General features: G+C 71.0%; 43 protein-coding genes, 1 tRNA gene and 1 pseudogene (1 of these 45 only partly in view). 33 read left to right on the top strand and 12 right to left on the bottom strand.

The window, feature by feature from the left end; genetic code table 11:
* Positions 1-330 precede the first annotated feature (330 nt).
* The gene (locus V2J85_RS23805) at positions 331-1,617 is read left to right on the top strand and encodes a cytochrome P450 (RefSeq protein WP_330822661.1); all 1,287 of its coding nucleotides are present in this window, start codon (positions 331-333) and stop codon (positions 1,615-1,617) included.
* A 477-nt stretch (positions 1,618-2,094) separates the two neighbouring features.
* On the opposite strand, the gene V2J85_RS23800 is transcribed toward V2J85_RS23805, so the two are convergent.
* Positions 2,095-2,166 (bottom strand) — tRNA-Arg (locus tag V2J85_RS23800).
* 235 nt (positions 2,167-2,401) lie between these two features.
* Between V2J85_RS23800 and V2J85_RS23795 the strand changes: the two are divergent.
* The 25 genes and pseudogenes from V2J85_RS23795 (at position 2,402) to V2J85_RS23675 (ending at position 28,977) form a co-directional block, all read left to right on the top strand.
* A pseudogene (locus V2J85_RS23795) lies at positions 2,402-2,984 on the top strand (response regulator).
* Positions 2,985-3,109: 125 nt separating this feature from the next.
* Positions 3,110-4,150, top strand: coding sequence for an ArgS-related anticodon-binding protein NrtL (gene nrtL, locus V2J85_RS23790; RefSeq protein ID WP_330822660.1), 1,041 nt, complete (start codon positions 3,110-3,112; stop codon positions 4,148-4,150).
* 31 nt (positions 4,151-4,181) lie between these two features.
* Positions 4,182-5,573, top strand: coding sequence for a diaminopimelate decarboxylase (gene lysA, locus V2J85_RS23785; RefSeq protein WP_261955700.1), 1,392 nt, complete (start codon positions 4,182-4,184; stop codon positions 5,571-5,573).
* A gap of 159 nt (positions 5,574-5,732) precedes the next feature.
* Positions 5,733-7,025, top strand: coding sequence for a homoserine dehydrogenase (locus tag V2J85_RS23780; protein WP_261955699.1), 1,293 nt, complete (start codon positions 5,733-5,735; stop codon positions 7,023-7,025).
* Between the two features lie 8 nt (positions 7,026-7,033).
* On the top strand, positions 7,034-8,119 hold the full coding sequence (thrC, locus tag V2J85_RS23775) for a threonine synthase (protein ID WP_261955698.1): 1,086 nt from the start codon (positions 7,034-7,036) through the stop codon (positions 8,117-8,119).
* A gap of 339 nt (positions 8,120-8,458) precedes the next feature.
* Positions 8,459-9,376 carry a homoserine kinase gene (gene thrB / locus V2J85_RS23770; protein WP_261955697.1) on the top strand — a complete coding sequence of 306 codons (918 nt, stop codon included), beginning with the start codon at positions 8,459-8,461 and terminating at the stop codon, positions 9,374-9,376.
* Positions 9,377-9,751: 375 nt separating this feature from the next.
* The gene (rho, locus tag V2J85_RS23765; protein WP_330822659.1) at positions 9,752-11,785 is read left to right on the top strand and encodes a transcription termination factor Rho; all 2,034 of its coding nucleotides are present in this window, start codon (positions 9,752-9,754) and stop codon (positions 11,783-11,785) included.
* A gap of 423 nt (positions 11,786-12,208) precedes the next feature.
* Positions 12,209-13,336, top strand: a complete 1,128-nt coding sequence (locus tag V2J85_RS23760) for an LCP family protein (RefSeq protein WP_330822658.1) — start codon at positions 12,209-12,211, stop codon at positions 13,334-13,336.
* Positions 13,337-13,510: 174 nt separating this feature from the next.
* Complete coding sequence (gene rpmE, locus V2J85_RS23755; protein ID WP_030414149.1) at positions 13,511-13,735, top strand: 50S ribosomal protein L31; 225 nt, start codon at positions 13,511-13,513, stop codon at positions 13,733-13,735.
* A gap of 120 nt (positions 13,736-13,855) precedes the next feature.
* The gene (gene prfA / locus V2J85_RS23750) at positions 13,856-14,935 is read left to right on the top strand and encodes a peptide chain release factor 1 (protein ID WP_261955694.1); all 1,080 of its coding nucleotides are present in this window, start codon (positions 13,856-13,858) and stop codon (positions 14,933-14,935) included.
* 36 nt (positions 14,936-14,971) lie between these two features.
* A complete protein-coding gene (gene prmC / locus V2J85_RS23745; RefSeq protein WP_261955693.1) occupies positions 14,972-15,817 on the top strand; it encodes a peptide chain release factor N(5)-glutamine methyltransferase in 846 nt (281 codons plus the stop codon).
* 52 nt (positions 15,818-15,869) lie between these two features.
* A complete protein-coding gene (locus tag V2J85_RS23740; protein WP_261955692.1) occupies positions 15,870-16,517 on the top strand; it encodes an L-threonylcarbamoyladenylate synthase in 648 nt (215 codons plus the stop codon).
* Entirely contained in the window at positions 16,514-17,197 is a 684-nt protein-coding gene (locus V2J85_RS23735; RefSeq protein ID WP_410011268.1) for an arsenate reductase/protein-tyrosine-phosphatase family protein, read from the top strand. Before V2J85_RS23740 ends, V2J85_RS23735 begins: the two co-directional genes overlap by 4 nt.
* A gap of 129 nt (positions 17,198-17,326) precedes the next feature.
* Positions 17,327-18,694, top strand: coding sequence for a serine hydroxymethyltransferase (locus V2J85_RS23730; RefSeq protein WP_261955690.1), 1,368 nt, complete (start codon positions 17,327-17,329; stop codon positions 18,692-18,694).
* A 111-nt stretch (positions 18,695-18,805) separates the two neighbouring features.
* A complete protein-coding gene (locus tag V2J85_RS23725) occupies positions 18,806-20,137 on the top strand; it encodes an MraY family glycosyltransferase (RefSeq protein WP_330822657.1) in 1,332 nt (443 codons plus the stop codon).
* Between the two features lie 288 nt (positions 20,138-20,425).
* On the top strand, positions 20,426-20,863 hold the full coding sequence (locus V2J85_RS23720; protein ID WP_261955688.1) for a Cg1360 family ATP-synthase-associated protein: 438 nt from the start codon (positions 20,426-20,428) through the stop codon (positions 20,861-20,863).
* A gap of 279 nt (positions 20,864-21,142) precedes the next feature.
* Positions 21,143-21,937, top strand: a complete 795-nt coding sequence (gene atpB / locus V2J85_RS23715) for a F0F1 ATP synthase subunit A (protein ID WP_261957429.1) — start codon at positions 21,143-21,145, stop codon at positions 21,935-21,937.
* A gap of 76 nt (positions 21,938-22,013) precedes the next feature.
* Positions 22,014-22,265: an ATP synthase F0 subunit C gene (gene atpE / locus V2J85_RS23710; protein WP_033266712.1), complete on the top strand. Its 252-nt coding sequence runs from the start codon at positions 22,014-22,016 to the stop codon at positions 22,263-22,265.
* Between the two features lie 39 nt (positions 22,266-22,304).
* On the top strand, positions 22,305-22,871 hold the full coding sequence (locus V2J85_RS23705; RefSeq protein ID WP_261955687.1) for a F0F1 ATP synthase subunit B: 567 nt from the start codon (positions 22,305-22,307) through the stop codon (positions 22,869-22,871).
* Positions 22,868-23,683, top strand: a complete 816-nt coding sequence (locus tag V2J85_RS23700; protein WP_261955686.1) for a F0F1 ATP synthase subunit delta — start codon at positions 22,868-22,870, stop codon at positions 23,681-23,683. The genes V2J85_RS23705 and V2J85_RS23700 overlap by 4 nt, the downstream gene beginning before the upstream one ends.
* Positions 23,684-23,893: 210 nt before the next feature.
* Positions 23,894-25,486, top strand: coding sequence for a F0F1 ATP synthase subunit alpha (gene atpA, locus V2J85_RS23695; RefSeq protein ID WP_261955685.1), 1,593 nt, complete (start codon positions 23,894-23,896; stop codon positions 25,484-25,486).
* Positions 25,487-25,506: 20 nt separating this feature from the next.
* Complete coding sequence (locus V2J85_RS23690; protein ID WP_261955684.1) at positions 25,507-26,427, top strand: F0F1 ATP synthase subunit gamma; 921 nt, start codon at positions 25,507-25,509, stop codon at positions 26,425-26,427.
* Positions 26,428-26,432: 5 nt separating this feature from the next.
* Complete coding sequence (atpD, locus tag V2J85_RS23685) at positions 26,433-27,875, top strand: F0F1 ATP synthase subunit beta (protein ID WP_261955683.1); 1,443 nt, start codon at positions 26,433-26,435, stop codon at positions 27,873-27,875.
* A gap of 108 nt (positions 27,876-27,983) precedes the next feature.
* Entirely contained in the window at positions 27,984-28,367 is a 384-nt protein-coding gene (locus tag V2J85_RS23680; protein WP_261955682.1) for a F0F1 ATP synthase subunit epsilon, read from the top strand.
* A 166-nt stretch (positions 28,368-28,533) separates the two neighbouring features.
* On the top strand, positions 28,534-28,977 hold the full coding sequence (locus V2J85_RS23675; protein WP_030414133.1) for a DUF2550 domain-containing protein: 444 nt from the start codon (positions 28,534-28,536) through the stop codon (positions 28,975-28,977).
* Between the two features lie 269 nt (positions 28,978-29,246).
* Here V2J85_RS23675 and V2J85_RS23670 read toward each other — a convergent pair whose 3' ends face one another.
* Entirely contained in the window at positions 29,247-29,936 is a 690-nt protein-coding gene (locus tag V2J85_RS23670; protein ID WP_261955681.1) for a response regulator, read from the bottom strand.
* Positions 29,933-31,171 (bottom strand): sensor histidine kinase, encoded by a 1,239-nt coding sequence (locus V2J85_RS23665; RefSeq protein ID WP_330822656.1) that lies wholly within the window; start codon positions 31,169-31,171, stop codon positions 29,933-29,935. The genes V2J85_RS23670 and V2J85_RS23665 overlap by 4 nt, the downstream gene beginning before the upstream one ends.
* Positions 31,172-31,343: 172 nt before the next feature.
* Here V2J85_RS23665 and V2J85_RS23660 point away from each other — a divergent pair, with 172 nt between their 5' ends.
* Entirely contained in the window at positions 31,344-31,931 is a 588-nt protein-coding gene (locus V2J85_RS23660) for a hypothetical protein (RefSeq protein WP_261955679.1), read from the top strand.
* A gap of 109 nt (positions 31,932-32,040) precedes the next feature.
* Here the strand turns inward: V2J85_RS23660 and V2J85_RS23655 are convergent, their stop codons facing one another.
* From V2J85_RS23655 to V2J85_RS23645, 3 genes are read right to left on the bottom strand one after another with little or no spacing between them, the layout of a single operon-like run.
* Positions 32,041-32,613: a cob(I)yrinic acid a,c-diamide adenosyltransferase gene (locus V2J85_RS23655; RefSeq protein WP_261955678.1), complete on the bottom strand. Its 573-nt coding sequence runs from the start codon at positions 32,611-32,613 to the stop codon at positions 32,041-32,043.
* A gap of 10 nt (positions 32,614-32,623) precedes the next feature.
* Positions 32,624-33,379: an ABC transporter permease gene (locus tag V2J85_RS23650; protein WP_330822655.1), complete on the bottom strand. Its 756-nt coding sequence runs from the start codon at positions 33,377-33,379 to the stop codon at positions 32,624-32,626.
* A 12-nt stretch (positions 33,380-33,391) separates the two neighbouring features.
* Entirely contained in the window at positions 33,392-34,174 is a 783-nt protein-coding gene (locus V2J85_RS23645; protein WP_330822654.1) for an ABC transporter ATP-binding protein, read from the bottom strand.
* A gap of 80 nt (positions 34,175-34,254) precedes the next feature.
* On the opposite strand from V2J85_RS23645, the gene V2J85_RS23640 reads away from it, so the two are divergent.
* From V2J85_RS23640 to V2J85_RS23625, 4 genes are all read left to right on the top strand, one after another.
* A complete protein-coding gene (locus tag V2J85_RS23640; protein WP_261955675.1) occupies positions 34,255-34,896 on the top strand; it encodes a TetR/AcrR family transcriptional regulator in 642 nt (213 codons plus the stop codon).
* Between the two features lie 286 nt (positions 34,897-35,182).
* A complete protein-coding gene (locus V2J85_RS23635) occupies positions 35,183-36,031 on the top strand; it encodes a 3-hydroxyacyl-CoA dehydrogenase family protein (RefSeq protein ID WP_261955674.1) in 849 nt (282 codons plus the stop codon).
* A 145-nt stretch (positions 36,032-36,176) separates the two neighbouring features.
* Entirely contained in the window at positions 36,177-36,500 is a 324-nt protein-coding gene (locus V2J85_RS23630) for an STAS domain-containing protein (protein ID WP_030414124.1), read from the top strand.
* A 306-nt stretch (positions 36,501-36,806) separates the two neighbouring features.
* Positions 36,807-39,410 (top strand): ATP-binding protein, encoded by a 2,604-nt coding sequence (locus V2J85_RS23625; protein WP_330822653.1) that lies wholly within the window; start codon positions 36,807-36,809, stop codon positions 39,408-39,410.
* A gap of 91 nt (positions 39,411-39,501) precedes the next feature.
* On the opposite strand, the gene nucS is transcribed toward V2J85_RS23625, so the two are convergent.
* Positions 39,502-40,164, bottom strand: coding sequence for an endonuclease NucS (gene nucS, locus V2J85_RS23620; protein WP_261955672.1), 663 nt, complete (start codon positions 40,162-40,164; stop codon positions 39,502-39,504).
* 249 nt (positions 40,165-40,413) lie between these two features.
* Here nucS and V2J85_RS23615 point away from each other — a divergent pair, with 249 nt between their 5' ends.
* Positions 40,414-40,806 (top strand): SCO5389 family protein, encoded by a 393-nt coding sequence (locus tag V2J85_RS23615; protein WP_030414121.1) that lies wholly within the window; start codon positions 40,414-40,416, stop codon positions 40,804-40,806.
* A 108-nt stretch (positions 40,807-40,914) separates the two neighbouring features.
* Here V2J85_RS23615 and V2J85_RS23610 read toward each other — a convergent pair whose 3' ends face one another.
* Entirely contained in the window at positions 40,915-41,964 is a 1,050-nt protein-coding gene (locus V2J85_RS23610; protein WP_330822652.1) for an LLM class flavin-dependent oxidoreductase, read from the bottom strand.
* Positions 41,965-42,157: 193 nt separating this feature from the next.
* On the opposite strand from V2J85_RS23610, the gene V2J85_RS23605 reads away from it, so the two are divergent.
* Positions 42,158-42,475 carry an ATP/GTP-binding protein gene (locus V2J85_RS23605; RefSeq protein ID WP_261955670.1) on the top strand — a complete coding sequence of 106 codons (318 nt, stop codon included), beginning with the start codon at positions 42,158-42,160 and terminating at the stop codon, positions 42,473-42,475.
* A gap of 33 nt (positions 42,476-42,508) precedes the next feature.
* Here V2J85_RS23605 and V2J85_RS23600 read toward each other — a convergent pair whose 3' ends face one another.
* The 4 genes from V2J85_RS23600 to V2J85_RS23585 all read right to left on the bottom strand — a co-directional run.
* Positions 42,509-43,384 (bottom strand): ABC transporter permease, encoded by an 876-nt coding sequence (locus tag V2J85_RS23600; protein ID WP_410011359.1) that lies wholly within the window; start codon positions 43,382-43,384, stop codon positions 42,509-42,511.
* A gap of 374 nt (positions 43,385-43,758) precedes the next feature.
* Positions 43,759-44,955, bottom strand: coding sequence for an ABC transporter ATP-binding protein (locus V2J85_RS23595; RefSeq protein ID WP_261955669.1), 1,197 nt, complete (start codon positions 44,953-44,955; stop codon positions 43,759-43,761).
* A 548-nt stretch (positions 44,956-45,503) separates the two neighbouring features.
* Entirely contained in the window at positions 45,504-46,277 is a 774-nt protein-coding gene (locus V2J85_RS23590) for an ABC transporter permease (RefSeq protein ID WP_261955668.1), read from the bottom strand.
* Positions 46,278-46,279: 2 nt separating this feature from the next.
* Positions 46,280-47,171, bottom strand: the 3' portion of a protein-coding gene (locus V2J85_RS23585; protein ID WP_261955667.1) for an ABC transporter ATP-binding protein. It continues 131 nt past the right edge of the window; 892 of the gene's 1,023 nt are visible here — the last part of the coding sequence; its start codon lies off the right edge, out of view; it ends in the stop codon at positions 46,280-46,282.

Here is a 47,171-nt window from a genome sequence, read left to right as displayed (position 1 = left end):
CCCCCACCCACCCCTAAGGGAAGAATCACGGAGTCCTCAGGGTTCTCCCAGGGGCTTCCCGGGTTGTTCCGCGAACGCACCCAATGACAGTTTGTAAACTCCTCTCGAACGAACAGACCGAAAAGCAGAAGGCCGAGCTCGTCACGCTGAAGCGGACGACCGAAGACATCGGTCGACGGCATGGACCCGCGCCATGACCGCCGTGAGCGAGGGGCTATGGCGTACGTCACCTCCGAGCACGCCGAGTGGAGGGTCCGCGCTGCTCCGGCCGCCCCGTGCGGCCAGGCGCGCGGGTGACCGTCCCCCTCGACGAAAGGCAGTATTAGCGTCATGACGACTCTCCGTTCCCGGATCATCGCCTGGGCCGGCCGTATGTATCTGTCGAGAACGCGCAAGAAGGGATTCGATCTGTCTCGAATGTCTTTCTTGCCCGAGTCCGTCCTGATGCCGCTGCGCCGCGAAGGGCTCGACCCCGTAGGTGATTTGGCGGCCGTCCGCGAACGCGAGCCCATCAGCAAGCTCCCGGTGCCGATAGCCGCCAACGTATGGCTGGTGACGGGTTACGACGAGGTCAAGGCCGTGCTCGGAAAGGCCAACGCCTTCAGCTCGGACTTCACCAATCTCGTCGGCAAGGCGGGGGCCGGCGCCGAACAGAACCCGGGCGGCCTGGGATTCGCGGACCCGCCGGTCCACACCCGCCTCCGCCGCCTCCTCACGCCCGAATTCACCATGCGCCGCCTCGGCCGACTCACCCCGCGCATCCACGAAATCGTCGAAGAACGCCTCGACGCGATGGAAGCCGCGGGCAAAAACGGCGACCCGGTCGACATCGTCCACGCCTTCGCCCTGCCCATTCCTTCCCTCGTCATCTGCGAACTCCTCGGCGTTCCTTACGAGGACCGCGAGGATTTCGAGCGCCTCAGCGCCGCCCGCTTCGACCTTTTCAGTGGAGCGAACGCGTCCTTCGGTGCCATATCCGAATCCCTTTCCTACTTCCGGGACATCGTCAAGAAGCAGCGGGAAAACCCGGGTGACGGTCTCCTCGGCATGATCGTCAAGGAACACGGCGACACGGTCAGCGACGAAGAACTCGCGGGCCTGGCCGACGGCGTCCTCACCGGCGGCTTCGAAACCACCGCCAGCATGCTGGCGCTCGGCGCCCTGGTCCTCCTCCAGGACCCGAAGCACTTCGCCGCCCTCAACGACGGCGACGACGCGGTCGACCGCTACGTCGAGGAACTCCTGCGCTATCTCACCGTCGTCCAGGTCGCCTTCCCGCGCTTCGCCCGCGAGGACCTGGAAATCGGCGGCGTCCAGATCGCCGCCGGCGACGTCGTCCTCTGCTCCCTCAGCGGCGCCGACCGCGACGGCAATCTGGGCCCGGACATGGAAATCTTCGACCCGTCCCGCAACGTCCCCTCCCACCTGGCCTTCGGCTACGGAATCCACCGCTGCGTAGGCGCCGAACTCGCCCGCATGGAACTCCGCACCGCCTACCCGGCCCTGGCCCGCCGCTTCCCCCACATGCGCCTCGCCACCACCCCCGAAACCCTCGACTTCCGCAAACTCTCCATCGTCTACGGCGTCCAATCCCTGCCGGTGTACCTCAACGGCTGACGCCCAACACCCCACGGCCATCGGGCACTTGACGACAAGACAGGTGCCCGCCAGTGCCTTACGACCGCCCTACCGGTGGAGGCGCTGCACACCGCACCGGCGGCCTGTCGACGGGAAGCTCGCGAGAGACACATGGCCCGGCCCGAGGTGATGCCGCCCGGCGGACCACCTGACCGCACCCGACGAGGCCCGGAATCAGGTGCGCGGGGTGTGGATCACCAGCTGAGGCGCACCGCCCGCCCGGCCTCTCGTACGCCGGGCGGGTCCGGCGCTCACAGGAGAAGCGGCTCCGGCGTCAGGTCCGTCCCGGAGCCGCACTCGGCTGATCTCCGACCGGCTGATCACCGACCCGCGTCGATCACTGCCCCACGGTCGGCGGCAGAACAGCAAAAAACCGGACCCGTGAAAACCAGGTCCGGCTCTTCATGCATCGCACTCAAGCAGATCAGCAGCTCGATCAAGCTGCTTTCCGCAGAGTGCCCCCGGCAGGATTCGAACCTGCGCACACGGCTCCGGAGGCCGTTGCTCTATCCCCTGAGCTACGGGGGCGTTGCCGCTGTGTTTTGCGGCGACGGGTAGAACCCTACCAGCTCCGATGGGGTGTTCATGAACAGGTTTGGGGAGGGCGTGGAGGGCGGGTCTTGCGTCCCTGGCTCCGGCCGTGGGGAGGGGCCTTAGCGCATTGCGATGGTGCGGCGGTGGTGGTCGCGGAAAGGTCCCTCACACGGGGGCGGAAGTGGGCAAAACCGGGACGGCGCCGCAGGTGGGCCCCTAGTCTCATGGTGTGCCTGGCTTGTCCGGTCGGATCCTTGTTGTGGACGACAACAAGGTGATCCGGCAGTTGATCAGGGTCAACCTTGAGCTGGAGGGCTTCTGAGGTCGTGACCGCGGCTGATGGTGCCGAATGTCTGGACGTCGTGCACCACGTGAGACCGGATGTCGTGACCCTTGATGTCGTGATGCCGCGGCTCAACGGTCTGCACACCGCGGCACGCCTGCGGTCCGATCCGCGGACCTGGGACATCCCGATCGCCATCGTCAGCGCCTGTACGGAGGGCGAGGTGGACAACGGCGAATGGGTGGGGGTGGACGCGTTCCTCGCGAAGCCGTTCGAGCCGACGGAGCTGGTGCGGACGGTGGGGAAGCTGGTGCGTGAGGGGCGGCAGCGGGAGCGTGGGGCGGAGGGGACTCCCGGGGGGCGTCTTGTGATCGGGCCCGAGGGTGGGGACGGAGACTCGGAGCACGGAGCCGGAGCCGGGCCCGAGGGGGAGGGTGCGCCGGCTGGTGGGCATGTTGGTGCGGGGGAGAGCGCGCCGTCGTCGTCCCGTGGGCATGTCGGTACGGGTGGGGAGCATGGGGCGGGGTAGTTGAGCCGCGCCGCAGCCTCGTGCCCTGGAGTGACCGGTGTCCGGGCCCGCAGGGCGTGAGCGCTTGGTGTCCACACAGCGAAACCGGTCGCGTCGATGACCCCGTTCTCCCATACGCTTGTCCCGTGACCCCGGCTGAGCTCTCCCGTACCGTCCTGCGCTCCGTGCGTGGTGCCGTTGAGGATCAGGAGCTCTCCGTGCCGGTGCCGGCGCGGATCGTGGTGCGGCCGCCGAAGCGGCCCGGGTCCGGGGACTACGCGTCGAGTGTTGCGCTGCAGCTCGCGGGGCCCGCGGGACGGCCGGCCCGGGAGGTCGCCGAGATCCTGCGGAAGCGGCTGGCGGGGAGCCCGGGGATCGACCGGGTCGAGATCGCCGGGCCGGGATTTCTGAACTTCACGTTGGGGGACGGGGCGCTGGTCGACCTCGTGCGCCAGATCCTGCGGCAGGGTGCCTCGTTCGGCGCGCGTCCGCCGGCCATGTCTCCCTCGGGCGCCGTGGATCATTCCGTGGGCGTTCGGCCGGACGCCCGCCCCCGCGGTGCCCGGGAGACCGTCGTCGCCGAGGCGCTGGCGCGGATCGACGCGACGGTGGGGAGCGCCGGCGGCCAGGCCCCCGGTCGGGACGGCTCCGACGAGCTGGACGGGCTCGTTGCCCGGCTGGGTAGCGACGAAGCGCGGTGGGCGCTGTTGCGGCCCGCCGCCCATGATCCGGTGCGGGTGCCCGAGCGGCCGGTGCAGCGGGAGGGGAATCCGCGGTTCCTGGTGCAGTACGCGTACGCGCGGGTGCGGGCGCTGGTCCGGAATGCCGATGACCTGGGGTTCGCGTCCCGGCCCGGGCAGGTCCTCGGGAACGAGCCGGGCGCCGGCTCCGCGACTCGGCCCGCCGCCGTTCGTGACCTGCTCAGGGATCTGCACAGCCTCCTCGCCACCTACCCCTCCGCCATCGAGGTCGCCGCGCGGCTGCGGGCGCCGGATCGGGTGGTGCGGCATCTGGAGGCGACGGCGGAGGCGTTCTTCCGGTGGCACGACGTGTGTCCGCCGCTGCCCGTCGGAGAGCAGAAACCCTTGGCCGTGCACCGTGCCCGGCTGGCCCTTGCCGAGGCCGCCGGGACGGTGCTCGCCAACGGCCTGCGACTGCTCGGCATCTCCGCACCCGAACACCTCTGAGCTTGTGAATTCTTGAGGGGAACTACCTGTTATGAGCCGTTCCGCGCATCCCGCCGGGCCCCGGCACGCCGACGTCCTTCCCGAGGGGCACTACGCCGGGCCGCCCGCCGACCTCAACACCCTTGACCCGCACGTCTGGTCGCGTACCGTCCGGCGCAATGCCGACGGCGCGGTGACCGTCGGCGGGCTGGACGTCCGTGCGCTGGCCGAGGAATTCGGTACGCCGGCGTACTTCCTGGACGAGGAGGACTTCCGGGCGCGCAGCCGGGCCTGGCGCGACGCCTTCGGGCCGGACGCCGACGTGTTCTACGCGGGGAAGGCGTTCCTTTCCCGGGCCGTCGTGCGGTGGCTGCACGAGGAGGGCCTCAACCTCGACGTGTGTTCGGGGGGTGAGCTCGCCACCGCCCTCTCGGCGGGCATGCCGGCCGAGCGGATCGCGCTGCACGGGAACAACAAGAGCACCGAGGAGATCACCCGGGCCGTGGAGGCCGGGGTGGGACGGATCGTGCTCGACTCGTTCCAGGAGATCGTGCGGGTCGCGCACATCGCCGAGAAGCTCGGCAAGCGGCAGCGGGTGCAGATCCGGGTGACGGTCGGTGTCGAGGCGCATACACACGAGTTCATCGCGACCGCGCACGAGGACCAGAAGTTCGGCATCGCGCTGGCCGGCGGGCAGGCCGCGGAGGCCGTGCGGCGGGCGCTGAAGCTGGACGGGCTCGAACTGATCGGGATCCACAGCCACATCGGGTCGCAGATCTTCGACATGGCGGGCTTCGAGGTGTCCGCGCGGCGGGTCGTGCAACTGCTGACCGAGGTGCGCGACGAGCACGGGATCGAGCTGCCGGAGATCGACCTCGGCGGCGGGCTCGGGATCGCGTACACCTCCGAGGACGATCCGCGCGAGCCGCACGAGATCGCCAAGGCGCTGAACGAGATCGTGACGAAGGAGTGCGAGGCCGCGGGGCTTGCCGTGCCGCGGCTGTCGGTCGAGCCGGGCCGGGCGATCGTGGGGCCGACGGCCTTCACGCTCTACGAGGTCGGCACGGTCAAGGAGCTGGAGGGGCTGCGGACGTACGTGTCCGTGGACGGCGGGATGTCGGACAACATCCGCACCGCCCTGTACGACGCCGAGTACAGCGTGGCCCTGGTCTCCCGGACCTCGGACGCCGAGCCGATGCTGTCGCGGGTGGTCGGCAAGCACTGCGAGAGCGGGGACATCGTCGTCCGCGACGCCTTCCTGCCGGCCGACGTCGCGCCGGGGGACCTGCTCGCGGTGCCGGCGACCGGCGCGTACTGCCGGTCCATGGCGAGCAACTACAACCACGCGCTGCGGCCGCCGGTCGTGGCCGTGAAGGACGGTGCGGCCCGGGTGATCGTCCGGCGGGAGACGGAGGAAGATCTCCTGCGCTTGGATGTCGGGTAGGGCCGGATCGCCGGGGCCCGGCCCCGGATGAAATAAATGTCTCGGTATCCGGACGACGGACGGAAACCGACGTCCGGTGCGTGAGACTGGTGCATGGGTCTTGTGCATGAACCGTATGAGCAAGACGGAAATCGCTGATCGATGAGAAGCAGGGGTCGAATGATGCGTACGCGTCCGCTGAAGGTGGCGCTGCTGGGCTGTGGTGTTGTCGGCTCAGAGGTGACGCGCATCATGACGACGCACGCGGACGACCTCGCGGCCCGGATCGGCGCGCCCGTCGAGCTGGCCGGGATCGCGGTACGCCGCCCGGACCGGGTGCGCGAGGGCGTACCGGCCGAGCTCATCACCACCGACGCCACCGCGCTCGTCAAACGGGGCGACATCGACGTCGTCATCGAGGTCATCGGCGGTATCGAGCCCGCCCGGACGCTGATCACCACCGCCTTCGAGCACGGCGCGAGCGTGGTCTCCGCCAACAAGGCGCTGGTGGCCGCGGACGGCGCGGCGCTGCACGCGGCGGCCGAGTCCAAGGGCGCGGACCTGTACTACGAGGCCGCCGTCGCCGGCGCGATCCCGCTGGTCCGGCCGCTGCGCGAGTCGCTCGCCGGCGACAAGATCAACCGGGTCATGGGCATCGTCAACGGCACCACCAACTTCATCCTCGACCGGATGGCGTCGACCGGCGCCGGGTACAGCGAGGCGCTGGACGAGGCGACCGCCCTCGGTTACGCGGAGGCCGACCCGACCGCCGACGTGGAGGGCTTCGACGCCGCCGCCAAGGCCGCGATCCTCGCCGGGATCGCCTTCCACACCCGCGTCACCATCGACGACGTGCACCGCGAGGGCCTGACCGAGGTCACCGCCGCCGACATCGCCTCCGCCCAGCGGATGGGCTGCACGGTCAAGCTGCTGGCGATCTGCGAGCGGGCGGCGGACGGGGCGTCGGTGACCGCCCGGGTGCACCCGGCGATGATCCCGCTGACGCATCCGCTGGCCTCCGTCCGGGAGGCGTACAACGCGGTCTTCGTGGAGGCCGACGCGGCCGGCCAGCTGATGTTCTACGGGCCCGGCGCGGGCGGTGCGCCGACCGCCTCCGCGGTGCTCGGCGACCTGGTCGCGGTCTGCCGCAACAAGCTCGCCGGCGCCACCGGCCCCGGGGAGTCGGCGTACACCGCGCTGCCGGTCAGCCCGATGGGCGAGGTCGTCACGCGCTACCACATCAGTCTCGACGTGGCCGACAAGCCCGGCGTTCTCGCGCAGGTGGCAACGGTCTTCGCCGAACACGGCGTATCGATCGATACGGTCCGCCAGCAGGGCAAGGACGGCGAGGCCTCCCTCGTCGTCGTCACCCACCGGGCCGCCGACGCGGCCCTGTCGTCGACCGTCGGGGCGCTGCGCGAGCTGGACACCGTACGCGGCGTCGCCAGCATCATGCGGGTCGAAGGGGAGTAAAGGAACCCATGTCTGCCAATCCCACCGTGACCACCACCAGCCGTCAGTGGCGCGGCATCATCGAGGAATACCGCGACCGGCTGCCGGTCAGCGACACGACCGAGGTCGTCACCCTCCGCGAGGGCGGCACGCCGCTGGTGCCGGCCCAGGTGCTCTCCGAGCGCACCGGCTGTGAGGTGCATCTCAAGGTCGAGGGTGCCAACCCCACCGGTTCCTTCAAGGACCGCGGCATGACGATGGCCATCACCCGCGCCAAGGAGGAGGGTGCCAAGGCGGTCATCTGCGCCTCGACCGGCAACACCTCCGCCTCGGCCGCCGCGTACGCGGTGCGGGCCGGCATGGTCTGCGCGGTGCTCGTCCCGCAGGGCAAGATCGCGCTCGGCAAGATGGGCCAGGCGCTGGTGCACGGCGCGAAGATCCTGCAGATCGACGGCAATTTCGACGACTGCCTGACGCTGGCCCGCGGCCTGTCCGACAACTACCCGGTCGCACTTGTGAACTCCGTCAACCCGGTGCGCATCGAGGGCCAGAAGACCGCCGCCTTCGAAATCGTCGACATGCTCGACGACGCCCCGGACATCCACGTGCTGCCGGTCGGCAACGCCGGCAACATCACCGCGTACTGGAAGGGCTACCAGGAGTACGCGGCCGACGGCATCGCCTCCCGCACCCCGCGGATGTGGGGCTTCCAGGCCTCCGGCTCCGCGCCGATCGTGCGCGGCGAGCCCGTCAAGGACCCGCACACCATCGCCACCGCGATCCGCATCGGCAACCCCGCTTCGTGGGCGCAGGCGGAGCGCGCGCGGGACGAGTCGGGCGGCTTCATCGACGAGGTGACCGACCGTCAAATCCTGGCCGCCTACCGCCTGTTGGCCGCGCAGGAGGGCGTGTTCGTGGAGCCCGCCTCGGCCGCTTCGGTGGCCGGTCTGCTCAAGGCCGCCGAGGAGGGCAAGGTCGACCCGGGCCAGCGCATCGTCTGCACGGTCACCGGCAACGGCCTGAAGGACCCGGACTGGGCGGTCGCCGGTGCGCCGCAGCCGGTCACGGTCCCGATCGACGCGGACGCGGCGGCCGAGCGGCTCGGCCTCGCCTAGTACGCGGCCGTACGGGCCCGGCGGCCCGTACGGCGACCGGTGACCGGACGCCGGCGTCCGGTCACCGCCCCGCACAGCAAACTGTGCAAAGACTGCAAAGCCCGAGGGTGCGGCCATCGGGGCACGGGAAGGCGCGCGACACGCATCGTGCGCCTCCTGTGCGCCCTATGTCGCGACAGAACCTTCCTTCGATAGGCTGGCAGCCAACTCCCCTCCCCACGGCATAACGCAGTGGTGTTCAGGGCAGGTCAGAACAGACCCCGCGAGCCGGCCGGGCACCTCGGTGCCGCGGCGCTCCGGGTCAGTACCGCAGCATCAATCAAGGAGAGTCATCGAGCGATGGCCGGTCCCGCGTTCCGCGCCGCCGCCGTCCGGGTGCGCACCCCCGCTACCAGCGCCAATCTCGGTCCCGGCTTCGATGCCCTGGGTCTTTCCCTGGGCCTGTACGACGATGTCGTGGTGCGCGTCGCCGACTCCGGGCTGCATATCGACATCGCAGGTGAGGGCGCCGACACCCTGCCGCGCGACGAGAGCCACCTGCTCGTCCGGTCGATGCGTACCGCCTTCGAGCTGCTCGGCGGACAGCCGCGCGGCCTGGAAATCGTCTGCGCCAACCGCATCCCGCACGGCCGCGGCCTGGGCTCCTCGTCGGCCGCCATCTGCGCCGGCATCGTCGCCGCCCGCGCGGTGACGATAGGCGGCGAGCAGAAGCTCGACGACACCGCGCTGCTGGAGCTGGCCACCGAGATCGAGGGCCACCCCGACAACGTCGCCGCCTGTCTGCTCGGCGGCTTCACGCTCGCCTGGATGGACACCGGCACCGCACGGGCGATCCGGATGGATCCCGTCGATTCCATCGTTCCGGTGGTCTTCGTGCCCGGGAAGCCGGTGCTCACCGAGACCGCCCGCGGACTGCTGCCGCGCACCGTCCCGCATGTGGACGCCGCAGCCAACGCCGGCCGCGCCGCACTGCTCGTCGAGGCCCTGACCAGGCGCCCCGAGCTGCTGCTCGCCGCGACCGAGGACCGACTTCACCAGGAGTACCGTGCCCCGGCGATGCCGGAGAGCGTGGCCCTGGTGAACCGACTGCGCGCGGACGGCGTCCCCGCAGTCGTGTCCGGTGCGGGCCCGACGGTGCTCGCGCTGGTCGACGACGCCGCGGCCGAGAAGGTCGCGGCACTGGCGGGAGAGGGGTGGGCGGCGAACCGGCTGACCCTCGACGCGGCAGGGGCCTGTGTGCTGCCGCTCGCCGGGTGATCACGCGGCTGATCGACGATTGCCGGTCTTGGAGAGGGGGAATGTTTGTTGGATCCGGTAGTGTTAACCTCAAGTGAGTACGAGCCGCCGCAATGGCGCTGTGCTTCGTGTCCCCCATTGGGACCACCTTTCTTCCGGGAGCCTCCCAAACTGCTTGGAGCAGTTGCCTGAAGCAGAAGCGAGCATGCTCCGGAATCGGCGTGACGACATGAGTCACTCTGCATCTCTTCGCGCCGGAATCATGAATTGATCTCTCCGCCACTTCCGGCGGGACCACCGCCCCGGCCCGGTCCACGAGACCTGAGGACCCAGCCGGACAGCACAACCGGTCGCCGAGCCAGACAGGCCGACGCCCGCTCCAGGGAAGGACCCTTCGTGAGCGACACCACCGATCTGATGGGCGCGCGCACCGATGGCAGTGCCACCACGCCCGCCACGGACGCTCCCGCCGCGCCTGCCACCACCCGGCGCCGCCGTTCCGGCACCGGCCTTGAGGGCATGGTCCTGGCCGAGCTGCAGCAGGTGGCCTCCGGCCTCGGTATCAAGGGCACCGCGCGGATGCGCAAGAGCCAGCTGATCGAGGTCATCAAGGAGCGCCAGGCCGGAGGCTCGGGCACGGCGGCCAAGGCCGACGCATCCACCGAGGCCGAGGCCAAGCCCAAGCGCCGTACGACCTCCAAGGCCCGCACCGGCGAGGAGGCCGCCGAGCCGGCCGCCAAGGCCGACAAGACCGAGCGCACCGCCAAGGACAAGGCGGACAAGGCCGGCGCCCAGCAGCAGATCGACATCCCCGGCCAGCCGGTCAGCGACGAGCAGCCGGCCGGTGAGCGGCGCCGCCGCCGGGCCACCGCCGCCGCGGGCGCCCCCGAGCAGGCGGGCGACCTCAAGACCGACACCAAGGTCGAGGCGAAGACCGACACCAAGACGGAGGCGCGCACCGACACCGCCACCGCCCCGCAGGAGACCGGCGAGGGCCGGCCCGCCAAGGGCGGCGAGCGCCAGGAGCGCGGCGACCGCCAGGACCGGGGCCAGAAGGGCGACCGCGGTGACCGCCGCCAGCGCGACCGCGGTGACCGCCGCAAGGGCGACGCCGGCGACGGCGGCCAGGGCGGCCAGCGCCAGGGCCGGGACCGGGACCGGGACCGCCGGGACGACGACGACGACTTCGAGGGCGGCCGGCGCGGCCGTCGCGGCCGCTACCGCGACCGCCGGGGCCGCCGCGGTGGCCGCGAGGACTTCGGCAACGAGCCGCAGATCGCCGAGGACGACGTCCTGATCCCGGTCGCGGGCATCCTGGACATCCTCGACAACTACGCGTTCATCCGGACCTCGGGCTACCTGCCCGGCCCGAACGACGTCTACGTCTCGCTCGCCCAGGTCCGCAAGAACGGCCTGCGCAAGGGCGACCACGTCACCGGCGCGGTCCGGCAGCCCAAGGACGGCGAGCGGCGCGAGAAGTTCAACGCGCTGGTCCGGCTCGACACCGTCAACAGCATGGCGCCCGAACAGGGCCGCGGGCGGCCGGACTTCGGCAAGCTGACGCCCCTTTACCCGCAGGAGCGGCTGCGCCTGGAGGGCGAGTCCGGTGCGCTGACGACCCGGATCATCGACCTGGTCTCGCCGATCGGCAAGGGCCAGCGCGGTCTGATCGTGGCCCCGCCGAAGACCGGCAAGACCATGATCATGCAGGCCATCGCCAACGCGATCACCCGCAACAACCCCGAGTGCCACCTGATGGTCGTCCTCGTCGACGAGCGTCCCGAAGAGGTCACCGACATGCAGCGGTCGGTCAAGGGCGAGGTCATCTCCTCGACCTTCGACCGCCCGGCCGAGGACCACACCACCGTCGCCGAGCTCGCCATCGAGCGGGCCAAGCGCCTGGTGGAACTGGGCCACGACGTCGTCGTCCTGCTGGACTCGATCACCCGTCTGGGCCGGGCGTACAACCTCGCCGCCCCGGCCTCGGGCCGCATCCTGTCCGGTGGTGTCGACTCCACCGCCCTCTACCCGCCGAAGAAGTTCTTCGGTGCGGCGCGCAACATCGAGGACGGCGGCTCGCTGACCATCCTGGCCACCGCGCTGGTCGAGACCGGCTCGCGGATGGACGAGGTGATCTTCGAGGAGTTCAAGGGCACCGGCAACATGGAGCTCAAGCTCGACCGGAAGCTCGCCGACAAGCGCATCTTCCCGGCGGTGGACGTGGACGCGTCCGGCACCCGTAAGGAAGAGATCCTGATGGGCAGCGACGAGCTGGCCATCGTCTGGAAGCTCCGCCGGGTGCTGCACGCCCTGGACCAGCAGCAGGCCATCGAGCTGCTGCTGGACAAGATGAAGCAGACGAAGTCCAACGCGGAGTTCCTGCTGCAGATCCAGAAGACGACGCCGACCGCGGGCAACGGCAACGACTGACGCCCCGGAGCGCTCCGGCGCCGTCCGCACCGCCCCCCTCGCCCTTACGGGTGAGGGGGGCGTTGTGCTGGGTGGCCCGTACGGCGTCCCGTGCCGGCGGCCCCGGGCCGGCTCCGCGGCCGGTGATCTGTGACCTGCGCCGCGAGCGGAGAGCCGGCGAAGCGCCCGATCTGAGACGTTCCGCACAGATCGCCGCCGGAGGCAACGTTCCGGCCAGGACGGAAACCGGGACGAAAGACCAGGTGAGGACGGCGGAGCCGGCGCACGGCCGGACACGGCCCGTGGCGATTTCTAAGAATTCGCTCATCACTTGCTGTGCAACCCTTCCCGTCAGCCTCCCGTCTGACAAGGCGCGACGGGCCGTGACAGCTGGCAGCACGGTGACGGCGAGGGGTAGCGACGCGAACAAGGACTGAGGAGCAGATGGCGGACAGCAGCGGGACCGTGAAGACGGCCGAAAGCCGTGCCCGCGGCATACGTGCCACGGGCCGTCGGCGAAAGGGCCCGACCCGGCGCCGCCGGGCACTCACCATCACGCTGTGCGCGCTGGTCAGCGTCGTGCTGCTCGGTGGTGCCGGCCTCGGCTACGTCTACTTCAAGCTCAACGGCAATCTGAAGGGCGTCGACATCAACGCCGCCCTCGGCCACGACCGGCCCAAGAACGTCGACGACGGCTCGATGGACATCCTCGTGATGGGCTCCGACTCGCGGGCCGGCAAGAACGGCGAGTACGGCAAGGACGAGGGCGGCGCGCGGTCGGACACCGCGATGGTCGTGCACGTCTTCAAGGGCCACAAGAAGGCCAGCGTCGTCAGCATCCCCCGGGACACCCTGATCAGCCGGCCCGACTGCACCACCAAGGACGGCAAGAACGTCCCCGGTGAGCAGCGGGCGATGTTCAACACCGCCTTCGAGGTCGGCGGCCCGGCGTGCGCCGTGAAGACCGTCGAGTCGATCAGCGGGATCCGGATGGACCACTTCATCGAGGTCGACTTCACCGGCTTCAAGAGGCTCATCGACGCGCTGGGCGGCGTCGACATCACCACCACCAAGGCGATCGACGACCGCAACAGCCACCTGCACCTGCGGCCCGGCCACCACACGCTCGACGGCGAGCAGTCGCTCGGCCTGGTCCGCACCCGGCACGGCGTGCCCGGCGGCGACGGCAGCGACCTGGGCCGCATCCAGCTCCAGCAGACGTTCCTCAAGGCCCTGATGAACCAGGTCAAGAACGTCGGCGTGCTCACCAACCCCACCAAGCTCTACGACGTCGCGGACACGGCCACCAAGGCCATCACCACCGACACCGACCTCAACTCGGTGAGCGAACTGACCGGCCTGGCCAAGAGCCTGGGCTCCATCGGGTCCGAGAACATCGACATGGTGACGCTGCCGGTGACGTACGACACCGCCAACCCCGACCGCGTGGTGCCGCTGACCCGGCAGGGCAAGAAGGTCTGGGACGCGCTGCGCAACGACCGGGACATCCCGAAGTCCGCGATCAAGGGCTCGGCCGGTGACCAGGGCGGCACGGGCAAGTACGTGAAGTAGCCGGAAGGTGCGGTTCCGGGGCCCGCGCGGCCCCGGAACCGGGCGGGGAATAGTTGCGCACGTACCCCGGTTTTGGGAGATACGGCTAGTCCTGGCAGACTGGACCGTCGGCCCCGGTTCACGTGACGCAACCCGCGACACGACCCGGTGCACTCCCGAACCTAGGAGAATCCCTTGAAGCGCGACATCCACCCGGAGTACGTCGAGACCCAGGTCAGCTGCACCTGTGGCGCGTCCTTCACCACCCGTAGCACCGTTGCCGGCGGCAGCATCCGTGCCGACATCTGCTCCGAGTGCCACCCGTTCTACACCGGTAAGCAGAAGATCCTGGACACGGGCGGTCGTGTGGCCCGCTTCGAGGCCCGCTTCGGCAAGAACGCCGGGTCCGCCAAGAAGTAGCGACCCACAAGGCGCCGGTCTCCGGTCGCCCCTGTCCAGGGGTGGCCGGACCGGCGCCTTTTTTGGCGGGGGACGCCCCCCGGGTAGAGACAGTCAGCCAGCCAGCAGAGGAACCCCACGATGTTCGAGGCGGTCGAAGAACTGATCGGTGAGCACGCCGATCTCGAAAAGCGGCTGGCCGACCCCGCGGTCCACGCCGACCAGCGCGAAGCCATGCGGCTCAACAAGCGCTACGCCGAGCTGACCCCGATCATCGCGACGTACCGCGAGTGGAAGCAGACCGGCGAGGACATCGAGACCGCCCGTGAACTCGCGGCGGACGACCCGGACTTCGCCGACGAGGTCAAGGAGCTCGACGCCCGTCGCGAGGAGCTGACCGAGAAGCTGCGGCTGCTGCTCGTCCCGCGCGACCCCAGCGACGACAAGGACGTCATCCTGGAGGTCAAGGCCGGCGAGGGCGGCGAGGAGTCCGCGCTGTTCGCCGGCGACCTGCTGCGGATGTACCTGCGCTACGCCGAGCGGGTCGGCTGGAAGACCGAGATCCTCGATGCCAACGAGTCCGACCTCGGCGGCTACAAGGACGTCCAGGTCGCCGTGAAGACCAAGGGCGGCAACGGCGCGGTCGAGCCCGGCCAGGGCGTCTGGGCGCGGCTGAAGTACGAGGGCGGGGTGCACCGCGTCCAACGCGTGCCCGCCACCGAGTCGCAGGGCCGGATCCACACCTCCGCGGCCGGCGTGCTGGTCACGCCCGAGGCCGAGGAGGTCGAGGTCGAGATCCTCGCCAACGACCTGCGGATCGACGTCTACCGCTCGTCCGGGCCCGGCGGCCAGTCCGTCAACACCACCGACTCCGCAGTGCGCATCACCCACCTGCCCACCGGCATCGTCGTCTCCTGCCAGAACGAGAAGAGCCAGCTCCAGAACAAGGAGCAGGCGATGCGCATCCTGCGCTCCCGGCTGCTGGCCGCCGCGCAGGAGGAGGCCGAGCGCGAGGCGTCGGACGCCCGGCGCAGCCAGGTCCGCACGGTCGACCGCTCCGAGCGCATCCGCACGTACAACTTCCCCGAAAACCGCATTTCGGACCACCGCGTCGGCTTCAAGGCGTACAACTTGGACCAGGTGCTCGACGGCGAGCTCGACCCGGTCATCCAGGCGTGCGTCGACGCCGATTCGGCCGCCAAGCTCGCCGCCGCCCAGTAAGCCCGCTCGACCCGTCCGCACGGCTGGAGGACCCCCGTGAACCTGCTGCTCGCCGAGGTGGCCCAGGCCACCCAGCGGCTGGCCGACGCCGGCGTGCCCTCACCCCGCTTCGACGCCGAGGAGCTCGCCGCGCACGTGCACGGCGTCAAGCGGAGCCAGCTGCACGCGGTCCCCGACGCGGACTTCGACGCCCGCTACTGGGAGGCCGTCGCCCGCCGCGAGGCCCGTGAGCCGCTCCAGCACATCACCGGCCGGGCCTTCTTCCGCTACCTCGAACTCCACGTCGGGCCAGGGGTGTTCGTGCCCCGGCCGGAGACCGAGTCGGTGGTCGGCTGGGCGATAGACGCCGTGCGGGCCATGGACGTCGTCGAGCCCCTCATCGTCGACCTGTGCACCGGCTCCGGGGCGATCGCACTCGCCCTGGCGCAGGAGGTGCCGCGCTCCCGGGTGCACGCCGTGGAGCTGTCCGAGGAGGCCCTGGCGTACGCCCGCAAGAACGTCGAGGGGTCCCGCGTCGTTCTCCATCACGGCGACGCGCTGACCGCGCTTCCCGAACTGGACGGCCAGGTCGACCTGGTCGTCTCCAACCCGCCGTACATCCCGCTGACCGAGTGGGAGTACGTCGCACCCGAGGCACGCGACCACGACCCCGAGCTCGCGCTGTTCTCGGGCCAGGACGGCCTGGACACCATCCGCGGCATCGAGCGGACCGCACACCGCCTGCTGCGGCCCGGCGGCGTGGTCGTCATCGAGCACGCGGACACCCAGGGCGGGCAGGTGCCGTGGATCTTCACCGAGGAGCGGGGCTGGGCCGACGCGGCCGACCACCCCGACCTCAACAACAGGCCCCGTTTCGCCACCGCGCGCCGGGCGATGCCATGACGCCCACCGCCTTGATGAACCCCCCAACCGTTCGGCACCAGGAGGACCGCTAATGGCACGGCGATACGACTGCAGCGACGCGACCGACCGCGCGACCGGTCTGCGTGAGGCCGCCTCGGCCGTCCGCCGCGGTGAGCTGGTCGTGCTGCCGACCGACACCGTCTACGGCATCGGCGCGGACGCCTTCAGCGCGGAGGCCGTGGGCGACCTGCTGGAGGCCAAGGGCCGCGGCCGCGGCATGCCCTCCCCGGTCCTCGTCGGCTCGCCCAACACGCTGCACGGCCTGGTCACCGACTTCTCCGAGCTGGCCTGGGAGCTCGTCGACGCCTTCTGGCCCGGCGCGCTCACCCTCGTCGCCCGGCACCAGCCGTCCCTGACCTGGGACCTCGGCGAGACCGGCGGCACGGTCGCGGTCCGCATGCCGCTGCACCCGGTCGCGATCGAGCTGCTGACCGACGTCGGCCCGATGGCCGTCTCCAGCGCCAACCTCACCGGCCACCCCTCCCCGCAGGACTGCGACGCCGCACAGGAGATGCTGGGCGACGCGGTGTCCGTCTACCTCGACGGCGGCCCGACGCCCGCCGCCGTGCCGTCCTCGATCGTCGACGTCACCGGCAAGGTCCCGGTGCTGCTGCGCGAGGGCGCGCTCGGCGCCGACGAGCTGCGCAAGGTGGTACCCGAGCTCAAGGTGGCCAATTGATGGCGCCCCTGGGGCGTGGCATAGCGGGACCAGGCGACGACACCGACCCCCCGGTACCTTCTCCGCCCCTTTTCCGGATCCTCCACGTCAGCACCGGCAACGTCTGCCGCTCGCCCATCACCGAGCGGCTGCACCGCCATGCCCTGGAGCGGCGGCTCGGCGGCGCCCACTGCGGCGGGCTGATCGTGGAGAGCGCCGGCACCTGGGGCCACGAGGGCGCCCCGATGGAGGCGCACGCCGCCACGGTGCTGACCGACTACGGCGCGGACCCGGCCGGCTTCATCGGCCGGGAACTCCTCGACGAGCACGTCATCCGCGCCGACCTGGTCCTGACCGCGACCCGCGACCACCGCGCACAGGTCATCTCGATGGGCCACTCCGCGGGGCTGCGCACCTTCACCCTCAAGGAGTTCAACCGGCTGGTGCGGGCCATAGACCCCGCCACGCTGCCCGAACCCGACCCGGACCTGCCGGACGGCGGGCTGGTCGAGCGGGCCCGGGCGCTGGTCGGCGCGGCCGCCGCGCTGCGCGGCTGGCTGCTCGCGCCCAACCCGGAGTCCGACGAGGTCTACGACCCCTACGGCGCCCCCATCACGTTCTTCCGCTCCATCGGCGACGAGATCAACCAGGCCCTCGACCCGGTCGTCACCGCCCTCACCGGGCTGCCCGCGCGGGCCTGACCCGGTGCCGCTCCGGCGGGCCGTGGCGGGCCACCGGGCCGGCCGTGCCCCGGGCGGCCCGCACACCGCGCCCGATCGGGCGGCCGCGCCTACATTGGGACTACGTCCCGACGAGGCCCGGAGCACGCCATGCCCGCCACCACCGCGTCACCCCGCAGCGAGACCCCGGCCGACCACGCGCCGGCCGCCGCCACCGCCGACGAGACGCTCCAGGACCGGGCCCGGGCCGCCGCCCGCGAGGGGGTCACGCACCCCGCCGGTGCCCCGGACTTCGGCGCGCTGCTGCGGCAGGACCCGGAGATCGCCGGCGTCCTGCTCGGCGAGAGCGCCCGGCAGAGCGACGGACTGCAGCTCATCGCCGCGGAGAACTTCACCTCACCGGCGGTCCTGGCGGCCCTCGGCTCCCCGCTGGGCAACAAGTACGCCGAGGGGTACCCGGGCGCGCGGCACCACGGCGGCTGCGAGATCGTCGACCTCGCCGAGCGGATCGCCGTGGAGCGCGCCAAGGCCCTTTTCGGCGCCGAACACGCCAACGTCCAGGCCCACTCCGGGTCTTCGGCCGTTCTGGCCGCCTACGCCGCCCTGCTGCGCCCCGGAGACACCGTCCTCGCCATGTCCCTGCCGCACGGCGGACACCTCACCCACGGATCGCCCGCCAACTTCTCCGGCCGCTGGTTCGACTTCGCCGGCTACGGCGTCGACGAGGAGACCGGACTGCTGGACTACGACGCGATCCGCGAGCTGGCCCGGGCCCGCCGCCCCAAGGCGATCGTCTGCGGCTCGATCTCCTACCCCCGGCACCTCGACTACGCCGCCTTCCGCGACATCGCCGACGAGACCGGCGCGTACCTGATCGCGGACGTCGCGCACCCGATGGGGCTGATCGCCGGGGGAGTGGCGCCGAGCCCCGTGCCGTACGCGCACGTGGTGTGCGGCACCACCCACAAGGTGCTGCGCGGGCCGCGCGGCGGGATGCTGCTGTGCGGCGCCAAACTGGCCGAGCGGATCGACCGTGCGGTGTTCCCCTTCACCCAGGGGGGCGCGCAGATGAACGCGGTCGCCGCCAAGGCCGTCGCCTTCGCGGAGGCCGCCACCCCGGCGTTCGGCGCGTACGTCCGCCAGGTCGTCGCCAATGCCCGGGCGCTCGCCGCGGCGCTCGCCGACCAGGGGCTGACGATCACCACCGGGGGCACCGACACCCATCTGATCACCGCCGACCCCACGCCGCTGGGGCTTGACGCCCGGACCGCCCGGGGCCGGCTGGCGGCCGCCGGGATCGTGCTGGACACCTGCGCGCTGCCGTGCGCACAGGGCGCCGCCGCCCGCCGTACGGGGCTGCGGCTGGGCACCGCCGCGGTCACCACCCAGGGGATGGCCGAGGCGGAGATGACGCAGGTCGCGGGGCTGATCGCGGCGGCGCTGCGGGAGGACGGCGCGGCCCGCCGGGAGACCGTCGCCCTGGTCCACCGATTTCCGCCCTATCCCGCCCACGGGTGACGGCCGGAACCGCGCGCTGACACCCGGCGTCTTCTCCTGTATTCACGGCCAGGGGGCGGACCCGCATAGGGTGTGGGGCTGTGATGGCCAGCTATACCTCTGGGGCAGCCCGTGCGTGAATACCTGCTGACGCTGTGCGTCACGGCCGCGATCACCTATCTGCTGACCGGGCCGGTGCGGAAATTCGCGATCGCGGCCGGCGCGATGCCGGAGATCCGCGCGCGTGACGTGCACCGCGAGCCGACACCGCGGCTCGGCGGCATCGCCATGTTCGGCGGGCTGTGCGCCGGTCTGCTGGTGGCCTCGCACCTGACCAACCTCAAGAGCGTCTTCGAGAACTCCGACGAGCCGCGGGCGCTGCTGTCCGGCGCCGCGCTGATCTGGATCCTCGGCGTGCTCGACGACAAGTGGGGCGTGGACGCGCTGGTCAAGCTGGGCGGCCAGATGATCGCCGCGGGCGTGATGGTGCTGCAGGGCCTGACGATCCTGTGGATCCCGATCCCGGGCGTCGGCACGGTCTCGCTCACGCCGATGCAGGGCACGCTGCTGACCGTCGCCCTGGTCGTGATCACCATCAACGCGGTGAACTTCGTCGACGGCCTGGACGGGCTGGCCTCGGGCATGGTGTGCATCGCCGCCGCGGCGTTCTTCATGTACGCGTACCGGATGTGGTTCGGCTACGGCATCGAGGCCGCCGCGCCCGCAACGCTGTTCTCGGTCGTCCTGATGGGCATGTGCCTGGGCTTCCTGCCGCACAACATGCACCCGGCGCGGATCTTCATGGGCGACTCCGGATCGATGCTGATCGGCCTGGTGATGGCGGCCGGCGCGGTGTCGGTGACCGGCCAGGTCGACCCGGACCTGCTCAACCAGAAGGCGGGCGGTCTGCGCGAGGCCACCCACGCGATGGTGCCGGTCTACATCCCGCTGCTGCTGCCGCTGACCGTCATCGCGGTGCCGGTCGCCGACCTGATCCTGGCCATCGTGCGGCGCACCTGGAAGGGACAGTCGCCGTTCGCCGCCGACCGCGGGCACCTGCACCACCGGCTGCTGGAGATCGGCCACTCGCACAGCCGCGCGGTGCTGATCATGTACTTCTGGTCGGCGCTGATCGCGTTCGGCGCGGTGGCCTATTCGGCGAACAACGCCAGCATGTGGATCGTGCTGGGCATCGTGCTGCTCAGCGCGGTGGGCCTGGTGCTGCTCCTGCTGCCGCGCTTCACGCCGCGGGCGCCGCGCTGGGCGGAGCGGATGGTGCCGCCGCGCTACCGCAGGGTGGTCCGTACGGTGCTGGCGCCGGCGGCCGGCGACGCGGGCGGGACGACGGCCGACGGGGTGCCGGCGGAGGCGCCGGAGCCGCTCCCGGCGGGGATCAACGGGGCCACCGCGATCGGCGACCGGTCACGCTTCGTGGACCGGCGCAAGGCGGGCAGTCACCGCTGATCCCGGGCTGGGATCGCTCGAACGGGCACCGAAAACCGGGACGGTTGACTCCATACCAGACAAAAAACCGGCTGTCAGTGCACCAACGCGCGGGTTCACGCTCAAGTGTGACAGGGTCCACACGAACCAGGTAAAGACCTCATCAAATAGTTTGTGATACCGTTCACGAAACCCGGCGACAGAGCCGAAGGACCGTAGTGCGACGGCCCTTTGGCCTCAGGTTCCGCCTCAGGCCGGGTCTACGCTCGTCCCTGACGACACACCCCCACCCCATGCCGGAGCGCCGCCATGCAGTCGAATGACGCCCGACTACTCCTTCACGCCGTTGTGCCCACGCTCGCCCTCGGCGTCGTCGCCGTTGCCGTGAGCGCGGTGGTCGCGGGCGCGGCAGGAGCGATCGGCGCCGTCGTCGGCACCGTGCTGGTTCTGCTCGTCATGGGCGCGGGCCTGGTGGTCCTGCAGAAAACCGCGAAGAACCTGCCGCAGCTGTTCCAGATGATGGGGCTGCTGCTTTACACGACGCAGATCCTGTTCGTGCTGCTCTTCCTGCTCGCGTTCAAGGACACAACGCTGTTCGACACCAAGGCATTTGCGTTCACCTTGCTCGGTGCCACCCTCGTATGGATCGCGGCGCAGACCCGCGGTCATATGAAGGCAAAGATTCTGTACGTGGATCCCGACTCCGCCGAAGGCAAGAAGGCGGAGACGGCGGGGTCGCCGACGTGACACGTAGGGCCGAGATAAATGCCCTCATGCGGGCCTGCTATCGTCCGGTGCCAACTGCGGCACAGTTGGCGCAGGCGGCTGAGCTCCCGGATCCCACGGGATGGAACGGGAAGTTCTCGCGGCCGATGCCTGTGATCCGGCCCGGCCCAGCGCCGGCCAGCCGCCCCCCAATCCGCAAGACCAGTCCAGTGCCGCTCCGTGGCTCAACGCCGCGCCGACACAACGAGGTTGCCGTACCCATGCGCCACGCTGAAGGAGCTCGCGGTGAGTGCTGAAACGATGCTCGCCTTCGAGACCGACTGCCACATCTTTTCCGGGTGCGGCTTTGATGCTCCCGGGCTTCATAACTTCGTCTTCAAGCCGCTCTTCACGATCGGCGGCTACGAGTTCAACAAGCCGATGCTGCTGGCTCTGCTCAGCACGGTCGTCGTTGTCGGCTTCTTCTGGGCCGCATTCGGCAAGGCGAAGGTGGTCCCCGGAAAGCTGCAGATGATCGGCGAGGCGGGCTACGACTTCGTGCGCCGCGGACTCGTCTATGACGCGCTCGGGAAGAAGGAGGGCGACAAGTACGTCCCCTTCATGGTCTCGCTGTTCTTCTTCGTGTGGATCATGAACCTGTGGTCGATCGTCCCGGTCGCCGCCTTCCCGGTGACCTCGGTCATCGCCTTTCCCGTGGGCCTCGCGGCGCTCGTCTACATCCTGTGGGTCTTCCTGACCTTCAAGAAGCACGGTTTCGTCGGCGCCCTGAAGAACATCACCGGCTATGACAAGTCGCTCGGCTGGGTGCTGCCGCTGATCATCGTCATCGAGTTCCTCTCGAACATGATCATCCGGCCCTTCACGCACGCGGTCCGGCTCTTCGCGAACATGTTCGCGGGCCACCTGCTGATCGTGATGTTCACCGTCGCCAGCTGGTACCTGCTGAACGGTGTCGGCGTCGTCTACGCCGGCGCCTCGTTCCTCATGACCCTCGCGATGACGGCCTTCGAGCTCTTCATCCAGGCCGTCCAGGCGTACGTCTTCGTGCTCCTGGCCTGCAACTACGTTCAGGGCGCGCTCGCCGAGCACCACTGAGCACCCTGCCTCCCAGCCCAACAGCTGTCCGGTGGCCAACCCCCACCGGTACGTGAAATGAGAAGGAAGTAACGGCATGTCCGCTGCTCTCGAGACCGTCAACCTCGCCTCCGCGAACGCCTTCACCGGCAGCGCCAGCGCGATCGGCTACGGCCTTGCGGCCATCGGCCCCGGCGTCGGCGTCGGCATCATCTTCGGTAACGGCACCCAGGCCCTGGCCCGCCAGCCCGAGGCCGCCGGCCTGATCCGCACCAACCAGATCATGGGTTTCGCCTTCTGTGAGGCGCTCGCCCTCATCGGCATCGTCATGGGCTTCGTTTTCAAGTAAACGAAACCCTCGACATCCATTCAGACGGAAGGCACTGATGTGAACGCCCTGGTCACCATGGCGGCGGAGGTTCCCGAGAACCCCCTGATCCCGCCGATTCCAGAGCTGGTCATCGGCCTGATCGCTTTCTTCATCGTCTTCGGCATCCTCGCCAAGAAGCTCCTCCCGAACATCAACAACGTTCTGGACGAGCGCCGGAAGCAGATCGAAGGCCGGATGGAGGAAGCCGAAGCGCTTCAGGCCGAGGCCCAGCAGGTGCTCGCGGACTACCGGGCACAGCTGGCCGACGCCCGCCACGAGGCCGCGCGTCTGCGCCAGGAGGCGCAGGAGCAGGGCGCGACCCTCATCGCGGAGATGCGCGCCGAGGGCCAGCGGCAGCGTGAGGAGATCATCGCTGCCGGTCACGCCCAGATCGAGGCGGACCGCAAGCAGGCCGCGCAGTCGCTGCGTCAGGACGTGGGCAAGCTCGCCACCGACCTGGCCGGCAAGCTCGTCGGCGAGTCCCTCGAGGACCACGCCCGGCAGAGCCGGACCATCGACCGCTTCCTCGACGAGATCGAGGCCAAGGCGGCGTCGGACGCGACGAAGGCTGAGGCCGGCCGATGAACGGAGCGAGCCGCGAGGCACTCGCCTCCGCACGCGAGCAGCTCGACGCGCTGACGGACAACCCTTCCGTCGACGCCGCGAAGCTCGCCGAGGAGCTGGCTGCCGTCACCGCTCTGCTCGACCGCGAGGTGTCGCTGCGTCGGGTCCTGACCGACCCGGCGCAGGCCGGCGAGGCCCGGGCCGAACTGGCCGGACGGCTGCTCGGCAGCCGGATCGGCGGCCCGGCCACCGACCTGGTGACCGGCATGGTCCGCGCGCGCTGGTCGCGCTCGCGTGACCTGGCGGACGCGCTCGAGGAGCTGGCCTTCAGCGCCGACCTCGTCGCCGCCCAGCGGGCCGGTGCCCTCGACGACGTCGAGGACGAGCTGTTCCGGTTCGGCCGGATCGTCGGTGCCAACCCCGAGCTGCGCCGTGCGCTGACCGACCGGAACGCGGCGGCGTCGGCCAAGACGGAGCTGCTGCGTTCGCTGCTGGGCGGCCGGGCCAACCCGGTCACCGAGCGCGTCGTGATCCGTCTTGTCGTACAGCCGCGGGGCCGTAGCCTGGAAGCGGGGCTCGACGCCCTCTCCAAGCTGGCGGCGCACCGCCGGGACCGGATGGTCGCGGTGGTCACCTCCGCGGTGCCCCTCAGCGAAGGACAGCGGGAGCGGCTGAGCGCCTCCCTGACCGCGCTGTACGGCCGGCAGATCCACCTGAACCTCGACGTGGACCCCGAGGTCCTCGGCGGCGTCCAGGTACGGATCGGCGACGAGGTCATCAACGGGACCATCGCGGAGCGCCTCGACGAGGCGACCCGGCGGATGGCCGGCTGACCCAGCCACCAACTCAAGAGCTGCACAACCGGCGGCCAGGCGCCGGACCAGCCGGCCGGACCGAGAGGTCCGGCTGCGGTCCGGAAGAAGCCCCGGGGACCAGCACCAGCATGACGGCGGCCCGAGTTGGGCCGTAAGCGGAAAGCCCCTGGGGACAACCCCAGACCCCGCAAGTAACTTCGGGCCCAACAAGGAGAGCAGGGAACCCAGATGGCGGAGCTCACGATCCGGCCGGAGGAGATCCGGGACGCGCTGGAGAACTTCGTCCAGGCGTACAAGCCGGACGCGGCCTCGCGCGAGGAGGTCGGCACGGTTAGCGATGCCGGTGACGGCATCGCACACGTCGAGGGACTGCCCTCGACGATGGCGAACGAGCTGCTGAAGTTCGAGGACGGCACGCTCGGTCTTGCGCTGAACCTTGAAGAGCGCGAGATCGGTGCGGTCATCCTCGGTGAGTTCAGCGGCATCGAGCAGGGCCAGTCGGTGCAGCGCACCGGCGAGGTGCTCTCGGTCGCCGTGGGCGAGGGCTACCTCGGCCGCGTCGTCGACCCGCTGGGCAACCCGATCGACGGCCTCGGCGAGATCGAGACCGACGGCCGCCGCGCCCTGGAGCTGCAGGCCCCGGGCGTCATGGTCCGTAAGTCGGTGCACGAGCCGATGGAGACCGGCTACAAGGCCGTCGACTCGATGGTGCCGATCGGCCGCGGCCAGCGTCAGCTGATCATCGGTGACCGCCAGACCGGCAAGACCGCCCTGGCCGTCGACACGATCATCAACCAGCGCGACAACTGGCGCTCGGGCGACCCCAAGAAGCAGGTCCGCTGCATCTACGTCGCCATCGGCCAGAAGGGCTCCACCATCGCGTCCGTGCGCGGCGCGCTGGAGGAGGCCGGCGCCCTGGAGTACACCACCATCGTCGCCGCCCCGGCGTCCGACCCGGCGGGCTTCAAGTACCTCGCGCCCTACACCGGCTCGGCCATCGGCCAGCACTGGATGTACCAGGGCAAGCACGTCCTGATCATCTTCGACGACCTTTCGAAGCAGGCCGACGCCTACCGCGCCGTGTCCCTGCTCCTGCGCCGTCCGCCGGGCCGCGAGGCCTACCCGGGCGACGTCTTCTACCTGCACTCGCGTCTGCTGGAGCGCTGCGCCAAGCTCTCCGACGACATGGGCGCCGGCTCGATGACCGGTCTCCCGATCGTCGAGACCAAGGCGAACGACGTGTCGGCGTTCATCCCGACCAACGTCATCTCCATCACCGACGGCCAGTGCTTCCTGGAGTCGGACCTGTTCAACGCCAACCAGCGTCCGGCGCTGAACGTCGGTATCTCCGTCTCCCGCGTCGGTGGTTCCGCCCAGCACAAGGCCATGCGCCAGGTCTCCGGCCGGCTCCGCGTGGACCTCGCCCAGTACCGCGAGCTGGAGGCGTTCGCCGCCTTCGGTTCCGACCTGGACGCGGCCTCCAAGGCGCAGCTGGAGCGCGGTAAGCGCATGACCGAGCTGCTCAAGCAGAGCCAGTACAACCCGTACCCGGTCGAGGACCAGGTCGTCTCCATCTGGGCCGGCACCAACGGCAAGATGGACGACGTCCCGGTCGAGGACATCCGCCGCTTCGAGCGCGAGCTCCTCGACCACCTCCACCTGGAGAAGAAGGACCTCCTGACCAGCATCCGCGAGGGCGCCAAGATGTCCGACGACACCATCGGGGCGATCTCCGAGGCCGTCGACGGCTTCAAGCGGCAGTTCGAGACCTCGGACGGCAAGCTGCTCGGCGAGGACACCACGGCCGGCACGAGCAAGTGACGACGGAAGGGACCTGATCCATGGGAGCCACGCTCCGGGTCTACAAGCGTCGCATCCGCTCCGTCACCGCGACCAAGAAGATCACCAAGGCGATGGAGATGATCGCCGCCTCGCGCGTCGTCAAGGCGCAGCGCCAGGTGGCGGCGTCGACGCCGTACGCGAGTGAACTGACCCGCGCGGTGACAGCGGTTGCCACCGGCTCGAACACCCAGCACGCCCTGACGACCGAGGCGGAGAGCCCGGTCCGGGCCGCACTGCTGCTCATCACGAGCGACCGCGGTCTGGCCGGCGGTTACTCCTCCAACGTCATCAAGGCCGCGGAGCAGCTCACCGAGCGGCTCAAGGCCGAGGGCAAGGAGGTCGACGCCTACATCGTCGGGCGCAAGGGTGTGTCGTACTACAGCTTCCGCGAGCGCAAGGTCGTGGAGTCGTGGACCGGTTTCACCGACAGCCCGACGTACGCGGACGCCAAGACGATCGCCGCACCGCTGATCGAGGCCGTGCAGAAGGACACCGCAGAGGGCGGCGTGGACGAACTCCACATCGTCTTCACGGAGTTCGTCTCGATGATGACGCAGACGGCGCTGGACGACCGGCTGCTGCCGCTGTCCCTGGACAAGGCGGCCGCCGAGTCGGCGGAGTCGTCCAAGGGCGAGATCCTTCCGCTGTTCGATTTCGAGCCGTCGGCCGAGGACGTCCTCGACGCCCTGCTGCCGCGGTACGTCGAGTCGCGGATCTACAACGCGCTGCTGCAGGCCGCCGCCTCCAAGCACGCCGCCACCCGGCGTGCGATGAAGTCGGCGACCGACAACGCAGAAGAGCTCATCAAGTCGCTCTCGCGGCTTGCCAACGCGGCCCGCCAGGCCGAAATCACCCAGGAAATCAGCGAGATCGTCGGTGGCAGTGCCGCACTGGCCGACGCGACCGCGGGGAGTGACTGACAACTATGACCACCACTGTTGAGACGGCCGCGGCGACGGGCCGCGTCGCCCGTGTCATCGGCCCGGTCGTCGACGTGGAGTTCCCCGTCGACGCGATGCCGGAGATCTACAACGCGCTGACCGTCGAGGTCGCGGACCCGGCCGAGGCCGGTGTCAAGAAGACCCTGACCCTCGAGGTCGCCCAGCACCTGGGCGAGGGCCTGGTCCGTGCGATCTCCATGCAGCCCACCGACGGCCTGGTCCGCCAGGCCCCGGTCACCGACACGGGCAACGGCATCACCGTCCCGGTCGGCGACATCACCAAGGGCAAGGTGTTCAACACCCTCGGTGAGATCCTGAACAAGCCGGAGGCCGAGTCCGAGGTCACCGAGCGCTGGGCGATCCACCGTAAGGCGCCGTCCTTCGACCAGCTCGAGTCGAAGACCGAGATGTTCGAGACCGGCGTCAAGGTCATCGACCTGCTGACCCCGTACGTCAAGGGCGGCAAGATCGGTCTGTTCGGTGGTGCCGGTGTCGGCAAGACCGTTCTGATCCAGGAAATGATCTACCGCGTGGCCAACAACCACGACGGTGTGTCGGTGTTCGCCGGTGTCGGCGAGCGCACCCGTGAGGGCAACGACCTCATCGAGGAGATGCAGGACTCCGGCGTCATCGACAAGACCGCGCTGGTCTTCGGTCAGATGGACGAGCCGCCGGGCACCCGTCTCCGCGTCGCGCTGGCCGGTCTGACCATGGCGGAGTACTTCCGCGATGTGCAGAAGCAGGACGTGCTGTTCTTCATCGACAACATCTTCCGCTTCACCCAGGCCGGTTCCGAGGTGTCGACCCTGCTCGGCCGGATGCCCTCCGCGGTGGGTTACCAGCCGAACCTGGCCGACGAGATGGGTCTCCTCCAGGAGCGCATCACCTCGACCCGTGGTCACTCGATCACCTCGATGCAGGCGATCTACGTCCCCGCGGACGACCTGACCGACCCGGCGCCGGCGACGACCTTCGCGCACCTCGACGCGACGACGGTTCTGTCCCGTCCGATCTCGGAGAAGGGCATCTACCCGGCGGTCGACCCGCTGGACTCGACGTCCCGGATCCTGGACCCGCGGTACATCACGCAGGAGCACTACGACTGCGCCTCGCGCGTCAAGACGATCCTGCAGAAGTACAAGGACCTCCAGGACATCATCGCGATTCTGGGTATCGACGAGCTCGGCGAGGAGGACAAGCTCACCGTCCACCGCGCCCGTCGCATCGAGCGGTTCCTGTCGCAGAACACCCACGTGGCGAAGCAGTTCACCGGCGTGGACGGTTCGGACGTGCCGCTGGACGAGACGATCGCCGCGTTCAACGCGATCGCGGACGGCGACTACGACCACTTCCCCGAGCAGGCCTTCTTCATGTGCGGTGGTCTCGAGGACCTGAAGGCGAACGCCAAGGAGCTGGGCGTCTCCTGACCCCCGTACCGGTCCCGGGGGCGGCCCTGGCCGCCCCCGGTCCGTACGACCACTAGTATTTGACCCAACATCTGCCACACCAGGCAGGTGGAGACCCGAGGAGCCATCGTGGCTGAGCTGCACGTCGAGTTGGTCGCCGCCGACCGTCAGGTCTGGTCCGGCAAGGCCAGCCTGGTCGTCGCGCGCACCTCGTCGGGCGACATCGGCGTCATGCCCGGACACCAGCCGCTGCTCGGCGTGCTGCAGTCGGGCCCGGTGACGATTCGTACGACCGGCGAAAGCGGGGACGGCACCGTCGTCGCCGCCGTGCACGGCGGCTTCATCTCGTTCGCCGACAACAAGCTGTCCCTGCTCGCAGAGGTGGCCGAGCTGTCGGACGAGATCGATGTCCAGCGCGCGGAGCGGGCCCTGGAGCGAGCGAAGTCGGACGCTGACGCGGCCGCCGAGCGTCGCGCCGATGTCCGGCTGCGTGCGGTGACGGGCGTTCACTGAGCCCCGTCGCCGACGAGATCGATCCTCAGCCGCGGGCTGCCCGGAATTCTCCGGAGCGGCCCGCGGCTGAGGCAATGCAGGTGCGTTTCCTCCCCCGCAAGCGGGAGGTACCCCCACCCCCGGGTTCCGTCCGGGGACACCCAACGAGGCGAGGAGGTCGGTCGAGATGGTCCTCGCTCTGCTTGTGAGCGGCGCGGTCGTGGTGCTGGTGCTGCTGGGGCTGTTCGTCTTCGGACTGAGGCGGCGGCTCATCCAGCGGTCCGGCGGCACCTTCGACTGCAGTCTGCGCTGGAACGTGCCGGAGAACGAGCCCAGCGGCAAGGGCTGGATCTACGGCGTGGCGCGCTACAACGGCGACCGGATCGAGTGGTTCCGGGTCTTCTCGTACGCGCCCCGGCCCCGCCGCCTGCTGGAGCGCTCCGCCATCGAGGTGCTGGAGCGCCGCACCCCGCAGGGTGAGGAGGAGCTCGCCCTGCTCTCCGACTCCATCGTGCTGGCCTGCCGGCACCGCGGCACCCGCCTGGAACTGGCGATGAGCGAGGACGCGCTCACGGGTTTCCTGGCCTGGCTGGAGGCGGCCCCACCGGGCCAACGAGTCAATGTGGCTTGAGTAAGGCGTTCTCGTTGGGTGGGGGTGCCCCCGGACGGAGTCTGGGGGAGAGTCAATGTGGCTTGAGTAAGGCGTTCTCGTTGGGTGGGGGTGCCCGCAGACGGCGTCCGGGGAGCGTCGATGTGGCTTGAGGGCTGATGCGGCTTCCGGGGGTGCGGGGGCGGGGCCCCGGGTCCCTAGGGCGGGGGCGAACGGATCCCGTAAGGGTCGCGCGGGCCCCCTGCGGGGCCACAACGCGAGGGTGGGGGAGGGTATTCCGTAGGGTGCTTCTACGGTCCGTCGACTCCCAACTCCTGGGCCAGGACTGCCGCTTGGACCCGGCTGCGGAGGTCGAGTTTGGCCAGGAGGCGGCTGACGTGGGTTTTGACGGTGGCCTCGGCCATCGCCAGCCGTAAGGCGATGTCGGCGTTGGAGAGGCCGCGGCCCAGGCAGCCCAGTACCTCCCGTTCGCGCGGCGTCAGTGCGTCCAGGACCGCCGGATCGGGGGCGTCCGCGTCCCGTGCCGCCCGCGCCGCCGTACGCGGGCTGGCGAATTCCGCGATCAGCCGGCGGGTGACCGCGGGGGCGATCAGGCCCTCGCCGGACGCCACCGTGCGCACCGCGGTCAGCAGCGCACCCGCATCGCTGTCCTTGAGCAGGAAGCCGGCGGCGCCCGCCCGCAGCGCCCCGAAGACGTACTCGTCCAGGTCGAAGGTGGTCAGCACCAGGACGTCCGCCAGCTTCTCGGCGACCACTTGGCGGGTGGCGGAGACCCCGTCCAGCCGCGGCATCTGAATGTCCATCAGAACGAGGTCGGGCCGCAGTTCCCGGGCCTGCCGCACCGCCTCCTCCCCGTCCTCCGCCTCCCCGACGACCTCGATGTCGGGGGCGGAGCGCAGGATGAGGACCAGCCCGGCCCGTACGGCGGACTGGTCCTCGGCGACGAGAACCCGGATCGGCTGCGCGTCGGCGCCTGTCATCGTTGCTCTTCCTCCTCGGCCGCGGGCAGCGCTGCCCGCACCAGCCAGACTCTGCCGGCCGGCCCGCTCTCCGGGCCGGCCTCGAATGCCCCGCCCAGCAGGGCGGTCCGCTCGCGCATCCCGACCAGGCCGGTGCCCGACCCCGGGGCGCGGGGTCCGGGCCGGTCGGCGAACGGGCTGCGGACGGTGACGGTGAGCGCCCCGCCGCGGTCGTGGGCGATCCGCACCCGGACCTCGCCGGGCGCGGCGTGCTTGAGCGCGTTGGTCAGCGACTCCTGGACGATGCGGTAGACCGCCAGCTCGACCGGGGCGGCGGTGCGCGGGCCGGGCCCGGTGCCGTCCGGGTGGCGGGCGTCGTCCAGGGCGAAGGTCAGTCCGCTGCTCGCGCCGTTCGTGCGGGCCTGGGCGATCAGCGCGTCCAGCCCGTCGAGGGTGGGGGTGGCGGCCGGCTCCTCGGCGTACTCGGTGGTGGCCTTCGGGTCGCGCAACAGGCCGATCAGCCGGCGCATTTCGGACAGGCCCTGCACGCTGTTCTCCCGGATGACGCCGAGCGCCTCGCGGGTCGCCGACGGGTCGTCGATGGACTGGGCGGCGGTGGCGTGGATCGCGATCGCGGACAGGTGGTTGGCGACCATGTCGTGGAGTTCCCGGGCCATCCGCGCGCGTTCGCCCGCCACCGCCTGGGTGCGGTCCATCTCGGCCAGCAGCGCGGTCTGCTCGGCCCGCAGCCGGGCGGACTCGGCGTCGTCGCGGTGGTTGCGGATGATCAGGCCGGTCCAGGCGGGCGCGATGGTGATCAGCGCGATGCCGATGACGACCATCACGACCTGCGGGTTCTGCCACGCCGCGGTCAGTGCGACGGCCGCCACGACCGTCACCAGCACCGAGTACAGCGGGATCCGGCGGGCCGCGGCGGCCCGGCCGTAGAGCACCGCCGCGTAGACGACGTCGGTGAACATCAGGACGGTGGCGACGAGCGTGCCGGCGCAGATGTCCAGCGCCAGGGCGGGCACCGCGATGCCCAGGGCCGCCAACGGGGCGGTCCGGCGCAGCAGTTCCGCACCGGACATCGTGGTGAGCGCGACGAGGGTGAGCGCGGGCGGCAGTCCCAGCCGCGGTGGTCCGCCGTGCAGGTCCATCGCCCACAGCAGCAGTCCGCCGAGCAGCCCGCCGCCCGCGATGAGCACATCGAGTCGGTGCGGCCGGCCGATGGCGGCGGGGGAGCTGGCGGTCACCCCTCCATCAAACACGGCGGCGGCGCCCGCTGCCTCCACGTCGCGGTCATCCCCGCGTTCCGCGCGCTACATCGAAAGATGCAGTCCGGGATCGTCGCAGGTGACGACGTTTCGGGCGGTCGCCGCTGGGAGGCTTGAGGTATTCGGTGGAAGATCCTGAGAGGAGGCGGCCGTGGTCGTCACGCTGATCATCGCCTGTGAAGTCGGCTTCTGGGTGCTGCTGGCGGGGGGCCTGGCCCTGCGCTACCTGGCGCGGATGCCGCGCACCGGGGCGGCGGTGCTCCTGATGGAACCACTGCTGGAGCTGGTCCTGCTGATCGTCACCGCGATCGACCTGAAGAACGGCGCCTCCGCCGACTGGAAACACGGCCTGGCCGCGCTCTACATCGGCTACACGGTCGCCTACGGGCACTACACGATCAAGTGGGTGGACGGGCACTTCGCCCACCGCTTCGCGGGCGGCCCGCGGCCTCCGAAGCGTTACGGCATGGACCGCGCGAAGCACGAGGGGATGCTGTGGCTGCGCACGGTGGTGTGGGTGGCCGTCGCGATCGGGCTGCTGCAGCTGGCGATCTGGTACGTCGGCACGGACGGCGACACCGCGTCGCTGCGCGGCTGGCAGGGCACCTCGCTGCGCATCCTGATGATCCACGGCGTGATCGCCCTGACCTACCTCATCTGGCCGAAGAAGGCCCCGAAGGACACCCCCACCGCCCCCACGGAGGCGGCACCCGCCCCGCAGCAGAAGACCCTGCGCTGACGGGCGCCACCGCCCGGTCCCGGCTCCGCCGGCCCGCCGCGGCGCGATCGAGCGTTCGCCGCCCGCTCGTCAGCGTTCGCCTTCCGGTGCCGGTGTTCGCCGCCCCTCGTCAGCGTTCGCCGCCCGGCACCCACAGGACGTCGCCGATCTCCTTGTTGGCCGTGCGGGCCAGGATGAAGAGGAGGTCGGAGAGGCGGTTGAGGTAGGTGGCGGTGAGGGGGTTCATGGTGTCGCCGTGTTCCTCGAAGGCGGCCCAGGTCGAGCGTTCGGCGCGGCGGACGACCGTGCAGGCCTGGTGCAGCAGGGCCGCGCCGGGGGTGCCGCCCGGGAGGATGAAGCTGCGCAGCTTGTCGAGTTCGGCCAGGAAGCGGTCGCAGTCGGCCTCCAGCTTGTCGATGTAGCTCTGCTCGACGCGCAGCGGGGGGAATTCGGGGTTCTCGGCCACCGGCGTCGACAGGTCCGCACCCACGTCGAACAGGTCGTTCTGCACGCGGGTGAGGACCTTGACGACCTCGGCGTCGAGCCGGCCCAGGGCGATGGCGGTACCGATCACCGCATTCGCCTCATTGGCGTCGGCATACGCCGCGATCCGCGAATCGGTCTTGGCGGTGCGGCTCATGTCGCCCAGGGCCGTGGTGCCCTTGTCGCCGGTGCGGGTGTAGATGCGCGTCAGATTCACCATACGGGCGAGACTACGCCGCGGCCTTCCGGAAGGCGCGGGTGCCGAGCGCCAGGGAGAGCGCGGTGAGGGCGAGCGCCACCAGCGTGCCGTACAGGACCGCCGAGGACGCGTAGTCGCCGACGAACGCCGCCCGTACCGCGTCCACGAGGTAGCGGAACGGCATGACGTGCGAGAGGACGTCCAGCCACGCCGGCCCCAGCGTCATCGGCAGCATCAGCCCGGACAGCAGCATCGAGGGCATGGTGACGGAGTTGATCACCGGCCCGAATTCCTGCGGCGCGTTCACCTTCAGCGCCAGCGCGTACGACAGTGAGGCCAGGGACACGGTCAGGACGGCGACGAACGCGAAGCCGATGAGGATGCCGGGCAGCGGCGCCCGCAGTCCGAGCACCAGTGCCGCCAGCACCAGCAGCACCGCCTGGAACACGAACAACACGGCGTCCCGCAGCACCCGCCCCAGCAGCAGCGCCGACCGGCTCACCGCCGTCACCCGCATCCGCTCGACGACGCCGTACTGCTTCTCGACGATGATGCCGAAGCCGCAGAACGAGGCGCCGAACAGGCCGAGTTGGAGCAGCAGGCCGGGCACCAGCACCTGCCAGGAGCTGCCGGCCGAGGACAGCGGCAGCCCGGTCAGCAGCGGCCCGAAGAAGAGCAGGTACAGCAGCGGCATCAGCACGCCGAAGAGCATCTGGAGCTTCGAGCGCAGGGTCTGCCGGGCGTAGCGGCCGAAGACCAGCGCGGTGTCGGACAGCAGAGGGGACATGGGGGTCGGCTCCTAGACGGCGAGGGGGGTGGTGTCCCGGGATGCGGGACCGCGGCCGGTGATGGCGAGGAAGGTGTCCTGGAGGGACGCGTCGGGGGAGCCGCCGTGGGCGCGCTTGAGGGCGTCCGGCGTGCCGTCGGCGACCACCACTCCCTTGTCGACGATCACCAGCCGGTCGGCGAGCGCATCGGCCTCGTCGAGGTAGTGGGTGGTCAGGAAGACGGTCGTGCCGTGCTCGGCGCGGATCCGGCGGACCAGGTCCCAGAGGTCGGCGCGGCTGCCCGGATCGAGGCCGGTGGTCGGCTCGTCGAGGAAGAGGACCTCGGGGCGGTGGGTCAGGCCCATGGCGACGTCCAGCCGGCGCCGCTGGCCGCCGGAGAGGGTCGCGGTCTTCCGGTCCAGGAGCTCCGTCAGGCACAGCTCGGCGGCCAACTCCTCGGCGCGGTCCCGGGCTTCGGCCTTGCCCAGGCGGTAGAGGCGGGCCTGGGTGACGAGTTCCTCGCGGACCGAGACGTTCGGGTCGACGCCGCCGGACTGGGCGACGTATCCGCAGGCGCGGCGCACCCCGGCCGGATCGCGGGCCAGATCGCAGCCGGCGACGGTCGCGGCGCCGCCGGTGGGGGCGAGGAGGGTGGTGAGCATCCGCAGGGTGGTGGTCTTGCCGGCGCCGTTGGGGCCGAGGAAGCCGAGGATCTCGCCGCGCTCGACGGTGAGGTCGACACCGCGGACGGCCTCGACGGGGCCGCGCTTGGTGGAGAAGGTCCGGGCGAGTCCGGACGCGCTGAGAACGGGCATGCCGCAAGAAAAACAGAGAGGGTGAAAAATTGCAATGTCCCCAAAATTTCAGTGAGCCCAGGAAGGGGTAGCCTGAGGGCATGGCAGAGGGACTCAGGGAGCGGAAGAAGCGGCAGACCCGCCAGTACATCTCGGACGTGGCGACCGGTCTCTTCCTGGAGCGCGGCTTCGACGCGGTGACCATCGCGGAGATCGCCGAGGCCGCCGACGTCTCCGTCAACACCGTGTACAACTACTTCCCGGCGAAGGAGGACCTCTTCTTCGACCGCAGCAAGGGGGTCGTCGACCGGCTGTCGCGGTTCGTACGGGCCCGGCGCGCGGGGGAGTCCGCCGCCCTCGCCGTCCTGCGGGAGCTGCGCGAAGAGGTGGAGAGCGTTTCGCCCAAGGTGGGCCTCATCGACGGCTATGAGCGCTTCATGAAGGTCGTCCACGGCTCGCCGTCCCTCCAGGCCCGCCTGTGGTACATGCAACGCGAGCAGTACGAGGACCTGGAGGCCACCCTCCGGGAGGAGACCGGCGCGGCGGACGGCGACCCGATGCCCGCCCTGATGGCCGGCCAGATCAACTGGGTGCACCAGACGTTGATGACGACCATCGCCCAGGAGATGATCGCCGGCCGCAAGCCGGCGGTGGTCTCGCGCGAGGCGCTGGTCCTGCTGGACGAGATGGAGGAGCTGCTGAGCGAGCGGGTCCTCAACTACGGGGTGCGGGCCGCCGGCTGAGCGCGGTGGCCCGCGGTGCCCGGCCCGCCGACCTCTCCGGGGCGCCCCCCGTCGTGTGATGTCCGTCATGCCCATCGAACGCCGCGGTCCGTAGGGGCTTGTTGAGGGGGGCGGTCGGGCGGCGAGAGTCCAGCGCAGCGGCCCGAATGGGCCTCGTCGAGGGGTGGCGGTCGGGTGGCGGGTGGGAGTGACGCGCATCTCTTACCCACCAAAGGATCGCCAACGACCGCTAACGTCACCCGAAGACCGACAGACTTTCAAATGCACAGGGTGTGAGGGGACAGCAGTGGCAAAGAAGCTCGCCGTCATCGGCGCCGGACTGATGGGGTCCGGTATCGCGCAGGTCTCCGCCCAGGCGGGCTGGGACGTGGTTCTCCGCGATGTGACGGATGAGGCCCTGGCCCGCGGCAAGGGCGGCATCGAGGCCTCGTACGAGAAGTTCGTCGCCAAGGGGAAGCTGGCCGCGGCCGATGCCGAGCAGGCGCTGGCCCGCATCACCACCACGACCGACCTGGAAGCCGCCGCCGACGCGGACATCGTCGTCGAGGCGGTCTTCGAGCGGATCGACGTCAAGCGCGAGATCTTCCAGACGCTGGACAAGCTCGTCAAGGAGGAGGCGGTGCTGGCCTCCAACACCTCCGCCATCCCGATCACCAAGATCGCCGCGGCCACCTCCCGCCCCGAGCGGGTCGTCGGGACGCACTTCTTCTCGCCGGTGCCGATGATGCAGCTCTGCGAGCTGGTCCGCGGATACAAGACCAGCGACGAAACCCTCGCCACGGCCCGGGAGTTCGCCGAGTCCGTCGGCAAGACCTGCGTCGTCGTCAACCGCGACGTGGCCGGCTTCGTCACCACCCGGCTGATCTCGGCGCTGGTCGTCGAGGCCGCCAAGCTCTACGAGTCCGGCGTGGCCAGCGCCGAGGACATCGACACCGCCTGCAAGCTGGGCTTCGGTCACGCGATGGGGCCGCTGGCCACCGCCGACCTGACCGGCATCGACATCCTGCTGCACGCCACCGACAACATCTACACCGAGTCCCAGGACGAGAAGTTCGCGCCGCCGGAGATCATGCGACGCATGGTCGACGCGGGCGATATCGGACGCAAGAGTGGGCAGGGCTTCTACGAGCACTGATGCCGCGTCAGGTCATTGGGCCTGATGGGGTCACCCCATGGGGTGAATTCGGTATCGGTTCGCTTACAGGCGGCAACTTCGCCGCATGAGAGGCAGTCAGATCTGTAGACGTCCATGCATGAACCCATGACACAGGGGAGCGCATATGCACATCAGGGGCGACCACGCCGAGCTGGTCGTCGAAGGCCGCCTCGACGTCCGCAGCGCGGCGGACGCCCGGACGGCGCTGCACACGGCCGTCGACTCCGGTCGGGGTGACCTGGTGCTGGACCTCACCGCGCTGGATTCCTGGGACGCCACCGGCCTCGGTGTGATCATGGGCGCACACCGCAGGGCCGGCCGGGTCAACCGGCGGCTGGTACTGCGCGGGGTGCCGCCCCAGATGCAGCGCCTGCTGGTCGCCACCCGGCTCCACCGCATCCTCGCCATCGAGGGCGGCATCGAAGCCGAATCGCTTCCTCGGGTGTGACAGCCCGGGTACGAGAGGAGGGCGCGCAGGAGGGACGGGGGCCTGCGCGCCCTTTCCGGAAGCCCTGCGCGTTCCCCGGAAGGGCGCGCACAGAACGCGCCATAACGGTTGAACCGGGAGTTTTGGGGCAGTGCCCGCCCCCGCCGGTGCAAGGCCCCGCGCTCCGGGTCTAAGGTTCGGTTCCCGCCCGTATGCCATCATCCGCGGCGGACACCGGACCGGACGCGACGGCGGGGGACCACCTGCCGCAGCAGACGCGCGGACGGCCGGAGCGACTTCGGCACGGTACACGTGGGAGCTTGCAGCATGGACCCGAACACTCACCGGGGACCTGAGGAATACGGCGAGCAGGGCACTCCTGCCGATCCGCCGGCCCCCGCGTTCGGCGGCGCGCAGAGCGGCCACGGCGGCCCGGCCCGCGTCGTCCGGCTCGTCTCGGGCAACTACCTCGTCACCGTCAACCCCGTCGACGGCAGCGAGATAGAGCCCTGCCCGCCCGGGGAACGTCCCGCCGAACCCGTCCGGCTCAGCGCCCAGGAGCGCGCCGAGGCCGCCCGCGCCGCCGCACCCCCGGTGCCCCCGGGGCCGCCCGGATCCGCCGGCCACGGCACCACGCTCGAAGAGCGCACCGAGGACATCGAGCGCCTGGTCCGGCTGCTCTCCCGCGGCCGCTCGGTCCGCCTCACCGGCCCGGCCGGCTCCGGCCGCACCCGGCTGCTGGACGCCGTCGCCACCGCCTGCGCCGACCTCGCCCCCGACGGCGTGGTCCGGCTCTCCGGGTACCACCGCACCGCCGCCGACCTGCTGTACGCCCTGTTCGCCGCGGTCCACCGCGCCCCGCAGCACCGCCCGGACCGGCCCGAGCTGCTGCGCCTGGTCGCCGAGATCGGCGCCATCGTCGTCCTCGACGACCTCGAATTCGGCGGCGCCGCGCTCGACGAACTGCTCGACGCCACCCCCGAGTGCGCCTTCCTGATCGCCACCACCCCCGACATCGCCGCGCCCAGCGCCGGCTCGCACCTCGAAGAGGTCTTCCTCGGCGGCATCGGCCGGGCCGGCTGCGTTCGGATGCTGGAGCGCGCCGTGGACCGGCCGCTCACCGACGACGAGGCGGCCTGGGCCGCCGACCTGTGGTTCGAGTCCGAGGGGCTGCCGCTGCGGTTCGTCCAGGCCGCCGCCCTGCTCCGGCAGCGCGACCGGCACCGCAACCGCGCCGGCGCCCTCGACGACGGCTACGGCCTCTTCCCGGCCGAGCAGCCCGGGACCACGGACGGCGGCCGGGACGGATCCGACGCGGACGGCGCCGACGGGACGGACGGCACCGAGGACGCCCCCGAGGCCCGGCTGCCCTCCCTCGGCGAGGCCGCCGCGCCCGCCCCGCTGCTCGCCGAGGGGCTGAGCGACGCCGCCCGGGAGACCCTGCGGTTCGCCGTCGCGCTCGGCGGCGAACTGCCGCACCAGGCGCACCTGCCGGCCCTCACCGAGGACACCCACGCCGACGCCGCCCTCGGCGAGCTGCTGGCCTGCGGACTGATCACCCCCGTCGGCAGCCACTACCGGCTCGCCGCCACCGTCCAGGACCAGCTCACCGCGGCCGGTTACGCCGAGGGCGGCACCGCCCGGGCGCACACCGCCGCGCAGCACTACGCCTGGTGGGCCGGCCACCCCTCGGTCACCCCCGAGCGGGCCGCCGCCGAGTCCGACGCCGCGCTGGCCGCGATGGCCGTACTGACCGGCAGCCGGGAGAGCGGCCACGCCAGCGCGGCCGTGCTGCTGGCCCGTACCGCCGCCCCCGCCTTCGCCGCCGCGCTGCACTGGAGCGCCTGGGAACGCGCCCTGCGGCACGGCCAGGAGGCCGCCCGGCTGGCCGGCGAGGTCGCCGAGGAGGCGTACTTCCACCACGAGCTGGGCGTCCTCGCACTGTGCACCGGCAACCTCGACCGGGCCCGCGCCGAACTGGAGGCGTCCATCGGGCTGCGCGGGGTGCTCTCCGACCGCAACGGCGCGGTGGCCGGACGCCGCGCGCTGGCTCTGGTCACCGACCGGGCCCGGGTCGCCTCCGCGGCCACCACGGCCGTCCCGCAGCTCCCGCCGGCCGGCCCCGGCGGCAAGCAGCCCGCCGGGCCCCGCGGTGACGGGCCCGCCTCGCCCGACGCGGTGTCCACCGCCAAGCTGCGGGTGCCGCCCGCCGCCGAGGCGACCTCGGCCACCGTGATCTCCCGCGGCGCCTCCCCGACGGCGGCCACGACGGCCCTCCCGGCCACCGCGGGCACCGGTGGCGGCAAGGGCGTCAAGGCACTGCTCGGTGCCCGCCGCAACCTCGTCGCGGCCGGCGCCGGCGCCCTGCTGGTGGCCGTCTTCGGCACCGTCGTCACCCTCGGCATGACCTCCGGCGGCGAGGACGCCCCCGACAACAAGGTCAGCACCGAGCAGTCCACCGGCGACGGCAGCAGCCCCGACCTGCCCGCCACGGACCCCAGCACCGGCCTGCCGCCCACCGGCCACCGCGCCACCCAGCCCGGCCGGACCGGCAGCCCCGGCAGCCCGGCCCCGTCGACCAGCGGCGCCGCCACCACCGGCGAGCCCACCGACCCCGGCACCGGCCCGGCCGACCCGACCGCCGACCCCACCACCCCGACCGGACGGCCCACCACGCCCACCGGCCGGCCGACCCGGCCCACCCACCGGCCGACGAGCGAGCCGACCGACCCGACGCCGACCGACCCCAGCACCGAACCGACCGACCCCACCCCGACGACGACCGACCCGACGACCGAGAAGCCCTCCCAGAGCAGCGCCGCCTCCGCCTCCGCGCCCGCGGGCAGCGCCCCGGCGGGCACGGACGGCGGCGGCGCGTCCTCGGACGGCACGGCCTCGTCCGCCGGCACGCAGAGCGCCCCGACCGCATAACACCCCCGTACGGCACGGCGCGACGGCCCGGTACCGAGAGGACCGGGCCGTCGCGCCGTGTGCCGTATGAGGTGGTGTCGCCGGAGCCGGGTCAGAACAGCCGGAGCTTGTCGTCCTCGATGCCGCGCAGGGCGTCGTAGTCCAGCACCACGCAGCCGATGCCGCGGTCGGTGGCCAGTACCCGTGCCTGCGGCTTGATCTCCTGTGCCGCGAAGACGCCCTTCACCGGCGCCAGGTGCGGGTCGCGGTTGAGGAGTTCGAGATAGCGGGTGAGCTGCTCGACCCCGTCGATCTCGCCGCGCCGCTTGATCTCGACGGCGACGGTCTGCCCATCGGCGTCCCGGCACAAGATATCCACCGGACCGATGGCAGTGGGGTATTCACGCCGAATCAGCGAATAGCCCTCGCCGAGGGTTTCGATCCGGTCCGCGAGGAGTTCCTGGAGGTGCGCCTCCACACCGTCCTTGATCAGGCCCGGGTCGACGCCCAGCTCGTGCGAGGAGTCGTGCATGACCTCTTCGAGGGTGATGATGAGCTTCTCGCCCCCCTTGTTCTCCACCGTCCACACGGCCCCGTCGCCCTCCTTGAGAGTGCAGGGCGGGGACATCCAGTTGAGGGGTTTGTAAGCCCGGTCGTCCGCGTGGATGGAGACCGAGCCGTCCGCCTTCACCAGGATGAGGCGCGGGGCGGAAGGAAGATGGGCGGTGAGCCGGCCCGCGTAGTCCACGGAGCAGCGGGCAATGACGAGACGCATGGTGCGCCACGCTACTCGACCGAGGGCCGGCTACGCGATTCGCCCTGGACCGGGGTGCCTTTACGGGGGAAACCCCCGCACCCCAGGCGCTCACCATTGGCCGGTTGTATGTGCAATCTCCTGGTGCGGGCCCCTTGCGCGGCATACCGTTGAAGCGGGGGGTCGTGAGGCGAACACGCTCCGTCGCGGAACCCCTTGTCCCAGCCCTAGGCCCCGTCCGTCCCGGCGGGGCCGCGAGAGGAGAACCTCATGTCGCTCGACGTCTCACCGGCCCTCCTCGAACAGGCCGAGCGAGGCGAGGTCGACGAAGCCGCTTTTGTCGACTGCGTCCGGAACTCCCTCCCCTACGCATGGGGGATGATCAGCTCCCTGGTGGCCCAGCTGAAGGTGGACGGCGGAGAGTTCGCCGACAACCAGACGCCGCCGCCGGACGAGCAGGCGCGCGGTCAGCTGCTGCGCGCGCTGGCGAGTGACGCGATCCGTGGTTCGCTGGAGCGCCACTTCGGGGTGCGCCTCGCCTTCCAGAACTGCCACCGGGTGGCGGTCTTCCCGCTCGACCCGGCGGTGGACGACCGGCTGGCCCGCTTCACTTCTGTCCGGGGTCAGCTGCTCAACCAGTCGCCCGAACTCCGCGACTGCTGAACGGAGTTGCTGCCGCTGAGTGCGCGGGGTTGGGCGCGCTCCGGGAACGGTGCGCCAGCGGCAGCACCACCGCACGACGACGGCACCCGTACGCCGTCGCCCCATGGATCACACCAGTTGCGGTAGGACCTCCGAGCCCAGCCGGCGGACGTTCTCCTCCGTCGCCGCGAGATCGCCGGAGCCCTCGACGAGCAGCGCGAAGCGGGTGATGCCGGTGCGCTCCGACGTCGCCGCCAGGCGGTCCGCGCACCACTGCGGCGGGCCGACCGGATGCAGCTCGCACAGCAACTCCGTGTACGCCAGCGGATCGCGCATCGACCGGTAGCGGCCGTCGACCGTCACATGCGCGCCCAGGCCCTGGCGCAGCCAGCCGGGCATCGCCTTCATCAGGGTCTCCGTCGCGGCCTCGCGGGCATCGGCGATCTGCACCACACCCGCGGAGACGTGGTCGGCCGCGGCGATCTCCTCCGGCTCCCGGCCCGCCTCGCGCGCGGCCGCCCGCCACAGCGCGATCATCTCCGCCTTCTCCTCGTCCCCGCAGTGCATGCCCAGCAGCATGGGCAGCCCGCGCGCGGCGGCCATCCGCACCGACGACGGGGAGGTGCAGGCCACCACCACGGGCGGGCCCGGCGGTCCGGTCCCCGGCTCGTCCGGGTCGGTCAGCGCCTGGTCCGGCCGCGGCACCACCGCCACCTCGCGGAAGGCGTACCGCTCGCCCTGCGCCCCGACCCGGGGCTCGCGCAGCCAGCGCAGCAGCAGATCGAGCGACTCGGGGAAGCCGTGGTCGTACGCGGCGAGCCCGGAGCCGAAGACCTCCAGATCCACCCAGGGTCCGCCCCGGCCGACGCCGAGCGTGAACCGCCCCTCGGATGTCAGGTGCAGCAGCGCCGCGGACTCGCCGAGCGCCACCGGATGCTGGGTCGGCAGCACGCTCACCGCCGTCCCGACGCCGATCCGGCGGGTCCGGCCCAGCAGCAGCGCGGCCAGCGTCACCGCATTGGGGCAGACGCCGTAGGGTACGAAGTGGTGTTCCGCCAGCCAGACCGCATCGAGCCCGGCCTCCTCCGCGACCACGGCGGAACGCACCGCCCGGTGCAGTGCTTCCCCCTGTCCCTGACCGGGGAATTGAGCGGCCAGGATGAAAGCTCCCACACGCATCGCTCTCTGCCTCCTCGCAGCCGACGCGGCTTCCCCCCTTACAGGCAACAACGCCTGACACGTGCCAAGGGCACGGCCTCGCCGGGAATTTCCCGATGATCACAGAAACCTGCCGCCCGGAACGTGGCGTGCCGGGTGCCGCGTACGCTGGTGACAGCCCGTGACCCCGTTCCCCCCTTTATGAGGTGTGCCCGTGTCCCCGCGTCGAAACCGCCAGCGCGGCGGTGCGAAGCCCATCGACCGCACGGGCGGGGACCGTTACGGCCTCGAACGGACCGAGGAGTGGCGCGGCGAGGACTGGGTCGTACGGCAGGTCGGGGGCGGCGGCGCGGCCAAGCACTACCGCTGCCCCGGCTGCGACCAGGAGATCCCGCCCGGCGTACCGCACGTCGTCGCCTGGCCGCAGGACGGCGGCGTCGACGACCGCCGGCACTGGCACCGGGCCTGCTGGAACGCACGGGACCGCCGGAGCGCACGGCTCCAGCGGTCCCGTAATGCGCCTCGCTACTGAGGCCTCGCCCGCTTCCCCGGGCCCTGGTCGTCCCTAGACGTCGCGCTGGGCGATGGCGGCGTAGGCACCGCCCAGCACCACCGCGGTGACCCCGGCCAGGATCCCCAGCTGGGTCCAGCCCGAGGGGCCGCTGGACAGGAACGGGATGTCGTAGAGCGTCGCCAGCGCGCTGGGCACGGAGTACTCGAGCAGCGCCCGCTGGATCTCCTTCACGCTCTCGCCCTGCAGGAACAGCGCCAGCAGCATCGGCAGCAGCACCACGCCCATCATGGCGCTGATGGCGCCCGCGGAGTGCCGCAGCAGCGTGCCCACGCCCAGCGCCAGCAGGCCGAGCAGCGCGACGTACAGACCCGCGCCCAGGGTGGCGCGCAGCCACTGGTCGGTGGTCGGCGCCGGGCCGTTGAGCATCCCGAAGTCGAGCAGGGCGACCAGCGTGGTGGCGATCGTGGTGATCACCAGCGCCAGCCCGAAGAACACGATCGCCTTCGCGGTCAGCACCCGCACCCGGCTGGGGCAGGCGGTCAGCGTCGTACGGATCATGCCGGTGCCGTACTCCGAGGAGATCGACAGCACGCCCAGGGTGATCACGCAGAGGCTGCCGAGCAGGACGCCGACGAACCCGACGGCGAGCAGCGGGTCCATCTCGCGCTCCGAGCCCGCGGCGACGGTGGCGAGCAGACCGATGCCGACGATCAGCAGCAGCATCACGCCCAGCGTCCAGATCGTCGAGCGCACCGAGCGGATCTTCGTCCACTCCGAGGCCAGCGCGTGGCCGAGGTGGGCCGGCCGCACCGGGATGGGCGAGACGTAACCGCCCGCGCCCATGGGAGCGGGCGCCGCGACCGGCGGCTGCGCCTGCGGATGACCCTGCGGCGCGGGCGCCTGCACGGGCGGCTGGGCCTGGAGCATCATCGTGCCCCCCTCGTTGGCGGGGGGCTGCGCCTGCGGAGCCTGGGCGGGCGGCTGGGGCCGGTCCTGCGGGGGCTGGGCCTGGAGCATCATCGTGCCGGCGTCCTTGCCCTTGCCCGGCCCGTGCGCGGCGAGCGGCCGCGGCTCGGGCATCGGCTGCGCCTGGAGCATCATCGTGCCGCCCTCCTTGGCCGGAGGCGGGGCGGGGGTCTGAGCCTGAAGCATCATCGTGCCCGCGTCCTTGGCGGGCGCGGGCTGCTCCGGAGCCGGCGGTGCGGCGGGCGGCACGGGCGGTGCGGCGGGCGGTACCGGCGGCTGCGCGGCGGCTTCCTGCGGGGCGCGCTCAGGCTGGGGCTGCGGCTGCTGAGGGCTGGTCATCGGGCGTCCTCGGTGTGGGGCACGGTCTGGTCGACGGGGGCGGCGGGCGGCATCGGCGCGGCGGGCGGCTGCCCGTAAGGGTGGGGTGCCGCGTACGGTGCGGGTGCCCCGTACGGGTGACCCTGAGCCGGCGCGGGCGGCGGGTACCCCGGCCCGGGAACGGCGCCGGCCGCCTGCTGGGCGTACGGGTTGGGCATCTGGCCGGGAACGCCCGGGCCGCCGTACCCCGGCGGCGCGTACCCCGCCGGGACCTCCTGCAGACCGGCCCGCGGGTCGCTGGTCGAGCGGTAGTCCACGGCGCCCTGCGTCATCCGCATGTACGCCTCTTCCAGGGACGCCTGGTGCGGCGACAGTTCCCACAGCCGGACGTCGGCCTCATGGGCGAGGTCACTGATCCGCGGCAGCGGCAGCCCCGTCACCCGCAGCGCACCGTCCGGCTCGGGCGTGGCCTGACCGCCCGCCTCGCCGATCGCGGCGGTCAGCTTCTCGCGCTGCTCCGGCTCGGAGTCGGGCGTCCGAACCCGGGCGAAATCGGCCGAGTTGGCCGATATGAAGTCCTTGACCGACATGTCCGCGAGCAGCTGCCCGCGGCCGATCACGATCAAGTGCTCGGCGGTCAGCGCCATTTCGCTCATCAGGTGCGAGGAGACGAAGACGGTGCGCCCCTCGGACGCGAGCTGCTTCATCAGGTTCCTGACCCAGAGGATGCCCTCCGGGTCCAGGCCGTTGACCGGCTCGTCGAAGAGCAGCACCTGCGGATCGCCGAGCAGCGCCGAGGCGATGCCGAGCCGCTGGCCCATGCCCAGCGAGAAGCCCTTGGAACGTCGCCCGGCGACGTCCTGGAGACCGACCACGCCCAGCACCTCGTCGACCCGCCGGGCCGGAATGCCGGACAACTGCGCCAGCGACAGCAGGTGCGCGCGTGCACTGCGCCCACCGTGCACGGCCTTGGCGTCGAGCAGCGCGCCCACCTGGCGCGGCGCGTTCGGGAGGCTGCGGAACGGGCGGCCGGCGATGGTGGCGGTCCCCGACGTCGGTGCGTCGAGCCCCAGAATCATCCGCATGGTCGTCGACTTCCCGGACCCGTTGGGCCCCAGGAAGCCGGTCACCGTGCCCGGCCGCACCTGGAACGACAGGTTGTACACGGCCGTCTTGGCGCCGTAGCGCTTCGTCAGGCCGACTGCCTCGATCATTCTCCGCCCCTCGCAAGATGGTCGGGGCAGAGGCGCCCTCGTGCCCCCGTGAGGATTAGGAGGCTATCGGTGCGTTGACGGTTCCCGTAATCCGCCCACGTAGCCGTCTGTCCCGCCGCGGGTCGTCTCGCCGTTGCGCCTGGCGGCGGGCGTTGGTTTGTCGGGTGCGGTGCCGGCCCTCCAGACTTCGTCCTCCGGTCCAGCCCCTCCCGTGAGTGGGAGTTTCTGAGCTGGTTGGGGGCGGGCGTCATCCGTTGCCTGCGGGCACGTGGACGTCACGTGCACCCCCACCACCGTTTCTTTCCCCTCTCACGGGAGGGGACGGGCCGGAGGGGCCGGTTGTGTGGACGTAAAGCGTCAGCAGTCCACACAACCGGCCCCGGAGGCCCGTCACCGCACCCACAAACAACCCAGCCCGCCGCAGGCGCGACGGCGAGACGACCCGCGGCGGGACACACGGCTACGCACGGGGCGCCGCAAAGCACGCAACGGCGAGCAACCACCACGGCGGGACAGCCAAGTACGTGGGGCAAAAGCCAAGCGCAGCGTCACGCATCGCGGCGCTTCAACAGCACATACCCCCCGATCAACGCCACCACCGTCCAAGCGATCATGATCCCCAGCCCGCCCCACGGCCCGTAGGGCACGTCCTCGCCCGCGCGGGGGACCACCTGCATGATCTTCGAGCCGGCCTGGTCGGGCAGGAAGCGGCCGATCTTCCTGGTGGCGGAGACGTTGCCGAGGATGTTGGAGATCAGGAAGAAGAACGGCATCAGGATGCCCAGCGAGAGCATCGGACTGCGCAGCATCGTGGCGACCGCCATCGAGAACAGCGCGATCAGGGTCATGTAGAGGCCGCCACCGATCACGGCGCGCAGCACGCCCGGGTCGCCGAGGTGGGCGCGCAGGTCGCCCAGCATCGCCTGGCCCGCGAAGAACGTCACGAAGCTGGTGGCCAGGCCGACGACGAAGACCAGCGCGGTGGCGACCAGCAGTTTGCAGAACAGGAACGTGCCGCGCTGCGGTACCGCGGCGAGCGAGGCGCGGATCATGCCGGTGCTGTACTCGTTGGAGACCACCAGCACGCCGAAGACGATCATCGCGAGCTGGCCCAGTCCCATACCGGCGAAGCTGATGTTGGTGGCGTCGAACGACAACCGGTCCCGGGCCGGCATGGAGTTGAAGTCGTGGTTGGCCAGGGTGCAGATCAGCATGCCCAGCCCGATGGTGACCAGGACGGCGATGGCCAGCGTCCACACCGTCGACCGCACCGATCTGATCTTGGTCCACTCGGACCGGATGACCTGCCCGACGGCCGCCATGGTCAGCTCCTCTTCCTCTGCCAGTTCGCGCCCCAGCCGGTCGGCTGCGGCTCGCCCGGCCGTACCCCGGCCGGCTGGGGGGCTCCCGGGACGGCGGTGGTCGGCACCGGAACCGGCTCGCCGTTGTGCGCGTGGTACTCCACCGATTCGGCCGTCAGCCGCATGAACGCCTCTTCCAGGGAGGCCTGCTGGGGGCTCAGTTCGTGCAGGGTCAGGTGGTGGGCCGCGGCCAGTTCGCCGAGCCGTTCGGCCGGCACCCCGTCGATCTCCAGCGCCCCGCCGCCGGCCGCCGCCACGTGGATGCCTTCGGCGCGCAGCACGTCGAGCAGCTTCTGCTGTTCCGGGGAGCGCATCCGGACGTACGAGCGCGAGTTCTGGTGGATGAAGTCCTTCATGGACGTGTCCGCCATCAGCCGGCCCTGGCCGATGACCACCAAGTGGTCGGCGGTCAGCGCCATCTCGCTCATCAGGTGGGAGGAGACGAAGACCGTACGGCCCTGGGCCGCGAGGTGCTTCATCAGGTTGCGGATCCAGTGGATGCCCTCTGGGTCGAGGCCGTTGACCGGCTCGTCGAAGAGCAGCACCTGCGGATCGCCGAGCAGGGCGGCGGCGATGCCCAGCCGCTGGCCCATGCCGAGCGAGAAGCCCTTGGCGCGCTTCCTGGCGACCGAGCTGAGCCCGACCATTTCGAGCACCTCGCCGACCCGGCTGCGCGGGATGCCGTTGCTCTGTGCCAGGCACAGCAGGTGGTTGGCGGCGCTCCGGCCGCCGTGCACCGCCTTGGCCTCCAGCAGCGCGCCGATGTACGTCAGGGGGTCTTCGAGCTGGCGGTAGTGCTTGCCGTCGATCCGGACCGTGCCCGACGTCGGGTTGTCGAGATCCAGCATCATCCGC

Source organism: Streptomyces bugieae, from assembly GCF_036352915.1.
In the GTDB taxonomy this organism is placed as follows: domain Bacteria; phylum Actinomycetota; class Actinomycetes; order Streptomycetales; family Streptomycetaceae; genus Streptomyces; species Streptomyces endophytica.
The sequence above is the reverse complement of the archived record's forward strand: the minus strand, read 5'-3'. Positions and strand labels throughout refer to the sequence as shown.

Coding starts and splice junctions, on each gene's coding strand:
- lysA (WP_261955700.1), top strand. CDS start 4,182: ATGAGCCGTTCCGCGCATCCCGCCGGGCCCCGGCACGCCGACGTCCTT.
- V2J85_RS23700 (WP_261955686.1), top strand. CDS start 22,868: ATGAACGGAGCGAGCCGCGAGGCACTCGCCTCCGCACGCGAGCAGCTC.
- V2J85_RS23740 (WP_261955692.1), top strand. CDS start 15,870: ATGGCACGGCGATACGACTGCAGCGACGCGACCGACCGCGCGACCGGT.
- V2J85_RS23670 (WP_261955681.1), bottom strand. CDS start 29,936: ATGACAGGCGCCGACGCGCAGCCGATCCGGGTTCTCGTCGCCGAGGAC.
- V2J85_RS23615 (WP_030414121.1), top strand. CDS start 40,414: ATGTCGCTCGACGTCTCACCGGCCCTCCTCGAACAGGCCGAGCGAGGC.
- V2J85_RS23590 (WP_261955668.1), bottom strand. CDS start 46,277: ATGGCGGCCGTCGGGCAGGTCATCCGGTCCGAGTGGACCAAGATCAGA.
- prfA (WP_261955694.1), top strand. CDS start 13,856: ATGTTCGAGGCGGTCGAAGAACTGATCGGTGAGCACGCCGATCTCGAA.
- nucS (WP_261955672.1), bottom strand. CDS start 40,164: ATGCGTCTCGTCATTGCCCGCTGCTCCGTGGACTACGCGGGCCGGCTC.
- thrB (WP_261955697.1), top strand. CDS start 8,459: ATGGCCGGTCCCGCGTTCCGCGCCGCCGCCGTCCGGGTGCGCACCCCC.
- V2J85_RS23730 (WP_261955690.1), top strand. CDS start 17,327: ATGCCCGCCACCACCGCGTCACCCCGCAGCGAGACCCCGGCCGACCAC.
- V2J85_RS23625 (WP_330822653.1), top strand. CDS start 36,807: ATGGACCCGAACACTCACCGGGGACCTGAGGAATACGGCGAGCAGGGC.
- thrC (WP_261955698.1), top strand. CDS start 7,034: ATGTCTGCCAATCCCACCGTGACCACCACCAGCCGTCAGTGGCGCGGC.
- V2J85_RS23600 (WP_410011359.1), bottom strand. CDS start 43,384: ATGCTCCAGGCCCAGCCGCCCGTGCAGGCGCCCGCGCCGCAGGGTCAT.
- V2J85_RS23690 (WP_261955684.1), top strand. CDS start 25,507: ATGGGAGCCACGCTCCGGGTCTACAAGCGTCGCATCCGCTCCGTCACC.
- atpD (WP_261955683.1), top strand. CDS start 26,433: ATGACCACCACTGTTGAGACGGCCGCGGCGACGGGCCGCGTCGCCCGT.
- atpB (WP_261957429.1), top strand. CDS start 21,143: ATGCTCGCCTTCGAGACCGACTGCCACATCTTTTCCGGGTGCGGCTTT.
- atpA (WP_261955685.1), top strand. CDS start 23,894: ATGGCGGAGCTCACGATCCGGCCGGAGGAGATCCGGGACGCGCTGGAG.
- V2J85_RS23760 (WP_330822658.1), top strand. CDS start 12,209: ATGGCGGACAGCAGCGGGACCGTGAAGACGGCCGAAAGCCGTGCCCGC.
- V2J85_RS23650 (WP_330822655.1), bottom strand. CDS start 33,379: ATGTCCCCTCTGCTGTCCGACACCGCGCTGGTCTTCGGCCGCTACGCC.
- V2J85_RS23630 (WP_030414124.1), top strand. CDS start 36,177: ATGCACATCAGGGGCGACCACGCCGAGCTGGTCGTCGAAGGCCGCCTC.
- V2J85_RS23640 (WP_261955675.1), top strand. CDS start 34,255: ATGGCAGAGGGACTCAGGGAGCGGAAGAAGCGGCAGACCCGCCAGTAC.
- V2J85_RS23655 (WP_261955678.1), bottom strand. CDS start 32,613: ATGGTGAATCTGACGCGCATCTACACCCGCACCGGCGACAAGGGCACC.
- V2J85_RS23610 (WP_330822652.1), bottom strand. CDS start 41,964: ATGCGTGTGGGAGCTTTCATCCTGGCCGCTCAATTCCCCGGTCAGGGA.
- V2J85_RS23805 (WP_330822661.1), top strand. CDS start 331: ATGACGACTCTCCGTTCCCGGATCATCGCCTGGGCCGGCCGTATGTAT.
- V2J85_RS23675 (WP_030414133.1), top strand. CDS start 28,534: ATGGTCCTCGCTCTGCTTGTGAGCGGCGCGGTCGTGGTGCTGGTGCTG.
- atpE (WP_033266712.1), top strand. CDS start 22,014: ATGTCCGCTGCTCTCGAGACCGTCAACCTCGCCTCCGCGAACGCCTTC.
- V2J85_RS23595 (WP_261955669.1), bottom strand. CDS start 44,955: ATGATCGAGGCAGTCGGCCTGACGAAGCGCTACGGCGCCAAGACGGCC.
- V2J85_RS23720 (WP_261955688.1), top strand. CDS start 20,426: ATGCAGTCGAATGACGCCCGACTACTCCTTCACGCCGTTGTGCCCACG.
- V2J85_RS23780 (WP_261955699.1), top strand. CDS start 5,733: ATGATGCGTACGCGTCCGCTGAAGGTGGCGCTGCTGGGCTGTGGTGTT.
- V2J85_RS23645 (WP_330822654.1), bottom strand. CDS start 34,174: ATGCCCGTTCTCAGCGCGTCCGGACTCGCCCGGACCTTCTCCACCAAG.